The sequence below is a fragment of the Streptomyces sp. NBC_01314 genome (assembly GCF_041435215.1).
GTDB lineage: Bacteria > Actinomycetota > Actinomycetes > Streptomycetales > Streptomycetaceae > Streptomyces.
Genome location: NZ_CP108394.1, coordinates 6,835,188 through 6,892,858, shown reverse-complemented (window position 1 = coordinate 6,892,858; position 57,671 = coordinate 6,835,188). Strand labels below are relative to the sequence as shown.

Annotated in this window: 39 protein-coding genes and 3 rRNA genes (2 of these 42 cut by a window edge); 15 read left to right on the top strand and 27 right to left on the bottom strand. The window is 70.0% G+C overall.

Features of this window, described 5'->3' with window-relative positions; genetic code table 11:
• On the bottom strand, nucleotides 1-4,890 hold the 5' portion of the coding sequence (locus OG622_RS30510) for an NAD-glutamate dehydrogenase (RefSeq protein ID WP_371579823.1). Its footprint begins 84 nt before the window's first position; the window shows 4,890 of its 4,974 coding nt (coding positions 1-4,890); its start codon is at nucleotides 4,888-4,890; its stop codon lies beyond the left edge, outside the window.
• A gap of 594 nt (nucleotides 4,891-5,484) precedes the next feature.
• Between OG622_RS30510 and OG622_RS30505 the strand changes: the two genes are divergently transcribed.
• Nucleotides 5,485-6,051, top strand: a complete 567-nt coding sequence (locus OG622_RS30505) for a DJ-1/PfpI family protein (protein WP_371579822.1) — start codon at nucleotides 5,485-5,487, stop codon at nucleotides 6,049-6,051.
• Nucleotides 6,052-6,217: 166 nt separating this feature from the next.
• On the opposite strand, the gene OG622_RS30500 is transcribed toward OG622_RS30505, so the two are convergent.
• Complete coding sequence (locus tag OG622_RS30500) at nucleotides 6,218-6,886, bottom strand: HAD family hydrolase (protein WP_371579821.1); 669 nt, start codon at nucleotides 6,884-6,886, stop codon at nucleotides 6,218-6,220.
• Between the two features lie 437 nt (nucleotides 6,887-7,323).
• Entirely contained in the window at nucleotides 7,324-7,839 is a 516-nt protein-coding gene (locus OG622_RS30495) for a hypothetical protein (protein ID WP_371579820.1), read from the bottom strand.
• 374 nt (nucleotides 7,840-8,213) lie between these two features.
• Between OG622_RS30495 and OG622_RS30490 the strand changes: the two genes are divergently transcribed.
• Nucleotides 8,214-8,756 carry an Rv3235 family protein gene (locus OG622_RS30490; protein ID WP_371579819.1) on the top strand — a complete coding sequence of 181 codons (543 nt, stop codon included), beginning with the start codon at nucleotides 8,214-8,216 and terminating at the stop codon, nucleotides 8,754-8,756.
• A 253-nt stretch (nucleotides 8,757-9,009) separates the two neighbouring features.
• Here the strand turns inward: OG622_RS30490 and secA are convergent, their stop codons facing one another.
• On the bottom strand, nucleotides 9,010-11,856 hold the full coding sequence (gene secA, locus OG622_RS30485) for a preprotein translocase subunit SecA (protein WP_371579818.1): 2,847 nt from the start codon (nucleotides 11,854-11,856) through the stop codon (nucleotides 9,010-9,012).
• Between the two features lie 288 nt (nucleotides 11,857-12,144).
• Here secA and OG622_RS30480 point away from each other — a divergent pair, with 288 nt between their 5' ends.
• Complete coding sequence (locus OG622_RS30480) at nucleotides 12,145-12,714, top strand: GNAT family N-acetyltransferase (protein ID WP_371579817.1); 570 nt, start codon at nucleotides 12,145-12,147, stop codon at nucleotides 12,712-12,714.
• 256 nt (nucleotides 12,715-12,970) lie between these two features.
• Nucleotides 12,971-14,161 (top strand): winged helix-turn-helix domain-containing protein, encoded by a 1,191-nt coding sequence (locus OG622_RS30475; protein ID WP_371579816.1) that lies wholly within the window; start codon nucleotides 12,971-12,973, stop codon nucleotides 14,159-14,161.
• On the opposite strand, the gene OG622_RS30470 is transcribed toward OG622_RS30475, so the two are convergent.
• The 7 genes from OG622_RS30470 to mtnA all read right to left on the bottom strand — a co-directional run bounded on the left by OG622_RS30470 (nucleotide 14,158) and on the right by mtnA (nucleotide 23,178).
• Entirely contained in the window at nucleotides 14,158-14,907 is a 750-nt protein-coding gene (locus tag OG622_RS30470) for a response regulator (RefSeq protein ID WP_371579815.1), read from the bottom strand. The genes OG622_RS30475 and OG622_RS30470 overlap by 4 nt on opposite strands.
• 205 nt (nucleotides 14,908-15,112) lie before the next feature.
• Nucleotides 15,113-15,805, bottom strand: coding sequence for a ribosome hibernation-promoting factor, HPF/YfiA family (gene hpf, locus OG622_RS30465; protein WP_371579814.1), 693 nt, complete (start codon nucleotides 15,803-15,805; stop codon nucleotides 15,113-15,115).
• Nucleotides 15,806-16,119: 314 nt separating this feature from the next.
• Complete coding sequence (locus tag OG622_RS30460; protein ID WP_371579813.1) at nucleotides 16,120-16,911, bottom strand: ComF family protein; 792 nt, start codon at nucleotides 16,909-16,911, stop codon at nucleotides 16,120-16,122.
• A 509-nt stretch (nucleotides 16,912-17,420) separates the two neighbouring features.
• On the bottom strand, nucleotides 17,421-19,151 hold the full coding sequence (locus OG622_RS30455; protein WP_371584273.1) for an LpqB family beta-propeller domain-containing protein: 1,731 nt from the start codon (nucleotides 19,149-19,151) through the stop codon (nucleotides 17,421-17,423).
• Nucleotides 19,152-19,245: 94 nt separating this feature from the next.
• Nucleotides 19,246-21,333 (bottom strand): MtrAB system histidine kinase MtrB, encoded by a 2,088-nt coding sequence (mtrB, locus tag OG622_RS30450; RefSeq protein WP_371579812.1) that lies wholly within the window; start codon nucleotides 21,331-21,333, stop codon nucleotides 19,246-19,248.
• Nucleotide 21,334: 1 nt separating this feature from the next.
• The gene (gene mtrA, locus OG622_RS30445) at nucleotides 21,335-22,024 is read right to left on the bottom strand and encodes a two-component system response regulator MtrA (protein ID WP_189823911.1); all 690 of its coding nucleotides are present in this window, start codon (nucleotides 22,022-22,024) and stop codon (nucleotides 21,335-21,337) included.
• An 8-nt stretch (nucleotides 22,025-22,032) separates the two neighbouring features.
• Nucleotides 22,033-23,178 (bottom strand): S-methyl-5-thioribose-1-phosphate isomerase, encoded by a 1,146-nt coding sequence (gene mtnA, locus OG622_RS30440; RefSeq protein WP_371579811.1) that lies wholly within the window; start codon nucleotides 23,176-23,178, stop codon nucleotides 22,033-22,035.
• A gap of 140 nt (nucleotides 23,179-23,318) precedes the next feature.
• Between mtnA and OG622_RS30435 the strand changes: the two genes are divergently transcribed.
• Genes OG622_RS30435 through OG622_RS30415 form a run of 5 tightly spaced genes read left to right on the top strand, consistent with a single transcriptional unit; the run spans nucleotide 23,319 to nucleotide 28,896 of the window.
• On the top strand, nucleotides 23,319-24,677 hold the full coding sequence (locus OG622_RS30435) for a glycerophosphoryl diester phosphodiesterase membrane domain-containing protein (RefSeq protein ID WP_371579810.1): 1,359 nt from the start codon (nucleotides 23,319-23,321) through the stop codon (nucleotides 24,675-24,677).
• A gap of 40 nt (nucleotides 24,678-24,717) precedes the next feature.
• Complete coding sequence (locus tag OG622_RS30430) at nucleotides 24,718-25,407, top strand: DUF4129 domain-containing protein (protein ID WP_371584272.1); 690 nt, start codon at nucleotides 24,718-24,720, stop codon at nucleotides 25,405-25,407.
• Nucleotides 25,404-26,597: a DUF4350 domain-containing protein gene (locus tag OG622_RS30425; RefSeq protein ID WP_371579809.1), complete on the top strand. Its 1,194-nt coding sequence runs from the start codon at nucleotides 25,404-25,406 to the stop codon at nucleotides 26,595-26,597. The genes OG622_RS30430 and OG622_RS30425 overlap by 4 nt, the downstream gene beginning before the upstream one ends.
• Nucleotides 26,597-27,586 (top strand): AAA family ATPase, encoded by a 990-nt coding sequence (locus tag OG622_RS30420; protein WP_371579808.1) that lies wholly within the window; start codon nucleotides 26,597-26,599, stop codon nucleotides 27,584-27,586. The genes OG622_RS30425 and OG622_RS30420 overlap by 1 nt, the downstream gene beginning before the upstream one ends.
• A complete protein-coding gene (locus OG622_RS30415; protein ID WP_371579807.1) occupies nucleotides 27,586-28,896 on the top strand; it encodes a DUF58 domain-containing protein in 1,311 nt (436 codons plus the stop codon). The genes OG622_RS30420 and OG622_RS30415 overlap by 1 nt, the downstream gene beginning before the upstream one ends.
• 103 nt (nucleotides 28,897-28,999) lie before the next feature.
• Here the strand turns inward: OG622_RS30415 and rrf are convergent.
• The 4 genes from rrf to OG622_RS30395 all read right to left on the bottom strand — a co-directional run bounded on the left by rrf (nucleotide 29,000) and on the right by OG622_RS30395 (nucleotide 35,773).
• A 5S ribosomal RNA gene (rrf, locus tag OG622_RS30410) occupies nucleotides 29,000-29,116 on the bottom strand.
• A 95-nt stretch (nucleotides 29,117-29,211) separates the two neighbouring features.
• Nucleotides 29,212-32,334: ribosomal RNA gene (locus OG622_RS30405) — 23S ribosomal RNA — on the bottom strand.
• Nucleotides 32,335-32,647: 313 nt separating this feature from the next.
• Nucleotides 32,648-34,173, bottom strand: a 16S ribosomal RNA gene (locus OG622_RS30400).
• The 16S, 23S and 5S rRNA genes sit together here, the layout of an rRNA operon.
• A 592-nt stretch (nucleotides 34,174-34,765) precedes the next feature.
• Nucleotides 34,766-35,773, bottom strand: coding sequence for a stage II sporulation protein M (locus OG622_RS30395; RefSeq protein WP_371579806.1), 1,008 nt, complete (start codon nucleotides 35,771-35,773; stop codon nucleotides 34,766-34,768).
• Between the two features lie 139 nt (nucleotides 35,774-35,912).
• Between OG622_RS30395 and OG622_RS30390 the strand changes: the two genes are divergently transcribed.
• Entirely contained in the window at nucleotides 35,913-36,974 is a 1,062-nt protein-coding gene (locus OG622_RS30390; RefSeq protein WP_371579805.1) for an RDD family protein, read from the top strand.
• A 150-nt stretch (nucleotides 36,975-37,124) separates the two neighbouring features.
• Here OG622_RS30390 and OG622_RS30385 read toward each other — a convergent pair whose 3' ends face one another.
• The 8 genes from OG622_RS30385 to OG622_RS30350 all read right to left on the bottom strand — a co-directional run bounded on the left by OG622_RS30385 (nucleotide 37,125) and on the right by OG622_RS30350 (nucleotide 45,885).
• A complete protein-coding gene (locus tag OG622_RS30385) occupies nucleotides 37,125-37,739 on the bottom strand; it encodes a hypothetical protein (RefSeq protein ID WP_371579804.1) in 615 nt (204 codons plus the stop codon).
• A 150-nt stretch (nucleotides 37,740-37,889) separates the two neighbouring features.
• Nucleotides 37,890-39,347: an adenosylhomocysteinase gene (gene ahcY / locus OG622_RS30380; RefSeq protein WP_371579803.1), complete on the bottom strand. Its 1,458-nt coding sequence runs from the start codon at nucleotides 39,345-39,347 to the stop codon at nucleotides 37,890-37,892.
• 379 nt (nucleotides 39,348-39,726) lie between these two features.
• A complete protein-coding gene (locus tag OG622_RS30375; RefSeq protein WP_371579802.1) occupies nucleotides 39,727-40,704 on the bottom strand; it encodes a cation diffusion facilitator family transporter in 978 nt (325 codons plus the stop codon).
• A 186-nt stretch (nucleotides 40,705-40,890) separates the two neighbouring features.
• A complete protein-coding gene (gene manA / locus OG622_RS30370; protein WP_371579801.1) occupies nucleotides 40,891-42,042 on the bottom strand; it encodes a mannose-6-phosphate isomerase, class I in 1,152 nt (383 codons plus the stop codon).
• A 65-nt stretch (nucleotides 42,043-42,107) separates the two neighbouring features.
• Nucleotides 42,108-43,235, bottom strand: coding sequence for an SIS domain-containing protein (locus tag OG622_RS30365; RefSeq protein WP_371579800.1), 1,128 nt, complete (start codon nucleotides 43,233-43,235; stop codon nucleotides 42,108-42,110).
• 99 nt (nucleotides 43,236-43,334) lie between these two features.
• Complete coding sequence (locus OG622_RS30360) at nucleotides 43,335-43,505, bottom strand: Trm112 family protein (protein ID WP_371579799.1); 171 nt, start codon at nucleotides 43,503-43,505, stop codon at nucleotides 43,335-43,337.
• Between the two features lie 278 nt (nucleotides 43,506-43,783).
• Nucleotides 43,784-45,148, bottom strand: a complete 1,365-nt coding sequence (locus OG622_RS30355; protein WP_371579798.1) for a phosphomannomutase/phosphoglucomutase — start codon at nucleotides 45,146-45,148, stop codon at nucleotides 43,784-43,786.
• Nucleotides 45,149-45,462: 314 nt separating this feature from the next.
• On the bottom strand, nucleotides 45,463-45,885 hold the full coding sequence (locus OG622_RS30350; RefSeq protein ID WP_371579797.1) for a DUF3499 domain-containing protein: 423 nt from the start codon (nucleotides 45,883-45,885) through the stop codon (nucleotides 45,463-45,465).
• Nucleotides 45,886-46,246: 361 nt separating this feature from the next.
• On the opposite strand from OG622_RS30350, the gene OG622_RS30345 reads away from it, so the two are divergent.
• Nucleotides 46,247-46,702 carry a metallopeptidase family protein gene (locus OG622_RS30345; protein WP_371584271.1) on the top strand — a complete coding sequence of 152 codons (456 nt, stop codon included), beginning with the start codon at nucleotides 46,247-46,249 and terminating at the stop codon, nucleotides 46,700-46,702.
• A gap of 72 nt (nucleotides 46,703-46,774) precedes the next feature.
• Here OG622_RS30345 and OG622_RS30340 read toward each other — a convergent pair whose 3' ends face one another.
• The 3 genes from OG622_RS30340 to OG622_RS30330 form a co-directional block, all read right to left on the bottom strand.
• Nucleotides 46,775-48,283: a DUF5719 family protein gene (locus OG622_RS30340; protein WP_371579796.1), complete on the bottom strand. Its 1,509-nt coding sequence runs from the start codon at nucleotides 48,281-48,283 to the stop codon at nucleotides 46,775-46,777.
• Nucleotides 48,280-51,915, bottom strand: coding sequence for a glycosyltransferase (locus OG622_RS30335; RefSeq protein ID WP_371579795.1), 3,636 nt, complete (start codon nucleotides 51,913-51,915; stop codon nucleotides 48,280-48,282). Before OG622_RS30335 ends, OG622_RS30340 begins: the two co-directional genes overlap by 4 nt.
• Nucleotides 51,916-52,120: 205 nt before the next feature.
• Nucleotides 52,121-52,384 (bottom strand): WhiB family transcriptional regulator, encoded by a 264-nt coding sequence (locus tag OG622_RS30330; RefSeq protein ID WP_003975777.1) that lies wholly within the window; start codon nucleotides 52,382-52,384, stop codon nucleotides 52,121-52,123.
• Nucleotides 52,385-53,104: 720 nt separating this feature from the next.
• Here OG622_RS30330 and OG622_RS30325 point away from each other — a divergent pair.
• The 4 genes from OG622_RS30325 to OG622_RS30310 all read left to right on the top strand — a co-directional run bounded on the left by OG622_RS30325 (nucleotide 53,105) and on the right by OG622_RS30310 (nucleotide 57,264).
• The gene (locus tag OG622_RS30325; RefSeq protein ID WP_037693027.1) at nucleotides 53,105-53,602 is read left to right on the top strand and encodes a cysteine dioxygenase family protein; all 498 of its coding nucleotides are present in this window, start codon (nucleotides 53,105-53,107) and stop codon (nucleotides 53,600-53,602) included.
• Nucleotides 53,603-53,675: 73 nt separating this feature from the next.
• The gene (gene cofD / locus OG622_RS30320; protein ID WP_371579794.1) at nucleotides 53,676-54,635 is read left to right on the top strand and encodes a 2-phospho-L-lactate transferase; all 960 of its coding nucleotides are present in this window, start codon (nucleotides 53,676-53,678) and stop codon (nucleotides 54,633-54,635) included.
• An 83-nt stretch (nucleotides 54,636-54,718) separates the two neighbouring features.
• Nucleotides 54,719-56,050 carry a coenzyme F420-0:L-glutamate ligase gene (locus OG622_RS30315; RefSeq protein ID WP_371584270.1) on the top strand — a complete coding sequence of 444 codons (1,332 nt, stop codon included), beginning with the start codon at nucleotides 54,719-54,721 and terminating at the stop codon, nucleotides 56,048-56,050.
• Nucleotides 56,051-56,262: 212 nt separating this feature from the next.
• Nucleotides 56,263-57,264 carry a DNA-3-methyladenine glycosylase gene (locus tag OG622_RS30310; protein ID WP_371579793.1) on the top strand — a complete coding sequence of 334 codons (1,002 nt, stop codon included), beginning with the start codon at nucleotides 56,263-56,265 and terminating at the stop codon, nucleotides 57,262-57,264.
• 197 nt (nucleotides 57,265-57,461) lie between these two features.
• Here the strand turns inward: OG622_RS30310 and OG622_RS30305 are convergent, their stop codons facing one another.
• Nucleotides 57,462-57,671: the final stretch of a sugar phosphate nucleotidyltransferase gene (locus OG622_RS30305; RefSeq protein ID WP_371579792.1), read on the bottom strand. Its footprint extends 873 nt past the window's final position; only the last 210 of its 1,083 coding nucleotides appear in the window; the start codon falls outside the window, past its right edge — the gene reads right to left on this strand; its stop codon occupies nucleotides 57,462-57,464.

The following is a 57,671-nucleotide window of genomic DNA, read 5'->3' as shown; positions in this document are numbered from 1 at the left end:
CTCCTCCAGCGTCGTGCGCGCCCGGCCCAGCAGCGCCGCGTTCTTCTGCTCCCACACCTTGAAGCGCTGCTCGGGCGTGGAGGAGCCGTTGCCCGCGGAGAGGACCTCGGCGGTGAGCGACGCGTGGGCCGCGTACAGGTCCTCGCGGATCGCCGCGCGGGCCATGGACTGCCAGCGGTCGGCGCGCGGCAGGTCGATGATGCGGTCCATGAGCTGGGTGATGCTCAGCCGGTCGGCGAGGTCGTAGTACACCTCGGCGACCTCCATCGGCGTCCGGCCGACCCGGTCGGCGACGGCCACGATGTCGAGCGTCGGGAAGGCCGAGGAGAAGCCCGCGACCCGGGTGGCCAGCTCCTCCGGAACCCCGGCGCCCGTCAGCTCGTCGTAGATCTTCTGGTACCACTCCAGGTCCGCGCCGCGCAGCAGCTTGGGCAGCTCGCCCCAGACCAGGTGCACGCCCTCGGAGAAGAACGCGATGGTCTCGGCGAGCTGCAGCGGCTGCGGCCGGTTGTTGAGCAGCCAGCGTGTACCGCGCTCGACGAGGCGGCGGGAATGCAGCCGGATCCGGGTCTGGACGGCCGCGTCGACCGTGTTGTCCAGGCCCTCGACGCCGTCCCACACCTCGCCCGACCCGAAGATCGCGCGGGACGCGGTCTGCGCCCGGACGATCTCCTCCAGCGAGGCCCCGGTCTCCTCCCGCAGCCGGTGCAGGAAGCTCGTACCGCCCGTGTTGACCGTGTCGTTGACCAGCAGGGTCGTGATGATCTCGCGGCTCAGCGGGTGGCTGTCGATGTGCTCGGGGAACCGCTCGCCCAGCGCGGCCGGGAAGTACGCGTGCAGCAGCTTGCGCAGGTAGGCGTCGTCCGGCAGCGAGGTGTGCAGCAGTTCCTCGGCGACCGTGATCTTCGTGTAGGCGAGGAGGACGGCCGTCTCGGGGCCGGTCAGGCCCTGTCCGGTGTTGAGCCGCTCGCGGATCTGCCGGTCGCTGGGCAGGAATTCGAGCGCGCGGTCGAGGTGGCCCTCCCTGACCAGGTGGCGCATGAAGCGCTGCTGGGCGTGGAGCATGTCCGGGGACTGGGCGAGGGCGTTGGCGATCGCCGTGTTCTGCGCGTAGTTGTTGCGCAGGACCAGGTGGCCGACCTCGTCGGTCATCTCGGCGAGCAGCTTGTTGCGCTGCTTGACCGTCATGTCGCCGTCCCTGACCAGGCCGTTGAGCAGGATCTTGATGTTCACCTCGTGGTCGGAGGTGTCCACGCCCGCGCTGTTGTCGATGGCGTCGGTGTTGACCCGCCCGCCGGTCTGCGCGAACTCGATCCGCCCCAGCTGCGTCAGGCCGAGGTTGCCGCCCTCACCGACGACCTGGACCCGCAGGTCCCGCCCGTCGACCCGGATCGCGTCGTTGGCCTTGTCGCCGACATCGGCGTGCGACTCGGTCGACGCCTTCACGTACGTGCCGATGCCGCCGTTCCACAGCAGGTCGACCGGCGCCTTGAGGATCGCCTTCATGAGGTCGGCCGGGGTCATCTTGGCGATCTTTTCCTCGATGCCGAGGACGTCCCGGATGTGGCCGTTGATCGGGATCGCCTTGGCCGTACGGGGGAAGACGCCGCCGCCGGTGGAGATCAGACTGGTGTCGTAGTCGCCCCAGCTGGAGCGGGGCAGCTCGAAGACGCGACGGCGCTCGGCGTACGAGGTCGCCGCGTCCGGGCTGGGGTCGATGAAGATGTGCCGGTGGTCGAAGGCGGCGACGAGCCGGATGTGCTCACTGAGCAGCATGCCGTTGCCGAACACGTCACCGGACATGTCGCCGATGCCGACGACCGTGAAGTCCTCGGACTGCGTGTCGGTGCCCACGTCCCGGAAGTGCCGCTTGACCGACTCCCAGGCACCGCGGGCGGTGATGCCCATGCCCTTGTGGTCGTATCCGGCGCTGCCGCCGGAGGCGAAGGCGTCCCCGAGCCAGAAGTTGTAGTTCTCGGCGACCCCGTTGGCGATGTCGGAGAAGGTCGCGGTGCCCTTGTCGGCGGCGACGACGAGATACGTGTCGTCCTCGTCGTGCCGTACGACGTCCGACGGCGGTACGACCTCGCCCGCGACCATGTTGTCGGTGATGTCGAGCAGCGCGGAGATGAAGGTCTTGTAGCTCCGGATGCCCTCGGCCAGCCACGCGTCCCGGTCCACCGACGGGTCGGGCAGCTGCTTGGCGACGAAGCCGCCCTTGGCTCCGACGGGCACGATGACGGTGTTCTTGACCATCTGCGCCTTGACCAGGCCCAGGATCTCGGTCCGGAAGTCCTCCCGCCGGTCCGACCAGCGCAGCCCGCCGCGGGCGACCTTCCCGAACCGCAGGTGCACGCCCTCGACCCGCGGCGAGTACACCCAGATCTCGTACGCCGGACGCGGTGCCGGCAGGTCCGGGATGACCTGCGGGTCGAACTTCATGGAGACGTAGTCGTGCGGCTTGCCGCCGGCCGCCTCCTGGAAGAAGTTCGTGCGCAGCGTCGCCTTGATGACCGTCAGGAAGGACCGCAGGATCCGGTCCTCGTCGAGGCTCGCCACCTGGTCGAGCGCCGCGTCGACCTCTTCGAGGAGCGCGTCGACGATCTCCCGGCCCGCCCGCTGCCGGTCCGGCGACATCCGCGCCTCGAACAGCGACACGAGCAGCCGGGTGGTGTGGACGTTGTTGCGGAGGGTGTCCTCCATGTAGTCCTGGCTGAAGGTGGACCCTGCCTGCCGCAGGTACTTGGCGTACGCGCGCAGCACCATGGCCTGCCGCCAGGTGAGGCCCGCGCTCAGCACGAGCGAGTTGAACCCGTCGTTCTCGGCCTGCCCGGTCCAGGTCGCGGCGAAGGTCTCCTGCACCCGCTCCCGGGCGTCGTCCCCGGCGTAGTCCACACTGCCGGCCTGCGGCCTGGGCATGCGCAGCCCGAAGTCGTAGATCCACGCGGTCGTCCGGTCCGCGCAGCGCAGCTCGTACGGCCGTTCGTCGATGACCTCGACGCCGATGCGGTTGAGGACGGGCAGCACCGCGGAGAGGGAGACGGAGCCGCCCTTGCGGTAGATCTTGAAGCGGCGCTCGTCGGGCGCGGCGCCCACCGGCTCGTACAGGCTGAGCTCGAAGTCCTCGTCCTGCTTCAGCGCTTCGAGGCGGACGAGGTCCGCGACGGCCGAGCGGGGGTTGTGGTCGGCCTTGTACCCCTCGGGGATGGCGTTCGCGTACCGGCGCAGCAGTTCGGCGGCCCGCTCCTCGCCGACCTCGGCGTTGAGCGCCTCGGCGAACCCGTCCGACCAGGACCGGGCGGCCTCCACCAGCTTGGCCTCGAGGCGGTCCTTGTCGGCGTCGCTGAGATGCGGCAGTTCGGTGCCCGGCTGGACGCGGACCACGAAGTGCAGCCGGGAGAGGATCGACTCGGTGTTCATGGCGGTGAAGTCGACGCTGATGCCGCCCAGTTCCTCCTTCAGGATGTCGATGATCCTGAGGCGTACGCCGGTGGTGTAGCGGTCGCGCGGGAGGTAGACGAGGGCGGAGTAGTAACGCCCGTACTCGTCCTGGCGGAGGTAGAGCCGCAGCCGCCGGCGCTCCTGGAGGTAGAGCACGGAGGTGACGATGGCCCGCAGTTCGTCGGCCGGGGTCTGGAACAGTTCGTCGCGCGGGTAGGTCTCCAGGATCTGGAGCAGGTCGCGCCCGTCGTGGCTGTTGGGCGAGAACCCGGCCCCCCTCAGGACGTCGTCGACCTTGCGGCGGACGACGGGCACCCGGCGCACGGACTCGGTGTAGGCGGCCGAGGAGAACAGTCCGAGGAAGCGCCGCTCACCGACCACGTTCCCCTCGGCGTCGAACTTCTTCACGCCCACGTAGTCGAGGTAGGACGGCCGGTGGACGGTGGCCCGGCTGTTGGCCTTCGTCAGGACGAGGAGCTTGTGCTCACGGGCCTTGGCGCGGGCATCGGCCGGCAGCCGCTCGAAGGAGGAGCTGACGGGGTGGTGGTCGTGCCCGGCGTGGTGCGGGTCGGAGCGCAGGATGCCGAGGCCGGTGCCGGCGACGGCGGCGAGCGAGTCGTCCTCCCGCAGCTCGTACTCCCTGAACCCCAGGAAGGTGAAGTGGTCGTCGGCGAGCCAGCGCAGCAGCTCGCGGGCCTCCTCCACCTCCTGTTCGCGCAGGTCGTCGGCGGTGTTCTCGGCGGGCAGCCCGTCGGCGATACGGACCGCCGCGTCCCGCATCTTCTCCCAGTCCTCGACGGCCTCGCGGACGTCGGACAGGACGCGCAGCAGATCGTTGTTGATCTGCTTGAGGTCCGCCCGGTCCGTCTCGCGGTCCATCTCCACGTGGATCCAGGACTCGATGTGCGCGTCGTGCGGCAGCGTCTCACCGGCGGCCACGGCCGCGGCCGCCGCGGCGACGGCGGCCGGCTCGATGACCAGCTCGACGAGCTTGCCCGTGACGTCCCGTCGTACGACGACCTGCGGGTGGATGACGACATGGATGCCGCGCCCCTGCCGTGACAGCTCGTTGGTCACGGAGTCGACGAGGAAGGGCATGTCGTCGGTGACGACCTCGACGACGGAGTGGCTGCACGTCCAGCCGTTCTCCTCGACGGTCGGGGTGTGGACCCGCACGTTGGCCGTGCCCTGGGGGCGGTTCTCGGCCAGGCGGTAGTGGGAGTGGGCGGCTCCGAAGATGTCGACCGGGTCGCGGCCGCTCAGGTCCTCCGGGGCGGTGTGCAGGTAGTAGCGCTGGAGGAACGCGAGCACGGTGTCGTGGTCCGGGATGCCGGACGTACTCTCGCTCGTCGTCCCAGTCGGTAGATACCCCCCGACCGGGCTGTTCTCAGCTACCCGGGCGGCCCGTTCGAGCAGCTCGGCCTTGGCTTCGTCCAGCTTGGTCTGCATTGTCCTCTGGCTCCTGTCGCGCGCCGTTGCGAGACGTAGAAGGAAGTACGAACTCGTTCCCTCCGACGCGCCGCCACGACACGGGGTGTCCGGTCTGCTTCGACGCTATGCCGCAGGGTGAGATGAGCGGGGGGTAATCAGCCATTTTCGGTACCCGAACCGGATGTGACGCTGCTCTCGGCACCGTCCGACCAGTGGGTGTACCCGGCGTCCCGGGAGCCCTGGTGGCTCCCTCCCGCCCGCGAGGACCAGCGACCGCCGCCCGGCCACGGATGTCGTCCGTGGTCACCGGGCGCGGGGCGGGGACGACAGCGTCCCCGCGAGCTATCGCGCTGATCACGCCACAAGGCTATCCCTCCGGACGGGGGGCACGTCATGAGCCGTATGTGTACAAAACAGGGGGTAGAACTTTGACGTTCTGCACAGTACCCATCGCGCACTTTTGAGCTTACCTCCGCGCAACCGAGCTTATACGCGCTTTCGCCGGACCCTGAATCCGCCCACCCCCTTGGCAAACCCTCACCCCGGATGCACGTTGCCCAGGAAGCCATAGCCTGGCGAAGGAAGCCCTGCGGTACCGAGGGGAGCCCCACCATGACGCCCAAGATCCTGATCGTGACCGGCGACGCGGCGGAGTCACTGGAGGTCCTGTACCCCTACCAACGCCTCCGCGAGGAGGGGTACGACGTCCATATCGCCGCCCCCAGCCGCAAGAAGCTCCGGTTCGTCGTCCACGACTTCGAACCGGGCTACGACACCTACACCGAGAAGCCCGGCTACACCTGGCCCGCCGACCTGGCCTTCTCCGAGGTCGACCCCGGCCAGTACGTCGCCGTCGTGGTCCCCGGCGGCCGGGCCCCGGAGTACCTGCGCAACGACCCCGAGCTGCGCAAGATCCTCAAGTCCTTCTTCGACACCGACAAGCCGGTCGCCCAGATCTGCCACGGGCCGCTGCTCACCGCCGCCGTGGACGCCCTGCACGGCCGCCGCGTCACCGCGTACCCCGCCCTCGAACTCGACATGCAGGCCGCCGGTGCCACCTTCCAGGACGCCGAGACCGTCGTCGACGGCACCCTCGTCTCCGCCCGCGCCTGGCCGGACCACTCCAGCTGGATGCGCGAGTTCCTGACGGTGCTGCGGGCGAAGGCGCCGGTGACGTAAGGGGCGGGGTGAGCAGGAGGCGTGCGGGAGGCGGGGCGGGCAGGAGGCGCGGCGGGGCGGGCAGGGGTGCGTGCGTGCGGCGGGGGTGCGTGCGGGCAGGGGTCCGGGAGGACATGGGTGCGGGCAGGGAGGGTGCGGCAGGGAGGGGTGCGGAGGGTGCTGACCGCTACGCGGCCAGCCGCTCGGCCTCCGCGACGGCCTCCTCCAGGGTGTCCACGACGGGCACCCCGACCCACTCCAGGCTGGCCCTGCTGTGGGAGCCCCCGGTGTAGAGCACGGCCTGCGCTCCCACGTGCCGGGCGGCGACGGCGTCATCGGCGGCATCCCCGATCACGACGGTCCGTCTCGGCTCCACGCCCACGAGCCGGCGCAGATGCCGCACCATGTGCTCGGCCTTGCTGCCCCCGGAGGGCCCGGTCCGCCCGTCGACCCGGACGAAGTGCGGCTCGATCCCGAACTCCCGGACCAGCGGGACCAGTTCCTCATGCTCGTACATGCTGAGGATCGACTGACTGCGCCCCGCCGAGAGCCACTGCGTGAGCAGTCCCGGCACACCGTCGGTCAGCCCACAGGCGACCCGGTGCTCCGAGTAGTACCGGTGGAAGACCACGTCCATGGCCTCCCACTCCTCGTCCGTGGGCAGCCGCCCGATCAACCGCTCATAGAACTTCGGCACCGGCACGCAGTACAGCTCCCGGTACCGCTCCAGCGTGATCGCCTCGATCCCCAACTCCGCGAACGCCGCGTTCGTCGCCCCGATGATCGCCTCGTTGTCATGGAACAAGGTCCCGTTCCAGTCCCAGACGATATGTGCCCCGACTCCGTTCATCCCCATACCCAGAACGTACCGTTCCTGTGGACTGAGCGGGGGTTGGTCCGTTCAGCCGCGCGCCCCGAACGGTCCTGGGCGAGCTGGTCCCCGGCGTACTCGACCCCGGGTGGCGACACGCATCCTGTGCGTGGTCCGGGCCCGGGTCCTGTGCGTGGTCCGGGCCCGGAGGCCGCTGATGGACACAGCCCTGCGCGACCTGGCCATGTAAGTACGGCCAGAGGCGACGGGGAGGCCCTGAACCATCACACCGGTGAAACAAGGGCCCGCACACTGACGCCGTACCCAGCGTCCCGGATCGCGCAATCACGCCAACCCGAACGGCCCAGGACACCGCAAGCCCGGAAACCGACCACCACACCATCGAGCCAACTCGACCTCATACACACTCCTTGGCGAGCAGCTACCAACCCCGCCGGGGTGCGAGCAGCGCCGCGGTGCGGTCAGCCCCCCAACCCCACCAGGTTGGGAATCTCCTGCGTCGCGTACCAGAGCAACTCGTGATCGTCCGCCCCGTCCACGATGAACTGCGCGTCGTCATCCCCCTGATCCGCCGCCCCCAACGCGTCCGCGGCCTCCCCCACCTCCCCCTCGGCCTCCGCCGAGTCGACATGCACGGCCGCGGCCTTGCCCAACGACACCGGCCCGGCCACCCGTACTTCCCCGAGCGCCACCGGATCGAGCCCCCGGTCGGGATCGGCCACCGCGTCCTGGTCGGCCACGTCCACGGCCACGACGACCCGCCGCCGGGCAGCCCTCGGATCCACGGCCACCAGCCGCAGCGACGCGAGCGCCGCCCGGTTCAGCGCCGCGTACTCCAGCTCCTCGACGTCGTCGGACAGATACCACTCCCGCAGAGCCGGCGTGACGGCGTACGCGACGAACGCCCCCTCCCCCAGCTCACCCGTCTTGTACGCCTCGGCGAGCCCGGGAAGGGTCAGGGGGACGTAGACGCGCATGGCAGGCCGCTTTCGTAGTCGTGATCTCGGAGAGCCTCGGAGAGTTTCGGCGGTTCGGCCCAGCGATGCGTCTCGGTTCGCCGCAGAGGTCCCCGCGAAGCCTCCGGAGGGCCTTCAGGATACGTGCGGGCGTCCCCTTTCGAGTCCCCGCCCAACCCTCCGGACGCGTCCACCCCGGGCCCGCCGTCTCACCCGGTACACCCCCGCCCCGCCGGGCCCGAACCCCCTCACCGTCACCCTGATAGGTGAACATTCCGCGGCCCCCCGCGACCCCCCGCGCTTCCTTGCCACGGCCCCCTCCGGCCTCGTACAAGATCCCCATCACCAAGTTACCGACTGGTATCCGCGGCCTCACCGACGAACGGGGATTTCCGATGAACAAGGTCATGACCAGGACCAGGCGCGACCCCGGCACCCGCCCACCCGTCCGCCACGACACCCGCCGCCCCGGCCGCACCCCGGCCCGCACGACCCCGGGAGGGGGCCGCCCGTCCACGCCCCGGTCCACAGCACCCGCGACGCCGCCCCCGCCCCGCACGGCGCCCACGGCACCCCTCGCCGGGCCCGTCCCCCACCCCCGTCCCACCGACCGCTTCGCCGACCTCCTCCTCGCCGTGCTGAGCGGCCGGCGCCCGGTCCACAGCATGCTGCGCCACACCGCGGGGAGGGCCTACGACGAACTGGCCTGGCTGGCCGAACACGGCACCCTGCGCACTCCTCACGGCGCCCACCCCGTCGTCCGCGACATCGGCTACTACGTGGCAGGTCCGGGCGCTCTGGAGGTCTTCGCCCGCATCGGCGCCGGCGACCGCCTCCGCGCCATGGCCTTCCGCCTGGAACACGGCCCCGACCACCGCTGGCGCTGCACAGCGGTGGAACTCGGCGGCCCGAGGCTCCCCCACCCGAACGACGACTGAACGACCACCCACCCCCGAAGAACCGCCCCACCCGGCCGTACCGCGCCGACGCCCCCGAAGCACCCACCCACAGCCACGCCACCTGCCCACCCTGGCCCCCTGGCCAGCTGACCGTCTACGCCCCCGCGACGCACGAAGGGCCGGACACCCGAAGATGCCCGGCCCTTCACCGTCTCATTGCTCGTGCTTCACCGCTCGCCCGGCGAGCGACCTCGCCGAGCGCCGCCGCGGAGCGCCCTCGTCGAAGCGACCCTCACTTCTTGCGGCGGCGGCTGGTCTTCCCCTGCTGCTTGCGGCGCTCCGCGCGGGTGAGGCCGTCGGCCTCGGAGCGGACGGGCTCGTCCTCGGGCAGGTCGCCCTCGACGATGCCGCCCTCGCCGTCGACGGTCGGCGCGGAGAAGTGGAGGCGGTCACGGCGCTGCGGGGCCTCCAGGCCCTTGGCGCGGATCTCCGGCCGGGACGCACCCGCCTGGGCCGGCACCGCGTCGCTCTTGTCCAGGGACGGCTTCGAGTCCTCGACCGGGACCTCCTCGACCTGCTGCTCGACCTGGACCTCCAGGTTGAACAGGTAGCCGACGGACTCCTCCTTGATGCCCTCCATCATGGCGGTGAACATGTCGAAGCCCTCGCGCTGGTACTCGACCAGCGGGTCCTTCTGGGCCATCGCGCGCAGGCCGATGCCCTCCTGGAGGTAGTCCATCTCGTAGAGGTGCTCGCGCCACTTGCGGTCCAGCACGGAGAGGACGACCCGGCGCTCGAGCTCACGCATGATCTCGGAGCCGAGCTGTGTCTCACGCGCCTGGTACTGCTCGGTGATGTCGTCCTTGATGGACTCGGCGATGAACTCGGCGGTCAGCCCGGCCCGGTCTCCGGCGGCCTCCTCCAGCTCATCGACGGTGACCTTCACCGGGTAGAGCTGCTTGAAGGCACCCCACAGCCGGTCGAGGTCCCACTCCTCGGCGAAGCCCTCGGCGGTCTCGGCGGTGATGTACGCCTCGATGGTGTCGTCCGTGAAGTGCTGGATCTGCTCCTGCAGGTCCTCGCCCTCCAGGACGCGGCGGCGCTCGCCGTAGATGACCTCGCGCTGCCGGTTGAGGACCTCGTCGTACTTGAGGACGTTCTTCCGGGTCTCGAAGTTCTGCTGCTCGACCTGGGACTGGGCGGAGGCGATCGCACGGGTGACCATCTTGTTCTCGATCGGGACGTCGTCCGGCACGTTCGCCATGGACATCACACGCTCGACCATCTGGGCCTTGAAGAGCCTCATCAGGTCGTCGCCCAGCGACAGGTAGAAACGGGACTCGCCGGGGTCGCCCTGACGGCCGGAACGACCACGCAGCTGGTTGTCGATACGGCGGGACTCGTGCCGCTCGGTGCCGAGGACGTAGAGCCCGCCGAGCTCCTTGACCTCCTCGAACTCCGCCTTGACCGCTGCCTCGGCCTTCGTGAGGGCCTCGGGCAGGGCGTGGGCCCACTCCTCGATGTGTTCCTCGGGGTCGAGACCACGCTGACGCAGCTCCGCCTCGGCGAGGTCGTCGGGGTTGCCGCCGAGCTTGATGTCCGTACCACGGCCGGCCATGTTGGTGGCGACGGTCACGGCGCCCCTGCGGCCGGCCTGGGCGACGATCGTCGCCTCCCGGTCGTGCTGCTTGGCGTTGAGCACCTCGTGCTGGACACCGCGCTTGCTCAGCTGCTGGGACAGGTACTCGGACTTCTCGACCGACGTCGTACCGACGAGGATCGGCTGGCCCTTCTCGTGCTTCTCGACGATGTCGTCGACGACCGCCTCGAACTTCGCGACCTCGGTGCGGTAGATCAGGTCGGACTGGTCCTTGCGGACCATCGGCCGGTTCGTCGGGATCGGGACGACGCCGAGCTTGTAGATCTGGTGGAACTCGGCGGCCTCGGTCATCGCCGTACCGGTCATGCCACAGAGGCCGGGCCGTTCCTTGCCGTTGTGGTCGTGGCGCTTGTAGAGGCGGAAGAAGTTCTGCAGGGTGATCGTGGCGAGCGTCTGGTTCTCGTCCTTGATGTCCACCCCTTCCTTCGCCTCGATCGCCTGGTGCATGCCCTCGTTGTAGCGGCGGCCGGCGAGGATACGGCCGGTGTGCTCGTCGACGATCATGACTTCGCCGTCCATGACGACGTAGTCCTTGTCCTTCTTGAAGAGCTCCTTGGCCTTGATGGCGTTGTTCAGGTAGCCCACCAGAGGGGTGTTCACCGACTCGTAGAGGTTGTCGATGCCCAGCCAGTCCTCGACCTTGGCGACGCCGGACTCGTGGATGGCGACCGTGCGCTTCTTCTCGTCGACCTCGTAGTCGCCGGTCTCCTCGATGCCCTTGAGTTGATTGCCGGGCTCGCCCTTCTTCAGGCGCGTGACCAGCTTGGCGAAGTCGCCGTACCACTTGGTGGCCTGGTCGGCCGGGCCGGAGATGATCAGCGGCGTACGGGCCTCGTCGACGAGGATGGAGTCGACCTCGTCGACGATCGCGAAGTTGTGGCCGCGCTGGACGAGCTCGTCCTTGGACCACGCCATGTTGTCGCGGAGGTAGTCGAAACCGAACTCGTTGTTCGTGCCGTAGGTGATGTCGCACGCGTACTGCTCGCGGCGCTGGGCCGGCGTCATGTTGGCGAGGATGCAGCCGACTTCCAGGCCCAGGAACTTGTGGACGCGGCCCATCATCTCGGAGTCGCGCTCGGCCAGGTAGTCGTTGACCGTGATCAGGTGGACACCTTCACCGGACAGCGCGTTCAGATAAGCGGGCAGTGTGCCGACGAGGGTCTTGCCCTCACCGGTCTTCATCTCGGCGACATAGCCGAGGTGGAGCGCGGCGCCACCCATGATCTGCACGTCGTAGGGGCGCTGGCCGAGGGCGCGCTTGGCGCCCTCGCGCACGGTGGCGAACGCCTCGGGGAGCAGGTCGTCGAGGGTCTCACCGTCGGCGTACCGCTGCTTGTACTCCTCGGTGAGGGCCCGCAGCTCGGCGTCGGAGAGGTCGACGAAGTCCTCTTCGATGGAGTTGACCTGGTCCGCGATGCGGTGCAGCTTGCGCAGGATTTTGCCTTCGCCTGCACGCATGATCTTCGAGAGGACGGACACGGGGGTTTGTCTCCTTGCCGGTCGGGCCTGGGGAGGGTCGGTTCAATGACAGTTGGCAGACTTGAATCACAGTTTGAGCAACGGCCATCGTAAGCGAGGACCCCGCCGTGCCGGGAGGTCTGGCCGTGACAGCTACCAGGACAACGGGCAGGCGTTGTGGATGGTGCCGCGTTCCGCCTGCGAAATGCGTGAATTGTGACCGTCTCCTCACGCATCGCGCCGCGCGCCGTCCACAGAACGTCCTCGAATGGGATGGCGCCCTTCCGTTCCGCCGAGCAGAATCGCCCGATGGAACCCGTCACCCTGACCACCGAGCGCCTGCTGCTGCGCACCGTGGACCGGCGCGACACCGCCACGGTGTACGCGGCTGCGCAGGACCCGGACATCCAGCGCTGGACCACGATCCCCTCGCCGTACCTGCGTGAGCACGCGGAGGGTTTCGTCGAGCGGGCCGTTCCCGAAGGCTGGGCCACCGCCTCGATGTTCACCTTCGGCCTCTTCCTCCCCGCCGGGGAGCTGGCGGGGATGCTCGGCATCACCATGCGCTCCCCCGGCACCGGCGAGATCGGCTTCTGGGCCACCAAGGAGCACCGCCGCAACGGCTACATCACCGAGGCCACCCGCGCCGCCGCCCACTGGTCCTTCACCACCCTCACCCTCGACCGCCTCGAATGGCGCGCCGAAGTGGGCAACACCGCCTCCCGCACGGTCGCCGAACACACCGGCTTCACCCTCGAAGGCACCCTCAGATCCGCCCTCGACAACAACGGGGTCCGCCGCGACTGCTGGATCGCGTCCCTGCTCCCCTCGGACCTGGGCCTGCCGTCTCCGGCGCCCTATCTACCGGCACGGGGATGATTCAGCCCGTCCGGCGTCTGAGGACGAGGCCGAAGGCCGATGGGCGTCTGGGGGCGCAACCCCCAGGAGGGGGCCGACGCGAAGGGGCAGCGCCCCTGGGACGGGACGGGTAGGGGCGACGGCGGGGGCGAAAAGGCACGGCACCCCACCCGATCCGAGCACCCGCACCGGCACCGACCCCGGCGCCCGCACCCGCCCCGCCCCCAACCCCGCAGCTCACCCCCCGCTGTCAGTGCCCTCCCCTACCCTGCGGAGCATGACCTCCCTCCCGCGCCCCACCACAGAACTCACCGCAGACGAGGCCCGCCGAATCGCCCTCCGGGCGCAGGGCTTCCTCGGCGCCCCGGACCGCAGATCCGGCGTCCGCGGCGTTCTGCGACACCTGGGCGCGGTCCAACTCGACACCATCTCGGTCCTGGCCCGCTCCCACGAACTCATCCCGTACGCCCGCCTCGGCGCCGTGGGCCGCGCCACGGTCGACAGCGCCTACTGGACGGCCGCACCCGCCGGCGCGCCTTCGGCACGACCCCACGCCTTCGAGTACTGGTCCCACGCCGCCTGCATCCTCCCCATCGAGGAATGGCCCCACTTCGCCTTCCGCCGCCGCGCCTACCGGGCCCGCCCCCACTGGGGCCACCAGCTCCCGGACGGCGCCTACGACCGCGTCATCAAACAGCTCCGCACCGAGGGCCCCCTCACGGCCACGGAACTGGGCGGCGCGAAACGCACCAGCGAATGGTGGGACTGGTCCGGCGAGAAGGTCGCCGTCGAACGCGCCCTGATGTACGGCGAGGTGGTCTGCGTGGAGCGCCGCGGCTGGAAGCGGGTGTACGACCTCGCGGAGCGCGCGATCCCGGACGCTCTGCTGCACGACGAGCTGGACGACACTGAGTGCGTGCGCCGCCTGGTCCGCCAGGCCGGCGAGGCCCTCGGCGTCGGCACCCGCGCGGACATCGCCGACTACCACCGCCTCAAGGGCGAGCAGTTCGACGCGGTGGTCGCCGACGCGGGCCTGGTCCCGGTGACGGTGGAGGGCTGGGCCAAGCCTGCCTGGGCCGACCCCGCGGCGCTGGCCGCACCCCCGCGCGGCCGCCACCGCACCACGCTGCTGTCCCCGTTCGACTCCCTGATCTGGGAACGGGCCCGCACGGAACGCATCTTCGGCTTCACCCACCGCCTGGAGGCCTACGTCCCCAAGCAGAAGCGCGTCCACGGCTACTTCGCGATGCCGGTCCTGTCCGGCGGCCGACTCGTCGGCCGCGTCGACCCCGCCCGCGACGGCCGCACCCTGGTCGCCAAACAGGTCACTCTCGACGGCCCCAAGGCGATCCCGGCCGTGGCCCAGGCCCTTCTGGAGGCGGCGACCTGGGTGGACTGCACGGACGTACGCGTGGAGCGGGTGGACGCCCCGGAACTACGGGAGCCTCTGGTGCGCGCGGTGGCCTAGCGGATTTCGAGGATCTTCTCCCGCATCGCGTACACCACGGCCTCCATCCTGGAGTGCAGCTGCAGCTTCTCCAGGATGTTGCGTACGTGGTTCTTCACGGTGTTCTCGGAAATGAACAGCTCCTTGGCGATGTCCCGATTGTTCATCCCGGTCGCCACGAGCTTGAGCACTTCCAGTTCCCGGTCCGTCAGCCGCGGGGCCGGCACGAGGCGCCGCTCGTCGGTCCGCTGAATCATGGACTTGAACTCGGTGAGCAGCTTCGACGCCATCGAGGGGCTGATCTGCGATTGTCCGTCGGCGACCGCGCGAATGGCCGTGGCCACCTCGTCCGTGGAGATCTCCTTGAGGAGATAACCGGTCGCCCCCGCCTTGATCGCGTCGTAGAGGTCGGCCTCCTCGTCGCTGATCGTCAGCATGATGATCTTCGCGCTGGGGGCCACCTCCTTGATGGAGGTGCACGCCTCGATACCACCACGCTTGGGCATCCGTACGTCCATCAGCACGATGTCGGGCAGCAGATCCGCGGCCTTGTCGACCGCCTCCGCCCCGTCACCGGCCTCGCCGACGACCTGGATGTCCTCCTCGGCGGCGAGCACGATCTCCAGACCGCGGCGGAAAAGCGCGTGGTCGTCCACGACGAGGACCCGGATCGGCTCCTTGCGCGAGGAGTCCGCGGTCGAGCCCATACCGGCGGAGACTTCGTCGGCACCCTCGTCACGCATCGGTCCGAAACTGCTGCCCGCCATCGTTCCTCCCCCTGAAGGCCGTGGCCCGTGTTTCTGTGCCATCGCCAACCCAAGGCAACGACCCCCCGGTTGAGGCCGGTTCGGCCATGATTCCATGCCCGGCCCGCACTGCGCTGACAGAGCGGGCCCCAAGGGGTCGCACACCGGTGCCCCTGGGGGCGCACAGGCGCTCCAGGGGCACCGGCTCAGCTGTCACCCAGCGTGCTCAGCCGCCGAGCGCGCCACCCGCGGCGTCCGAATGCGCCTGGGCGACCATCGGGTCCGTGCTGAGGTGGATGACGCCGTAGTCGTAGGCATGCCGCCGGTAGACGACACTGGGTTCCTTGGTCTCGGAGTCGACGAAGAGGTAGAAGTCGTGCCCGACCAGCTCCATCTCGTAGAGAGCCTGGTCGAGGGTCATCGGGGAAGCGACATGGGTCTTCTCGCGGACGACGAGGGGGCCTTCGCCCTTGACCTCCAGCGAGCCGATCTTCTTGGTGGGCACGCCGTCCGGCTTCTCCTCGTCGGCGACGTATCCGTTGCCGTTGAGGGTCGCCACGCCGGGGACGTGGTCGGCGACCTCCGCGGCCGTGAGCCTGCGCGCGCCTCGGCGCGTGTAACGCTTGTCGTGCTGCTTGCGCAGCCGGGCTTCCAGCTTGTCCGCCGCCAGGTCGAGCGCCGCATACGCATCGCTTGCCGCTGCCTCGGCCCTGATCACCGGCCCCCGCGAGTGGAGCGTGATCTCCACCCGGTCACTGCGGTCGGCCTGTCGGGGGTTGGGCTCCTTGGACACCTCGACGTCGAGGCTGATCACCTTGCCGTCGAGCTTCTGGATCTTCTCCAGCTTCAGCTTCTCGGCCACGTGCTTGCGGAACCGCTCGGGCACCTCGGTCTTGCGGCCCTTGACGACGATGTCCACGCAGAACTCCGTTCCCGGATTGCTCCGCTCCACTGGCGGAGCATCTCCCTTGTGCACCAGGTTCCGGTGGCTCCCGGAACCGCGGACTCGGTGACTTCCACCTCCTCCTCCCCCGTGGACAAGATCTCCACCCACCAGCGCGGGGTGATTCGGAAAAGCCGCAGCGCAGCATTCAAATATGTGGTGAACGGCCGGGGCCATTCCCTCACATCCGAACATATCTCGCCCGGACGGATGTCGTCACCCTCTACTGGGGCGTACCTCCGTTCAGGTGAATTCGCCCGTTCGTTACCTGCAACGATGCAAGTTCTCTGTCAGTTCCGGTTTATTTGGAAAGAGTCGGGTGGCGCGGCGACCACCGCCGCGCTGATCCTGTCTCGGGCGCCGTCCACGCCCGCCATTCCCGTCACGCCTTGTGTGCGCACCTCCTCCTTCGCCTTTCGTTCCGCGGCGGAGTGCCGCGGCTCGGTCGCCCATCCGTCCCGGGCCGACCGCACCGCCCGTGCCGCCTCCGCGAGCGAGGCACCCGTCGTCATCAGGTCGTCCACGAGCACGACCGGCCCGCTGCCCAGCAGCCGGGTACCCCCGGCGGCCACCTCCAGGGCACCCGCGAGGTTGTGCAGCCGCTGCCGGGAGTCCAGCCCCGACTGATCGGCCACGGCCCGCCGCTGCCGCAGCACCCCGGCCACCCGGGCCGGCGTCCCGGTACGCCGCAGCTCCCCGGCGGCCGCGAGCGCGATCCGCCGTGCCGGGTCGTGCCCCCGCGCCCGCACCGCCCGCCGCGCGGACGGCACCGGGACCAGCAGCACCGGCCCGTCCCCACCCGCCCGTACGGCCCCTGCCAAGGCCGTGCCGAGCGGTCGGGCGAGCGCCAGCGCACCCCGTTCCTTGTGCGCGATCAGCGTGGCCCGCACCGCGTCCTCGTACGGGGCCGCCGCGTGCACCACGGGCAACCCCGACGGCTCCGGCACCGGCCGCACCCGGCACGGCGCGGTCCCGGTCAGAGCCGCGCGGCACTCCGGGCAGAGCACCGCGCGAAGCCTCCCGCAGCCTCCGCACTCGGCCGGCAGCACCAGATCCGTGAGGTCCTGCCACCACCCCCGCATGCCCACACTGTGCCAACCCATGCGAAGCCCTGCCACCCCTGTGGACAACCGTCTGTGGACAACTCACCGCAATCACAGAGAGGACGTCACCCACACGCATGACGGACGCCCGAAGATGACCGAGTGCCCTCCCAAGATGACCGACCGGCATCGTCGCTCTCGACGCCCAAGCCCTTCGTCCCGCCAAGCCCACCCGGGACCACGGCCACAAAGCCCTCAGCGCCCGATCCCCGCTCGGCGACGAGGCCTCAGGACCGTAGAACCGCAGGTCACAGGAGCGCGCCTGGCCCCGGCGGCCGTAAGCCACGGGGGAAGGCCACAGCGGCCCGCCGAAGCCGCCCCTGGGCAGCCGACGGACAGCGGCGACCCGCCTGCGGATCACCCCCGCAGAGCGCCCAGCCTCACCGGACACACCGCAGCACCAGGCCTCACTCCACCCACAGATGCACCTCAGGCACCGCAGGCACCGCACGCCCCAGAAGCACCGGACGTACCGCCCATTGCGTCCCTCACCCCGGATAGACCGGCGCCGACCCTTCCTTGACCACCGTCTGCCACTGCGCCCCCGGGGACAGCCGGACGATCCCGTCCGCCGAGTGCGCGACCAGCGGCTGGCTCTCGTCCTCGGACGCGGCGATCTCCTCCACACCGGTGAGCGCGGAGGGCCCGGAGCCCGGCGTCGGGGAGCCGTCGACCCGGACGTACCGCATCTGCTGCACTCTGCCGGGTTCGCGCCCCACGACCACGAGTTGGCTGTCACCCGCCCACGACATGGCGGTGACGTCCTCCGGGTCCGGTGTGACGGACCGCAGTTCGACGATCGAGACGGTGGTGCTCTCCGCGTCGGCGTCCCGCTCGATGCGCCCGATGTACAGCGCCCGCTTGCCCTCGCTTTCCAGGATCAGCGCCACGCGCACACCGTCGGCGGCCACCCGCACCGCCTCGATGCGCCCGTCGAGGTTGGGCGTCCTGACCTCCAGCGGCTCGCCCATGCCGTCCGCCAGAACCAGCAGCCGGGGGTTCTTCGGGTCGCGGTCGGCCACCCACAGGTCGCCCCGCCCGTCCCAACTGGGCGTCGTCAGCCGGTCCTTCGCGGTGGCACCGGCGCTGCGCAGCGCCGGGTCTGCGAGCGTGCCCCCCGCCGTCAGCGGTGCCACGTACAGATCCCTCCCGTCGGCCGACACTCCCGCCGCGCGGTCCTCGTCACGCGACACAGCGGCGGACCGCAACTGCTTCTCGCCCTCACCGAGCGCGCCGGGAACGGCCGTCGGCGTGGTCACCGGATCCCGCTCGGACAGCCGTACGAGCTTGTGGTCGCCGTCGATGAAGTACTCGTACGCCGCGCTCTTGCCGAAGCCGTGCGCGGCGCTGATGTCGGCCTCTCCCTCAAGGAGCACGCACAACTGGGCGCCGGTCGACCCCTGCAGCTCCACCTCGTCCACGCCCGTGGGCATGTAGTCCTGAAGGGTGAAGAGCAGTTGGGCGGCCATCTCCCTGCATCGGCTGTCCGAGACGCGGTCGGCCTTCTTGTTCAGCGGCACGACCAGCCTGTTCTGATCGTCGGGCGTCAGCGCCCGGGTGCCCTTCTTCAGGGCCGTACCGGAGGGGAAACTCGTCCTCGCGACCGGGTTGAGCCAGCTGGTGGGGCCCTTCAGCAGGTCCCGGACCACCTGGGTCACCGGGTCGACCTGGCTGCGTACATAGACCGGGTCGGCGACGGTCCCCGGCTCACCGGACTGCGCGGCGGAGGTGAAGTAGTACTTGTTGACGGACTTGTAGTTGCGCTCGAAGTCCGACCTGCCGAGCACCACACCCGGCGGCAGCCGGTCGATGCGCCACTGCTTGGTGTCCTTCACGCGCGTGAGGTGCACGGTCTTGCGGTATTCGCCGCTGGTGGGCCTGTACGCATGCTGCCCATCGACCCGGGCGACGTTCAGGCCGGACAGCTCGTACCGGGACTTGTCGGCGTCGGGCCGCTCCCCCGTGACCTGGGTGTAGGGGGTGGGTGCCTCGGCGAGGACCGTGGTCGACTCGCCCGGATCCCATTCCTTGGCCGCGTCGCCCGTCAGGTATTTGCGTGCGGTCTCGTATCCCAGGTCATCGCTGGTCAGGGCTTCCAGGAAGCCCTGCACGATCTCCTGCGGCTCGGCGTCGTCGGCGGGCTGCAGCGCGATGACCCGCACCTTCGATTCCTGTCTCGGGGTGGACTCGACGTCACGCATGTCACCGCTGTCCGGCATCGAGGCGCACCCCGCCAGCAGGACGGCACTGATGCCGACACCCCCGATACGCGCGGCCACCCGACCCGGACGCCTACGGTCGCCTTCCGCGCGGTCAGCGCCCACGGAATGCCTCCCCCTGCTCGTGCTGCCGCTCCGCATCGCTCTCCGCCGGCCTCTCCTCGGCCCGTCCCGCACCACCGTCGGGCCGCCGCGACGGCGAAGCCTGGGGCGGGGTCACGGACGGCGTGCCGGGCCGGGGCACCACGCGCGCGCCGTTGCCCGGCAGCGCCGTCGGGTCGGCCGTGGGAGCCTGTCCGGCTCCCGGCCTGGGCCCTATGGCCGCCCGCGCGGCCCCGTGCTCACCGGCCTGGACCGGCACCGTGGCGAGCTTGCCGCCGCCACCGAGCGGCAGACCGGCGTCATTGAGTCCACGGTTTCGCCGGGAGTCCTTCGGTTCCAGCGGTATCGGGGACCCGCGCAGCGGCTCGTCCGCCGTCCTCGGCAGGGTGAGCCGGAACTGCGAACCGCCTCCGGGCTCGCCCCACGCCTGCAGCCAGCCCCCGTGCAGCCGGGCGTCCTCCAGGGCGATGGACAACCCCAGTCCCGTACCGCCGGTGGTACGCGCGCGCGCCGGGTCCGCCCGCCAGAAACGGCTGAACACCCGCGTCGCCTCCCCCGGCTTCAGCCCCACTCCGTAGTCGCGCACCGCGACCGCGACCGCGCCGCCCGCCGCCGCGAGCTTGACCACCACGTCCCTGCCCTCGCCGTGCTCCACGGCGTTGACCACGAGGTTGCGCAGCACCCGCTCCACGCGCCGGGCGTCGGCCTCGGCCACGACGGGTTGCTGGTCCCCCGCTACCCGTATCCGCGTCCCCTTGCGCTCGGCGAGCGGCTCCGCCCCGCTGACGACCTTCCGCACGACCCCGCGCAGGTCTATCGGCTCGGCTTCCAGGGCCGCCGCGCCCGCGTCGAACCGGCTGATCTCCAGCAGGTCTGCGAGCAGCGACTCGAACCGGTCCAGCTGGTCGGCGAGCAGTTCGGCCGACCGCGCGGTCACCGGGTCGAAGTCCACGCGCGCGTCATGGATGACATCGGCCGCCATCCGTACGGTCGTCAGCGGCGTACGCAGCTCGTGCGACACGTCCGAGACGAACCGCCGCTGCATCCGCGACAGGTCCTCCAGCTGCTGGATCTTCAGCTGCAAATTCTGCGCCATCTTGTTGAAGGCCTCGCCGAGCCGCGCGATGTCGTCCTCGCCGCTGACCTTCATCCGTTCCTGCAGCCGCCCGGCGGACAGCCGCTCGGCGATCCCGGCCGCCATCCGCACGGGTGTGACGACCTGCCGCACCACGAGCCAGGCGATGGCCCCGAGCAGCACCACGACGAACAGCCCGGCCGTCGCCAGCGTCCCCTTGACCAGGCTCAGGGACTTCTCCTCCTGAGTGAGCGGGAAGAGGTAGTACAGCTGGTACGGCTTGCTGTTGGGGTCGTTGACCTGCTTGCCGATGATCAGCGCCGGCTGGGACTCCTGGCCGTTGTTGTAGTGGATCCGTGTGTAGCTCTGGACCGCGCCGGCGCCGTCGTCGACCCGCTCACGCAGCTCCACAGGCACGCTGACGTCCCATTGCACGCCCCCGGAGACACGGGGCCCGAGGCCTCCGGTGTCACCGTCCGCGGAGGCGGGACTGAGCGTCACGACGTCGAACGCGCCCTGGCCGCCGCTGGAGAGCGAACTCACCAGGTTGGTCGTCCACTCGCCGACGTTCTGCACCCGGTCGCCGTCCGGCTCCGCGTTTTCGTTCCCGGCCGCGTTCGCCTCACTGTCGGCCTTCTGCTCGGCCACCGTGAAACCGCCGGTGGCCTGGCTCTGCGAGGCCTTCACCTTGGCGTCCAGCAATCCGTTACGGACCTGCCCGATGACGACGAAACCCAGCAGCAGCACGACGCTGAGCGACATCAGCAGGGTCGTCACGACGACCCTGAGCTGGATGTTGCGCCGCCACAGCCGCATCACGGGCAGCAGCGGACGGCGCACCCAGCGCATGAACAACCTCAGAACCGGGCTGCCCTGGACTCCGCCCTGCAGCAACCCGCCCGCAAGGAGACGCCCCCAGCGGGAACCCGACGACTTCCGGCCGACAGGCCGCTCCGCGCGGGTCCCCGGCTGGCCGGGCGCCGAAGCGGCACTGTCACCGGACATGTCAGCTGGGTCCTGCCTTGTATCCGACACCACGGACGGTCACCACGATCTCCGGCCGCTCCGGGTCCTTCTCGACCTTGGAACGCAGCCGCTGCACATGAACGTTCACCAGACGGGTGTCCGCCGCGTGGCGATACCCCCAGACCTGCTCCAGCAGAACCTCCCGAGTGAACACCTGCCACGGCTTCCGCGCCAGCGCCACCAGCAGATCGAACTCCAGCGGCGTCAGCGCGATCGACTGCCCCTCACGCTTCACCGAGTGCCCGGCCACATCGATGACCAGGTCACCTATGGCGAGCTGCTCCGGCGCCGGCTCCTCCGACCTCCTCAGGCGCGCCCGGATCCGGGCCACCAGCTCCTTCGGCTTGAACGGCTTCACGATGTAGTCATCCGCGCCCGACTCCAGGCCGACCACCACATCGACGGTGTCGCTCTTCGCCGTGAGCATCACGATCGGCACCCCGGACTCCGCCCTGATCAGACGGCACACCTCGATCCCGTCCCGGCCCGGCAGCATCAGATCCAGCAGCACCAGATCCGGTTTGGCCTCACGGAACGCGGCCAGCGCCTTGTCGCCGTCGGCTACGAAAGACGGCTCAAAACCTTCACCACGCAACACAATGCCGAGCATCTCGGCCAGTGCGGTGTCGTCGTCGACGACAAGGACTCGTCCCTTCATGAATGCCATCATCCCATTAACTAAATCGTTACCTGGCGTGACCTGTCACACAGCTCGGCAAGCGCATCAGCGGTCACGGGCGACACAGCCCCTTCCTCGGTGACGATCGCCGTCACCAACTCGGGCGGCGTCACGTCGAACGCCGGGTTGTACGCCTGGGTCCCCAGGGGTGCCACCACGATCCCGCCTCCCGCCTCTGCTCCCGCCATCGGTGCCTGAGGTGCCGTGATCTCGGTCACCTCGTGCCCCGCGCGCTGTTCCACCTCGATGGACGCCCCGTCGGGGGTGTCCGGATCCACTGTCGTCACCGGCGCCACCACGATGAACGGCACGTGGTGATACCGGGCGAGCACCGCGAGCGGGTAAGTCCCCACCTTGTTCGCCACCGATCCGTCGGCGGCGATCCGGTCGGCCCCCACCAGCACCGCGTCCACCTCCCCTGCCGCGAACAGCGAACCCGCGGCATTGTCCGTGAGCAAGGTGTACGCCATTCCGCTGCGCGCCGCCTCATAAGCGGTCAGCCTGGCACCCTGCAGCAGCGGCCGCGTCTCGTCCACCCACAGCCGCCGCAGCCGGCCCGACCGGTGCGCCGCGAGCGCCACAGCGAACGCCGTGCCCTCGCCCCCCGACACCAGCGCCCCGGTGTTGCAGTGCGTGAGCACCCGGTGCCCGCCGCCCGGCAGCAGCTCGTCGAGCAGTGCCAGCCCGTGCGCGGCCATGCGGGAGCTGGCCTCGGCGTCCTCACGGTGCAGCGCCCGCGCCGCGGCGAGCGCCGCCTCGGCGGCCTGCTTCTGGTCGCCCGTCCGGCCGAGCTCGGCCCGGTGCGCGGCCCGCGCACGGCGCACACCGACCGCGAGGTTCACCGCGGTGGGCCGCGCACCCCCGAGCGCCTCGGCGGCGTCCTCCACGTCGAACCCGCGCGCGGCGGCGAGCGCGACGCCGTACGCACCGGCGATCCCCAGCAGCGGCGCCCCACGCACGGCGAGCGAACGGATCGCCTCCACCAGCGCGGGCGCGTCCGTGCACACCAGCTCGACCTCCTCGGCCGGCAGTCTCGTCTGGTCGAGGAGGACCAGGACGGGGCCTTCGGGGGGCTCGTCCCAACGGATCGCGGGTATCTCGGTCGGCCGGATGTCGTCGCCGGATCGCGCGTACTGATCAGCCATACGGTCAGTCTGCCCCGTATCCGTCGGACAATTGAAGGTGCGCAGCGCATCCGGCCCCCGGTCACTTCCCGGACACCGCGTGGCACGATGGGCGCCAACCTGCCGCCGCGACCGCGGACGGGCACCGTGAAGGAGCGACGATGAAGGACACTCCGGGCTGGGCCTCGCCCGGATCCGCCCCCTCGGGCGGCCAGGAGCCGGACCAGCAGGGCTCCACGGAGCCGGCGGACCAGAGCGGCGCCGACCAGGCACAGCCGACGGACCAGAGCGGCGCGGACCAGGCGCAGCCGCCGTCCAAGTGGTCCAAGGAGCAGCCTCCGCCCGCCCAGTGGTCCGCTCCGACCCCGCAGGCCCCCGGCCAGACCCCGCCACCGCCTCCGCCCGTCCCGGGCTGGGGCGGCCACGCAGGCCCCCCGCACCCCGGCGGCTACGGCCCCGGCCACCCCGGCTACGGCGCCCCCGGCCCCGGCACTCCCGGCTGGGGCGGCGGCTGGGGAGGACCCCCGCCCGCGGCCAAGCCCGGTGTGATCCCGCTGCGCCCGCTCGGCATCGGCGAGATCCTCGACGGCGCGGTCTCCACCATGCGCACACACTGGCGCACGGTCCTCGGCATCTCCCTGGCCGTCGCGGTCATCACCCAGATCGGGGTCATCCTGCTCCAAGGCCTCGTCCTCGATGACGCCGCGAGCTCGGACGCCCTCAACGACCCGACCGCCACCCCCAGCGAGCTGGGCCGCGCCCTGGGCGACACCCTGCTGAGCACCTCCGTCGTCATGGTGATCTCCCTGCTGGGCACCATCATCGCGACGGCCCTGCTCACGACCGTGACCAGCCGCGCCGTCCTCGGCAAGTCGGTGACCATCGCCGAGGCCTGGCGGGACGCCCGCCCGCAGCTCCTCAGGCTGGGCGGCCTGACCATCCTGCTGCTCCTGATCGCCGGCCTGATCATGACCGTGGGCGTCACGCCCGGCATCCTCCTCGCCGCCGGAGGCTCCACCGGCGGGGGCGTCCTCCTCGCCCTCCTCGGCGGACTCGGCGCCTTCGTCCTCACCGTCTGGCTGATGATCCGCTTCTCGCTCGCCTCGCCCGCCCTGATGCTGGAGAAGCAGGGCGTCGGGAAGTCGCTGAACCGCTCCGCCAAGCTGGTGCGCGGCTCGTGGTGGCGCGTCCTCGGCATCCAACTGCTCGCCGCGATCATCGCCTACATCGTCGCGTCGATCGTCGTGATCCCCTTCTCCTTCGCGGGCGCGGCCCTGGACGGGGACGGCGTCTCCGGCCTCCTCGCCACCGGCGGCACCGAACTCGGCTGGACCTACCTCCTCATCAGCGGCGTCGGCGCGGTGATCGGATCCACACTCACCTTCCCGATCAGCGCGGGCGTCACCGTGCTCCTCTACATCGACCAGCGCATCCGCCGAGAGGCCCTCGACCTCGAACTGGGCCGCGCCGCCGGTCTCCAGGGCTACGGCAACGCTCCCGGCGCGACCCCGGGGAGCTGATGGGGTGAGCCTGTCGGGGGGAGCACTGACAGCCGTACCGATGTCATGGCGCTCGGCGGACGAGCCGCCCATCACCCTCCCGCGCGACCCCGCGCGGGAGGCGGCCCGGCACGAGCTGTCCAAGGGCATGTACCACGAGAACGACCCCAGTTGGTACGAGCGCGCCATGAACGCCTTCTGGGAATGGCTCGACAAGGTGTTCGGCGCCGCCTCGGCCGCCACCCCGGGTGGCATGCTCGGCCTCGTCGTCATCGTCCTGGCCGTACTGGCCCTCCTGGGAGCGCTGTGGTGGCGTCTCGGGACCCCGCGCCGCGCTCCCACCTCGTCCACCGTGCTTTTCGACGACCGCCCTCGCAGCGCCGCCGAACACCGCGCCGCCGCCGAGGCACATGCCGCCCAGGGCCACTGGAACCAGGCACTCCAGGAACGCATGCGCGCCGTCGTCCGCTCCCTGGAGGAACGCGCCCTGCTCGACGCACGCCCCGGCCGCACCGCCGACGAGGCGGCCTCCGAAGCCGGCTCGGCGCTCCCCGCCCACGCGGACCGACTGCGCGCCGCCGCCCGGGACTTCGACGACGTCACATACGGCGGCCGATCCGCGGCCGAAGGAACGTACCTCCGGCTCGCCGCCCTCGACACCGACCTGGAACGCACCAGACCCGCACTGGCGAGCAGCGCCGCCGACACCGCGACCACGGCCCTGACCAACCGCCCGGGAGCCGCCGAATGACCACCGAGGCCACGCTCCCCTCCACCTCGGTCTCGCCCACGGCCCGCCAGGTGTGGACCCGCGCGCGCGGTGTCGTGCTCGCGGCGGTGATCCTCCTGGCGGCGGCCGCGGTGATCGCCGTGATCCGCTCCGGCGCCGAACACGGCCGCCTTGATCCGCGCTCCGCCGACACCGACGGCAGCCGCGCCGTCGCCGAACTCCTCGACGACCGGGGCGTGTCCACCCAGCTGGTCACCACCCTCGACGAGGCGAGCTCCGCGGCCGGCCCGGACACCACTCTCCTGGTCGCCGTCCCGGACCTGCTGACCGACTCCCAGCAGACTCGCCTCCGCGCGGCGACCGAGGCCTCCGCCGGCCACATGGTCCTCGTGGCCCCCGGCGCCCCCTCCGTCAGCACCCTGGCCCATGGGGTCACCGTCGACACCGCCCTCAGCCTGGATTCCACGCTCACGCCCCGCTGTGAGCTGCCCGCCGCCCGCCGCGCGGGCAGCGCCGACACCGGCGGGCTCCGCTATCACGTCATCGCCGACGCCGCCGACACCTGCTACCCCGAGAACGGCCTGCCCACCCTGGTGCGCGTCCCGGCAGCCGAGGGGGACGGCGACACCGTCGTCCTCGGCGCCCCCGACATCCTCCTCAACAGCAGCCTCGACGAGCAGGGCAACGCCTCCCTCGCCCTCCAACTCCTCGGCTCGCGCCCCCATCTGGTCTGGTACCTCCCCTCGCTCTCCGACGACTCGGCCCCCGACGCCGGCAACCGCAGCTTCCTCGACCTGCTCCCCTCGGGCTGGCTCTGGGGCACCCTGCAACTCTTCGTCGCCGGCGTACTGGCCGCCCTCTGGCGGGCACGCCGACTCGGCCCCCTGGTGCCCGAGAAACTCCCTGTCGCGATCCGCGCCTCCGAAACCGTCGAAGGCCGCGCCCGCCTCTACCGCAAGGCCGACGCCCGCGACCGCGCGGCCGCCGCTCTTCGCTCCACCACCCGCACGCGCCTCGCCCCTCTCGTCGGTGTCCCCGCCTCCCGGGCACACACGCCCGAGGTCCTGCTCCCCGCCCTGTCCGCCCACCTCCACGGCGACGGACAGCCCCGCCACGTGCTCCTCTTCGGCCCGCCGCCCAGCGACGACAGGGCCCTCATCGCCCTCACCGACCAACTCGACGCCCTCGAAAGAGAGGTACGCCGTTCATGATGGACCCGACCACTGACAACGCCGGGACCGCCGGGGACCCGGGCACCGCCCGAGCCTCCCTGGAGGCCCTGCGCGCCGAGATCGCCAAAGCCGTGGTCGGCCAGGACCCCGCCGTGACCGGCCTCGTCGTCGCCCTCCTCTGCCGCGGACACGTCCTCCTGGAAGGAGTCCCCGGGGTCGCCAAGACGTTGCTCGTCCGGGCCCTCGCATCCGCACTGGAACTGGACACCAAGCGCGTTCAGTTCACCCCGGACCTCATGCCGAGCGACGTCACCGGCTCCCTCGTCTACGACACCCGCACGGCTGAGTTCTCCTTCCAGCCCGGCCCGGTCTTCACCAACCTCCTGCTCGCCGACGAGATCAACCGCACCCCGCCGAAGACCCAGTCCTCCCTGCTGGAGGCCATGGAGGAAGGCCAGGTCACGGTCGACGGCACCCCGCGCCCGCTCCCGGACCCGTTCCTGGTCGCCGCGACCCAGAACCCGGTCGAGTACGAGGGCACCTACCCCCTCCCCGAAGCCCAACTGGACCGCTTCCTCCTCAAACTGACGGTCCCGCTCCCGTCCCGTCAGGACGAGATCAGCGTCCTCACCCGTCACGCCGAGGGCTTCAACCCGCGCGACCTGCGCGCTGCCGGCGTACGCCCCGTCGCGAACGCGGCCGACCTCGAAGCCGCCCGCGCGGCCGTGGCCAAGACGACCGTCTCTCCCGAGATCACCGCCTACGTCGTGGACATCTGCCGCGCCACCCGGGAGTCCCCGTCCCTCACCCTCGGTGTCTCCCCCCGAGGCTCCACGGCCCTCCTCGCGACCTCCCGCGCCTGGGCCTGGCTCACGGGCCGTGACTACGTCATCCCCGACGACGTCAAGGCACTCGCGCTTCCGACCCTCCGCCACCGAGTCCAGCTCCGCCCGGAGGCGGAGATGGAAGGCGTGACGGCAGACTCGGTCATCAACGCGATCCTCGCCCACGTCCCCGTCCCCCGCTGATGGCTCCCACCGGACGCGCCGCGCTCCTCGCGGCCCTCGGCAGCCTCCCCGTGGGCATCTGGGAGCCCAGCTGGACGGGCATCCTGGCCGTGAACGCCCCCTTGGCCCTGGCATGCGCCTGCGACTACGCCCTCGCCGCTCCAGTGCGCCGCCTGGGCCTCATCCGCTCCGGCGACACCTCCGCACGCCTGGGCGAGACCGCGGACGTCACCCTCACGGTCACCAATCCCACCAACCGCCCGCTGCGCGCCCACCTCCGCGACGCCTGGCCACCCAGCAGCTGGCTCCCCGGCTCCGAAGTAGCATCCTCCCGCAACCGCCTCACGATCCCCCCGGGCGAACGCCGCCGCGTCACCACCCGCCTGCGCCCCACCCGCAGAGGCGACCGTCAGGCGGACAGAGTCACGATCCGCTCATACGGCCCCCTCGGCCTGTTCACCCGCCAGGGCAGCCACAAGGTCCCGTGGACGGTACGCGTGCTCCCTCCGTTCACCAGCCGCAAGCACCTACCGTCCAAACTGGCCCGCCTGCGCGAACTCGACGGCCGCACCAGCGTCCTGACCCGAGGCGAGGGCACGGAGTTCGACAGTCTCCGCGAGTACATCCCCGGCGACGACACCCGCTCCATCGACTGGCGCGCCACGGCCCGCCACTCCTCGGTGGCGGTACGCACCTGGCGTCCCGAACGCGACCGCCACATCCTCCTCGTCCTGGACACCGGCCGGACCTCCGCAGGCCGCGTGGGCGACGCCCCCCGCCTCGATGCCTCCATGGACGCGGCGCTCCTCCTGGCCGCCCTCGCCTCGCGCGCAGGCGATCGCGTGGACCTCCTGGCCTACGACCGCCGCGTACGAGCCCTCGTGCAGGGACGCACAGCACGCGACGTCCTCCCCTCCCTGGTCAACGCCATGGCCCCGCTCGAACCCGAACTCGTCGAAACGGACGCCCGCGGCCTCACAGCCACCGCGCTCCGTACGGCCCCTCGCCGCGCCCTGATCGTCCTCCTGACGACCCTCGACGCGGCCCCCGTCGAGCAGGGCCTTCTCCCCGTCCTGTCGGGCCTCACCCAGCGCCATTCGGTCCTGGTGGCCTCGGTCGCCGACCCGCACATCGCCCGCATGGCTGACTCCCGGGGCTCCACGGACGCCGTCTACGAGGCCGCAGCAGCGGCCCAGGCCCAAGCGGACCGCCACCGCACCGCCGAGCAACTCCGCCGCCACGGCGTCACGGTCGTCGACGCGACTCCGGACAACCTGGCGCCGGCCCTCGCGGACGCCTATCTGGCACTGAAGGCGGCAGGACGACTCTGATTCTCCTCAGTTCCCCCGACTTCGGTCCTGTGGTCTTGGACAAAGGAGAACCGGGAACGCAAAAAGGCCCACACCATAAGGTGTGGGCCTTTTTGCAATATTTGTTCGGCGGCGTCCTACTCTCCCACAGGGTCCCCCCTGCAGTACCATCGGCGCTGTAAGGCTTAGCTTCCGGGTTCGGAATGTAACCGGGCGTTTCCCTCACGCTATGACCACCGAAACACTATGAAACACTCAACCGCACCATCCCCCGTGACCAAACCGGGAATGGGGTTGTTCGTGGTTTCAGAACCAACACAGTGGACGCGAGCAACTGAGGACAAGCCCTCGGCCTATTAGTACCAGTCAACTCCACCCGTTACCAGGCTTCCATATCTGGCCTATCAACCCAGTCGTCTACTGGGAGCCTTACCCCATCAAGTGGGTGGGAATACTCATCTCGAAGCAGGCTTCCCGCTTAGATGCTTTCAGCGGTTATCCCTCCCGAACGTAGCCAACCAGCCATGCCCTTGGCAGGACAACTGGCACACCAGAGGTTCGTCCGTCCCGGTCCTCTCGTACTAGGGACAGCCCTTCTCAATATTCCTGCGCGCGCAGCGGATAGGGACCGAACTGTCTCACGACGTTCTAAACCCAGCTCGCGTACCGCTTTAATGGGCGAACAGCCCAACCCTTGGGACCGACTCCAGCCCCAGGATGCGACGAGCCGACATCGAGGTGCCAAACCATCCCGTCGATATGGACTCTTGGGGAAGATCAGCCTGTTATCCCCGGGGTACCTTTTATCCGTTGAGCGACGGCGCTTCCACAAGCCACCGCCGGATCACTAGTCCCGACTTTCGTCCCTGCTCGACCCGTCGGTCTCACAGTCAAGCTCCCTTGTGCACTTACACTCAACACCTGATTGCCAACCAGGCTGAGGGAACCTTTGGGCGCCTCCGTTACTCTTTAGGAGGCAACCGCCCCAGTTAAACTACCCATCAGACACTGTCCCTGATCCGGATCACGGACCCAGGTTAGACATCCAGCACGACCAGACTGGTATTTCAACGACGACTCCACCCGAACTGGCGTCCGAGCTTCAAAGTCTCCCAGCTATCCTACACAAGCCGAACCGAACACCAATATCAAACTGTAGTAAAGGTCCCGGGGTCTTTCCGTCCTGCTGCGCGAAACGAGCATCTTTACTCGTAGTGCAATTTCACCGGGCCTATGGTTGAGACAGTCGAGAAGTCGTTACGCCATTCGTGCAGGTCGGAACTTACCCGACAAGGAATTTCGCTACCTTAGGATGGTTATAGTTACCACCGCCGTTTACTGGCGCTTAAGTTCTCAGCTTCGCCACCCCGAAGAGTGACTAACCGGTCCCCTTAACGTTCCAGCACCGGGCAGGCGTCAGTCCGTATACATCGCCTTACGGCTTCGCACGGACCTGTGTTTTTAGTAAACAGTCGCTTCTCGCTGGTCTCTGCGGCCACCCCCAGCTCACCGAGTAAATCGGATCACCAGTGATGGCCCCCCTTCTCCCGAAGTTACGGGGGCATTTTGCCGAGTTCCTTAACCATAGTTCACCCGAACGCCTCGGTATTCTCTACCTGACCACCTGAGTCGGTTTAGGGTACGGGCCGCCATGAAACTCGCTAGAGGCTTTTCTCGACAGCATAGGATCATCCACTTCACCACAATCGGCTCGGCATCAGGTCTCAGACTATTGCCAGGCGGATTTACCTACCTGACGTCCTACACCCTTACCCCGGGACAACCACCGCCCGGGATGGACTACCTTCCTGCGTCACCCCATCACTCACCTACTGCAAGTCTGGTCCGTCGGCTCCACCACTTTCCATTCCCCGAAGGGTCCGGAACGGCTTCACGGACTTAGCATCGCCTGGTTCAATGTTTGACGCTTCACAGCGGGTACCGGAATATCAACCGGTTATCCATCGACTACGCCTGTCGGCCTCGCCTTAGGTCCCGACTTACCCTGGGCAGATCAGCTTGACCCAGGAACCCTTGGTCAATCGGCGCACACGTTTCTCACGTGTGTATCGCTACTCATGCCTGCATTCTCACTCGTGAACCGTCCACAACTCGCTTCCGCGGCTGCTTCACCCGGCACACGACGCTCCCCTACCCATCCCAGCAGGCGTTGGCCCTATATGCTGAAATGACACGACTTCGGCGGTACGCTTGAGCCCCGCTACATTGTCGGCGCGGAATCACTAGACCAGTGAGCTATTACGCACTCTTTCAAGGGTGGCTGCTTCTAAGCCAACCTCCTGGTTGTCTCTGCGACTCCACATCCTTTCCCACTTAGCGTACGCTTAGGGGCCTTAGTCGATGCTCTGGGCTGTTTCCCTCTCGACCATGGAGCTTATCCCCCACAGTCTCACTGCCGCGCTCTCACTTACCGGCATTCGGAGTTTGGCTAAGGTCAGTAACCCGGTAGGGCCCATCGCCTATCCAGTGCTCTACCTCCGGCAAGAAACACACGACGCTGCACCTAAATGCATTTCGGGGAGAACCAGCTATCACGGAGTTTGATTGGCCTTTCACCCCTAACCACAGGTCATCCCCCAGGTTTTCAACCCTGGTGGGTTCGGTCCTCCACGAAGTCTTACCTCCGCTTCAACCTGCCCATGGCTAGATCACTCCGCTTCGGGTCTTGAGCGTGCTACTGAAGCGCCCTGTTCGGACTCGCTTTCGCTACGGCTACCCCACTCGGGTTAACCTCGCAACACACCGCAAACTCGCAGGCTCATTCTTCAAAAGGCACGCAGTCACGACGCACCGAGTAAACTCGATGCGCGACGCTCCCACGGCTTGTAGGCACACGGTTTCAGGTACTATTTCACTCCGCTCCCGCGGTACTTTTCACCATTCCCTCACGGTACTATCCGCTATCGGTCACCAGGGAATATTTAGGCTTAGCGGGTGGTCCCGCCAGATTCACACGGGATTTCTCGGGCCCCGTGCTACTTGGGTGTCTCTCAAACGAGCCGTTAATGTTTCAGCTACGGGGGTCTTACCCTCTACGCCGGACCTTTCGCATGTCCTTCGCCTACATCAACGGTTTCTGACTCGCCGACCAGCCGGCAGACTGATCAAGAGAGATCCCACAACCCCGTATACGCAACCCCTGCCGGGTCTCACACGCATACGGTTTGGCCTCATCCGGTTTCGCTCGCCACTACTCCCGGAATCACGGTTGTTTTCTCTTCCTGCGGGTACTGAGATGTTTCACTTCCCCGCGTTCCCTCCACTTGCCCTATGTGTTCAGGCAAGGGTGACAGCCCATGACGACTGCCGGGTTTCCCCATTCGGACACCCCCGGATCAAAGCCTGGTTGACGACTCCCCGGGGCCTATCGTGGCCTCCCACGTCCTTCATCGGTTCCTGGTGCCAAGGCATCCACCGTGCGCCCTTAAAAACTTGGCCACAGATGCTCGCGTCCACTGTGCAGTTCTCAAACAACGACCAACCACCCATCACCCCCGGTAACCACCGGAGTTCACTGGGGCCGGCACTGAAGGCAGCCATACGGCCATACCCTCAGACACCCAACAGCGTGCCCGACCGGATCCCGTCCGAAGATCATGTTTTCCACGCCCTTGCGAGCAGTACTAACAGTCTCCGACCCGGAAACCAGCCGAATAATCAACGTTCCACCCTTGAGCAACCACCGCAGAACATTCGCCTGCGTCATGGCCCTGGACCACCGGGCAAGCCCGGCAGCCTAGATGCTCCTTAGAAAGGAGGTGATCCAGCCGCACCTTCCGGTACGGCTACCTTGTTACGACTTCGTCCCAATCGCCAGTCCCACCTTCGACAGCTCCCTCCCTTACGGGTTGGGCCACCGGCTTCGGGTGTTACCGACTTTCGTGACGTGACGGGCGGTGTGTACAAGGCCCGGGAACGTATTCACCGCAGCAATGCTGATCTGCGATTACTAGCAACTCCGACTTCATGGGGTCGAGTTGCAGACCCCAATCCGAACTGAGACAGGCTTTTTGAGATTCGCTCCGCCTCACGGCTTCGCAGCTCATTGTACCTGCCATTGTAGCACGTGTGCAGCCCAAGACATAAGGGGCATGATGACTTGACGTCGTCCCCACCTTCCTCCGAGTTGACCCCGGCAGTCTCCTGTGAGTCCCCATCACCCCGAAGGGCATGCTGGCAACACAGAACAAGGGTTGCGCTCGTTGCGGGACTTAACCCAACATCTCACGACACGAGCTGACGACAGCCATGCACCACCTGTCACCCGACCACAAGGGGGGCACCATCTCTGATGCTTTCCGGGCGATGTCAAGCCTTGGTAAGGTTCTTCGCGTTGCGTCGAATTAAGCCACATGCTCCGCTGCTTGTGCGGGCCCCCGTCAATTCCTTTGAGTTTTAGCCTTGCGGCCGTACTCCCCAGGCGGGGAACTTAATGCGTTAGCTGCGGCACCGACGACGTGGAATGTCGCCAACACCTAGTTCCCACCGTTTACGGCGTGGACTACCAGGGTATCTAATCCTGTTCGCTCCCCACGCTTTCGCTCCTCAGCGTCAGTAATGGCCCAGAGATCCGCCTTCGCCACCGGTGTTCCTCCTGATATCTGCGCATTTCACCGCTACACCAGGAATTCCGATCTCCCCTACCACACTCTAGTCTGCCCGTATCGAATGCAGACCCGGGGTTAAGCCCCGGGCTTTCACATCCGACGCGACAGACCGCCTACGAGCTCTTTACGCCCAATAATTCCGGACAACGCTCGCGCCCTACGTATTACCGCGGCTGCTGGCACGTAGTTAGCCGGCGCTTCTTCTGCAGGTACCGTCACTTTCGCTTCTTCCCTGCTGAAAGAGGTTTACAACCCGAAGGCCGTCATCCCTCACGCGGCGTCGCTGCATCAGGCTTTCGCCCATTGTGCAATATTCCCCACTGCTGCCTCCCGTAGGAGTCTGGGCCGTGTCTCAGTCCCAGTGTGGCCGGTCGCCCTCTCAGGCCGGCTACCCGTCGTCGCCTTGGTGAGCCGTTACCTCACCAACAAGCTGATAGGCCGCGGGCTCATCCTTCACCGCCGGAGCTTTCCACACTCATCGGATGCCCGAGAGTGTTGTATCCGGTATTAGACCCCGTTTCCAGGGCTTGTCCCAGAGTGAAGGGCAGATTGCCCACGTGTTACTCACCCGTTCGCCACTAATCCCCACCGAAGTGGTTCATCGTTCGACTTGCATGTGTTAAGCACGCCGCCAGCGTTCGTCCTGAGCCAGGATCAAACTCTCCGTGAATGTTTACCCGTAATCGGGTCGACACCACGAGAGCGGAACAGTCAGGCGGAATAAGCCCGACCGTTCACAACGTCCTCGCTGTGTTTTACTTCAAAGGAACCTCGACCACCGGAAGATTCCGGCGGACGGGGTATCAACATATCTGGCGTTGATTTTTGGCACGCTGTTGAGTTCTCAAGGAACGGACGCTTCCTTTGTACTCACCCAAGCTACTCTCGGGCTTTCCTCCGGGCAGTTTCCCTTCGGTCTTGCGTTTCCAACCTTACCAGATCCGTTTCCCGTTCCGTTTCCGGTCGGAATTCATTTCCGGTGGCCGTTGAAGGGCCTTGCCTAATTGTTGGCCTCGCGGCTTTCTTTCGGCGAGTCCGACTTTATCAGAAGTTTTTGGCCGGACTAACCGGCCCTCGTTCTGATTCATCGGGTGGGCTTACTCGGGAAATTGCATTCACGAGAAGCCGATAGATTTTCACTGCCGCCCTGGGGTACATCCACCTCTAGGCAACTGTTCTAATCTACCTCCCCACACGCACCATGTCAACGGCTCTTGCGGGAACGAAGAGGAGACTAACAGCCCAGCGGGGGTGGACGCACATCAGGCGGCCGTAGGGACCGCGGCGCTGCGTTCATGCTCCTCGACGTCGCCCGTCTCACCGGCCCGGACAGCGCGTCCGCCCAGGACATAGACGTAGGTGAGGAAGACGAGCTCGGCGAGGACGCCGATGCTGATGCGGGCCCAGGTGGGCAGGCCGGACGGAGTGACGAAGCCTTCGATGGCGCCGGAGACGAAGAGGACCAGCGCCAGGCCTATCGCCATGCCCAGGGCGGCTCGCCCCTCCTCGGCGAGGGCCGAGCGGCGCGTGCGGGGGCCTGGGTCGATCAGGGTCCAGCCGAGGCGCAGGCCGGTGCCGGCGGCCACGAAGACGGCGGTCAGCTCCAGCAGTCCGTGCGGGAGGATCAGGCCCAGGAAGACGTCGAGGCGGCCGGCCGACGTCATCAGGCCGATGCCCACCCCCAGGTTGAGCATGTTCAGGAGCAGGATCCACAGGACCGGCAGGCCCAGGAAAATGCCCAGGACCAGGCACATCGCGGCGGCCTGGGCGTTGTTCGTCCAGACCTGGGCGGCGAAGGAGGCAGCGGGATGGCTGGAGTAGTACGTCTCGTACTGGCCGCCGGGGCGTGTCATCTCGCGCAGTGCGTCGGGGGCCGCGATGGAGGCCTGGACCTCCGGGTGGGTGCCGATCCACCATCCCAGGAGCACGGCGACGAGGGTGGAGAGCAGTGCGGTGGGGACCCACCAGTGACGGGAGCGGTAGACCGCGGCGGGGAAGCCGTGGGTCAGGAAGCGGGTGACGTCGCGCCAGGAGGCCCGTCGGTTTCCTGTCACGGCGCTGCGCGCGCGTGCCACCAGTTGGCTGAGGCGCCCGGTGAGCTGCGGGTCGGGAGCGCTCGACTGGATCAGTGAGAGGTGGGTGGCTGTTCGCTGGTAGAGGGAGACGAGTTCGTCGACCTCGGCTCCATCGAGGCGGCGCTGGCGGCGGAGCAGGGAGTCGAGGCGGTCCCACTCGGCACGATGGGCGGACACGAAGACATCGAGGTCCATCGGGTGTGCTGCTCCTCGTCCCTCTCATACTGCGTGTCGGCTTGTCGTACTGGTCGTACTGCGGCGCGATGTGACCTCAGCTTGGCAGACTGGCCACTCTCGGGGCAGGTCAGGGGATGAAAGCGGAAGGACTACGGGTGTGAGTGAGCTAGTGACGGGCGAGGCGGTGGCGCTGGAGCTGCGTCCCGCGAAGCTGCCGAGCCGGGCGCTGGCCGTGCTGCTCGACCTGATCGTGGCCGTGGTCGTGTACCTCGTTGTGGTCCTGATCCTGGTGCTGTCGACGGCCGGCCTCGACGAGGCCGCGCAGATGGCGATATCCATCGCGAGCTTCCTGCTCGTACTGGTGGGCGGGCCGATCGCGGTGGAGACCCTGAGCCATGGGCGATCGCTGGGGAAACTGGCGTGCGGGCTGCGGGTGGTGCGGGACGACGGAGGACCGATCCGGTTCCGGCACGCGCTGGTGCGCGGCGCGGTCGGGGTGGTCGAGATCGTGATGACGTTCGGGGTCGTCGCGTGCATCGCCTCGCTCGTGTCGGAGCGGGGGCGGCGGCTGGGTGACGTGTTCGCGGGGACGCTGGTCGTCCGGGAGCGGGTCCCGGCCGGGCGGACGGCGTTCGTGCCTCCGCCGCCACCCTGGCTCGTGGGGCAGTTCTCCCGGCTCGACCTGTCCGCCGTTCCTGATGGGCTGTGGCTGGCCATCCGCCAGTACCTGACGCGGATGCGGCAGCTGGACCCGCACGTCGGTGCGGCGATGGCGGAACGTCTCGCCTCGGACCTGGCGGCGAGGACGGGTGCTCCGGCGCCGTACGGGGTGCCGCCGGGCGCGTATCTGGCGGCCGTGGTGCACGAGCGGCAGGCGCGGGATGCTCGACAGGCGTTCGGGGGCGCGGCCGGCGTGGGTGGGGCGCCGTATGCGGCGGGTGTGGTCGCGGGGGGTGTGACGCCGGGCGCTTCGCCGGCCGGTGGGCCTGGGTGGGGTGGGCCGGTGGCTCAGCCTCCGGTCGCTCCGGCGTACGCGCCGCCCGGGGGGTATGTGAGCCCTGCCCCGCCTGTGGAAGCTCCCGGTTATGTACAGCCTGCGGGTGCTGATCACGGGGCTGGTGTACTCGGCGCGGCCCCTCCCGTGGCACCGGTGGCGCCCGTCTCGCCGTACGAGCCGTCTCCCGAGCGGCCGGGCACCGGGTTCGCGCCGCCGGCCTGAGGCACCACGACGACCCGGGACCCGGTCGCGGCGGGGGGCGTCGGTGACGACGGCGTGCGGGAGCAGATAGGCGCGGTTGGGGGAGACCTCCCGGCCCCGCGTGCGCCGGGCCGCTGCCGGCCCGGCTTCGGGGTCAGCCGGGTGTCGGCCTCAGTCGAACGTCGACGGCGGTGTTTCCAGGTGCTCCAGCTCGATTCCGGGTGCCGCGAGGACGACGTCGCCCGCGAGGTGAACGGTGTGCCGCTCGCCCGTGTCGAGGGCTGTGACCTGGTATTCGTCCACGGTCAGGGGGCCGTTGTCAGTGGCGTGTGTTTCTCTTTCGATCAAGGCCCAGGACTGGTCCGTGGTGCGCGGGGCGAGGACCGGGTCGGTGAAGGCGACGAGGCGTACGCGAGTGGCGGGCGCGGAAGGGGTGAGGCGCAGGAGGCGGGCGATGGCGATCAGGAACGCCGGGGAGGTGCCGGTGAAGGCGTGGGCACGGACATTGCCCTCGGTGGCCTCCGTGCCGGTGGGGTCGGTGCGGACCCAGGTGACGCCGTCGAGGGCGGCGGCGCGGACCTGCCAGCTCGCGGCGTGGAGTTCGAGGCGGATGGGGCGGCCGAGTTCGTCGAGTGCGAGGTCGACGGAGCCTGCGTGGTCGCCGGACGGGGCGGTCAGCTGGGAGACGTAGCGCCAGCCGGACGGGCCGGGCGCGCAGTGGAAGTGTTCTTCGGCGAGGAGGGTGTGGTCGTGCTGGTCATGAAGCGAATACCGGCCGCGGGGCATGAGGGTCCTGGATCTTGACGGGCCGGTCCGGCCGGCGGGCGGGGTGCGGGCCGAACGGGCAGGCCCCCGGCACGGGGGTGCGGGGGCCTGTCTGGGAGCTGCCGCCGAGACGGGTGCGTCAGTGCGCGGACGCACCCGTCGCCGGGCGGATCAGTAGCGGTAGTGGTCCGACTTGTACGGGCCCTCGACCTCCACGCCGATGTACGAGGCCTGCTCGGGGCGGAGCGTCGTGAGCTTCACACCGAGCGCGTCGAGGTGAAGGCGGGCGACCTTCTCGTCGAGGTGCTTGGGCAGCGTGTACACGCCGATGGGGTACTCGTCGGGCTTGGTGAACAGCTCGATCTGGGCCAGCGTCTGGTCCGCGAAGGAGTTGGACATCACGAACGACGGGTGGCCGGTGGCGTTGCCCAGGTTCAGCAGACGGCCCTCGGACAGGACGATGAGGACCTTGCCGTCGGCGAAGGTCCAGGTGTGGACCTGGGGCTTGACCTCGTCCTTGACGATGCCGGGCGTCTTGGCGAGGCCGGCCATGTCGATCTCGTTGTCGAAGTGGCCGATGTTCCCCACGATGGCCTGGTGCTTCATCCTGGCCATGTCGGCGGCCATGATGATGTCCTTGTTGCCGGTCGTGGTGATGAAGATGTCGGCCTTCTCGACGACCTCGTCGAGCGTGGTGACCTGGTAGCCGTCCATCGCCGCCTGCAGAGCGCAGATCGGGTCGATCTCGGTGACGATGACACGGGCGCCCTGCCCGCGCAGCGACTCCGCACAGCCCTTGCCCACATCGCCGTAGCCGAACACGACCGCGGTCTTGCCGCCGATGAGGACGTCGGTGGCGCGGTTGATGCCGTCGATCAGGGAGTGGCGGCAGCCGTACTTGTTGTCGAACTTCGACTTCGTCACGGCGTCGTTCACGTTGATCGCCGGGAAGAGGAGGTCGCCGTCGCGCTGCATCTCGTACAGGCGGTGGACGCCGGTGGTGGTCTCCTCGGTGACACCGCGGATCTCCGAGGCCAGCTGCGTCCACTTCTGGGAGCCGTCGGTGATGGTGCGGTTCAGGAGTTCGAGGACGACGCGGTGCTCGTCGGACTCGGCGGTGTCGACGGACGGCACCTTGCCGTCCTTCTCGTACTCGACGCCCTTGTGGACGAGCATGGTGGCGTCACCGCCGTCGTCGAGGATCATGTTGGGGCCGCCGGTGGGGCTGTCCGACCAGGTCAGGGCCTGCTCGGTGCACCACCAGTACTCCTCCAGGCTCTCGCCCTTCCAGGCGAAGACCGGGACGCCCTGCGGGTCGTCGGCCGTACCGGTCGGGCCGACGGCGATGGCGGCGGCGGCGTGGTCCTGGGTGGAGAAGATGTTGCAGGAGGCCCAGCGGACCCGGGCGCCCAGGGCGACCAGGGTCTCGATGAGAACGGCGGTCTGCACGGTCATGTGCAGGGAGCCGGTGACGCGGGCGCCGGCGAGAGGCTGAGCCTCGGCGTACTCCCTGCGGATCGCCATCAGGCCGGGCATCTCGTGCTCGGCGAGAGTGATCTCCTTGCGGCCGAACGCGGCCAGGGAGAGGTCGGCGACCTTGAAGTCCTGCCGGTTGTCGACAGTCGTCATGACGAACTGCTCCTCGGTGTCGGGTCGAGGGTGGGTAGGGCTGGTCTGCGCGGCGGCGGACACAGGGGTGCCCCGAAGAGGACACAGGCATGCCCGCGTGCGCGCAGCGCAGTCCGTCGGAGGCCCTCTCTCCCTCGGCCGGTCCTTGGGACCGCCCGACCGCCATCAGCAGCGACGTCTGGCTCCGTCCAAAGCTACACCGGTCGGCCCGGCCTGCCCCAGTCCGCCTGCGTACAGATCAGGCCGAAGCGAGTGCTGGGGGCGCCCGGGGCGGAGAATCGTGTGGGCGGGAGCCGTCGCGGGCCGAACACGGGGAAGGGCCCGTCGCGTCGGTCGCGACGGGCCCCGGTGCGCGGTGCCTGGTGGTGTGGCCGGTGGGTCAGTGTTCGGCGGTGGGGGCCGGGCCACCGGGGGCGGCCTCGGGATCGGCGCCCTTGGCGGCCTCCGCCTCGCTGTAGATGTCGGGTTCCAGGTAGATGACGCGGGCGATCGGGACGGCCTCGCGGATGCGGGCCTCGGCGGCGTTGATCGCGTTGGCGACCTCGGTGGCCGTTTCGTCGTGCCGGACGGCGATCTTGGCGGCGACCAACAACTCCTCGGGACCGAGGTGGAGGGTGCGCATGTGGATGATGCCGGGGACCGTGTCGCCGTCGACGATCGCGGCCTCGATCTTCCTGACGTCCTCCAGACCGGCCGCCTCGCCCAGGAGCAGCGACTTGGTCTCGGCGGCGAGGATGATCGCGATCAGGATGAGCAGGACGCCGATGCAGAGGGTGCCGATGCCGTCCCAGACGCCGTCGCCGGTGAGCAGGGCGAGGCCGACACCGCCGAGGGCGAGGACCAGGCCGACGAGGGCGCCGAGGTCCTCCAGGAGGACGACCGGCAGCTCGGGGGCCTTGGCGTGACGGACGAACTCGGTCCAGGACTTGTCGCCGCGCAGGCCGTTGGATTCCTTGATGGCGGTCCGGAAGGAGAACGATTCGGCGATGATCGCGAAGAGGAGGACGCCGACCGGCCAGTACCAGTGGTCGATCTCGTGCGGGTCCTTGATCTTCTCGTAGCCCTCGTAGATGGCGAACATGCCGCCGACGGAGAAGAGGACGATGGAGACGAGGAAGGCGTAGATGTAGCGCTCGCGGCCGTAGCCGAAGGGGTGTTCCGGGGTCGCCTCGCGCTTGGCCTTCTTGCCGCCGAGGAGGAGCAGGCCCTGGTTGCCGGAGTCGGCGAGTGAGTGCACGGACTCCGCGAGCATCGATGACGAGCCACTGAAGACGAACGCCACGAACTTCGCTACCGCGATCGCGAGGTTGGCGGCGAGTGCCGCCACGATCGCCTTGGTGCCGCCTGACGCGCTCATGTGTCCGGGGTGTCCCTTCGCCTACGCATATGTCTGTGCGTGGGCTTGGGTACCCACGCTTCCATCCGTCACCGGCCGGGCTTTGCCCGCCTTTTGCAGGGGGCATTGTTGCAGCCCGGCCCGGCGCCGGTGCGCCAGGCCGTGGATCAGTGAGGGTTCACGCCGCTTGCGGCGGGTTCACGCCCTTCAGGTGACCACGGTGGCGCGGAACAACGTGCCCGGTCCGGACACCCGGGCCTTCTCGTCCGCCCGTACGAAGACGGATTCGCCGGGGGTGAGCGTGTGTTCGCCCGCGCGGACCGAACCGGCTGTGCAGAGGAGGATCTGCGGGGTGGCGCGGGTGAGGTCGTGCGGGGCGGTGGCCTCGGGCAGGACGTAGCGGGAGAGGCGGAACTCGTCGATGGGGGTTTCGTAGACCTCTTCGCCTTCGGGGGACGCCTCGGGGCGCAGGACGCCGGGGTCGGTCGGCTCGAAGCGGACGACGCGCAGCAGTTCGGGGACGTCGACGTGCTTCGGGGTCAGGCCGCAGCGCAGGACGTTGTCGGAGTTGGCCATGATCTCGACGCCGAGGCCGTTCAGGTAGGCGTGCGGGATGCCGGCGCCGAGGAACAGGGCCTCGCCGGGCTGCAGGCGTACGTGGTTGAGCAGCATGGCGGCGATGACGCCGGGGTCGCCCGGGTAGTGGTGGGCGATGTCGGCGTACGGGGCGTGGGCGCCGCCGAGGCGGGCGCAGGCGGCCGCGGCCTCGTTGACCGTGTGGGACATGTTCTCGGGGTCGGCGCTCAGGACGGCGGTCAACACCTCGCGCAGCGCGGCCTCTTCGGGGTGGGCGTGCAGGAGGTCGACGTACGGCTTGAGGGAGTCGACGTCGAGGGCGGCGAGCAGGTCGGCGGCCTGGAGCGGGGCGCGGAAGCCGCAGAGACCCTCGAACTCCGTGAGGGCGCAGATGAGTTCCGGCTTGTGGTTGGCGTCCTTGTAGTTGCGGTGGCCCGCGTCGATCGGGATGCCGCGCCGCTCCTCGTCCTCGTAACCCTCCCTGGCCTGTTCGAGGTTGGGGTGGACCTGGAGGGAGAGGGGGGCGCCGGCGGCGAGGAGCTTCAGGAGGAACGGGAGGCGGGGGCCGAACTTTGCGACCGTTTGGAATCCCAACTCGCGTTCCGGGGCCTCGTCGATGACCTCGGTGAGGGGGCCGCGTCCGGTGCGCGAGGGTGCGCCCGGGTGGGCGCCCATCCACATCTCCGCCTGCGGCTCGCCGGTGGGGGCCACGCCGAGGAGCTGCGGGATGGCGGTGGTCGAACCCCAGGCGTAGGGGCGGACGGTGTTGGCGAGGCGGTCCATGGTGTGCGTTCTCCGTTGGTGGGGAGCCGGCCGAGGCCCCGGTCAGGGTCGGGCTCCGGTAAAGGTCAGGCTCCGGAAGCGAGCGACAGGTAAACGGCGGCGAAATCCGTGATGGCGATCATCTCCGCGAGGGTTTCCAGGTCGCTGCCTTCCTCGGGTTCCAGCTCGCTGATCGCGGTGTCGTGGCTGAGAGCCAGTTCGCGGGCGACCGGGACGGCGCTCAGACCCCCGGTCGGGCGGTCGCGGACGAGCACCACGCGCGCGTGCAGGACGGGTGCGTCCTCGACGCGGTCGCGGAAGAAGTCGTCGGGGTCGGCGTTCGCGGCGAGCGGGCCGGACAGCAGCACCGTGTGCGAGGCGAGAGCCTCCGGGAGCTGGGCGGCGAGGCCGGGGCGGCCCGCCAGTTCGGCGAGAGCGGAGGCGAAACGGCGGCCCACCGGGCCCGCCGCCCGGCCCTCGGTCCAGATCAGCGGGAGCACGTCGGCCAGCTCGGCGGCGAGCGTCTTGGCGGGGTTGCTGTAGGTGGCGATCGCCGGGCCGCAGCGCTCGGCGACGTGGTCGAGGCGGTCGGCGACCTTCTGCAGGGCGTCCGGCGACGCGTCGACCAGGCCGGTGCGGTCGAGTAGCGCGAGCATCGGGGTGAGCAGCGCCCACAGGACTCCGGGGGCGGCGGCGCCCAGGGGCACCTCCTGCTCGTACGGGGCGGTCGCCATCGGCACGAAGAGGCCGTGGGCGGCTTCCACCGCCTCGGCGACGGGGGTGTGGGCCGGGGCGACGGCGACGACCGTGCTGCCGCGGCGGTATGCCTGTTCGACGAGGATCGACAGGCCGGGTTCACTGCCGTCCGCGGTGGCGACCAGGAGAAGGTCGACCGGGCCCGCCCAGCCGGGGAGCTCCCAGCGGAGGGCGCCCGCTGCGGGGGCCACGCCGGTGGGGTGGAGACGGATGATGGGACAGCTGGACCCGGCGAGGGCGCCGAGCAGGTCGGCGACGCCCGCGGACGCCATGCCGGGGCCCGCGAACAGCAGGGAGCGGGGGCGGCCGTCCGGTTTCAGCGCCGGGATGCCGGCCTCGATGCCGAGACGGATGGCCGTACGGACCCTGGCGCCCGCCTCGGCGGCGCCGCGAAGCAGGTCGCGACGGTCCGCCTCCGACAGGGCTTCGGGGGTGTCTAGCAGCGATTCGTCGAGCATGGGCGGCAGCCTCCGATCGCCGGGTGCCCTTTTCGCCTGTACGCCGGGGTTCCCGGCTCGTGCGGGGTTACGCCTTGCCTGAGAGCTTGATCGCGTGGGTCACGCGGGGCGGCGGGCCTCGTCGACGAGGAGTACGGGGATGCCGTCCCGGATCGGGTAGGCGAGGCCGCATTCCTGGTTCGTGCAGGCCAGCTCGGTGTCCTCCTCCGTGAGGGGGGCGTGGCACGCCGGGCAGGCGAGGATCTCCAGGAGGCCGGCTTCGAGCGCCATGTCGGGTCCCTTCGGGGGCGGGTTCGTGCGGTGCGGCCTGGTCAGAGTACCGCCGTGGAGAGGTTGCCGCCGGGGTTGGGGCGGGCGTTCGGTGGGCGGGCACCCGGCGGTCGGGGCCGGGCGGGGGTGGGCGGGGGTGGGTTTTCGCTCACCGGCGCTTGGCGCGGCCCGCCGCGCGCCCCTCTGCCCCGCTGTACCCCCGTACGGACCCTGGCGGCACGACAGGCCCCTCAGCTGGGGGCGGACGGCGAGGAGCAGCCGCAGCGGCCCCTCGGGCCTCAGGCCCTGATGATCCTCAGAACCTCGTCGCGGATCTTCGCCATCGTCGTGTCGTCCCTCGCCTCCGCGTTCAGCCTCAGCAGCGGTTCCGTGTTGGAGGGGCGGACGTTGAACCACCAGTCCGCCGAGGAGACGGTGAGGCCGTCGAGGTCGTCCAGGGTGACGTCCTCCCGGTTCTCGTACGCGGAGCGGACCGCGGCCAGGCGGTCCGTCTGGTCGGCGACCGTGGAGTTGATCTCGCCGGAGCCCGTGTAGCGGTCGTACTGGGCGACGAGGCCGGAGAGGGGGCCGTCCTGGCCGCCGAGGGCGGCGAGGACGTGCAGGGCGGCCAGCATGCCCGTGTCGGCGTTCCAGAAGTCGGCGAAGTAGTAGTGGGCGGAGTGCTCGCCGCCGAAGATCGCGCCGGTTCTGGCCATCTCGGCCTTGATGAAGGAGTGGCCGACGCGGGTGCGCACCGGCGTGCCGCCGTTCTCCTTCACCACCTCCGGGACGGACCAGGAGGTGATCAGGTTGTGGATGATCGTGCCCTTGCCGCCGTGCTTGGCGAGTTCGCGGCAGGCGACCAGGGCCGTGATCGCGGAGGGCGGGACGGGGTTGCCCTGCTCGTCGACGACGAAGCAACGGTCGGCGTCGCCGTCGAAGGCGATGCCGAGATCGGCGCCCTCCTCGCGGACCCGCTTCTGGAGGTCGACGAGGTTCGCCGGGTCGAGAGGGTTGGCCTCGTGGTTCGGGAACGTGCCGTCCAGTTCGAAGTACATGGGGACCAGGTCCAGCGGCAGGCCGGCGAAGACCGTCGGGACGGTGTGGCCACCCATGCCGTTGCCCGCGTCGACGACGACCTTCAGGGGGCGGGTGGAGGTCAGGTCGACGAGGCCGAGGAGGTGCGCCGCGTAGTCCTCCAACGTGTCCCGGGAGGTGATCGTGCCAGGCGTCGCGGCCGGCGCCGGGGCGCCCGACTCGGTCCAGCCCTCGACCAGTTCGCGGATCTCGGTGAGGCCGGTGTCCTGGCCGACGGGGGCGGCGCCCGCGCGGCACAGCTTGATGCCGTTGTACCGGGCGGGGTTGTGGGAGGCCGTGAACATCGCGCCGGGCAGGTTCAGCGTGCCCGACGCGTAGTACAGCTGGTCCGTCGAACAGAGGCCGATCTCGGTCACGTTCACCCCGAGCGCTGCCGCCCCGCGCGCGAAGGCACGCGACAGGCCGGGCGAGGAGGGCCGCATGTCGTGGCCGGTCACGATGGCGTCCGCGCCGGTCACCCGCACGAATGCCGCCCCGAAGAGCTCGGCCAGGGTCTCGTCCCACTGGTCCGGGACCACCCCGCGTACGTCGTACGCCTTCACGATCGTCGACAGATCAGCAGCCACGGACACATCCTCCTGAAGTCCTCACCGGTCACCCAAACTACCCGCCCGAGCCGACAGTCGACCGTGTGACCTCCGCGAACGCCTCCGACCCCACGGGAGTCGCTTCCCCCTACGGGGTTGCCGTCCTCGTTCGCGATGTGCGGGGAGGGCCGGTCGAATGCCTGTGTCGCACCGGCCGGCCAGGCGTCGAGGCCCGCCGCGCGCGCCGCCCGTCGACGAGCAGGACCAGGACCAGGGGCACCACGAAAGCGGACAGCGGCGTCCGGTGGTTGACCACGGACGCGACGGTGTTCAGGGGCGGTTCGGCGCGGGGCTCAGTTGTCGGGTGAGCGGAGCACCCGGAGGTGGCCGCGGCGAGCGACCTCCATCGGGTCCGCCGTACGCGCGCCGCCACCGGCCTCCGCGGCGCGCTGCCGCGGACGGGCCGCCTCACGCACGGCGTTGGCGAGCGCTTCCAGGTCGTCACCACTGGGGCGCGCGGGGGCCGAGGCGTCCAACAGCCGTACGACCTCCCAGCCGCGCGGCGCGGTGAGGCGCTCGGAGTGCTCGGCGCACAGGTCGTAACAGTGGGGTTCGGCGTAGGTGGCGAGGGGGCCGAGGACCGCGGTCGAGTCGGCGTAGACGTACGTCAGCGTCGCGACGGCGGGGCGGCCGCAAGCGGTGCGCGAACAGCGACGTACAGGGCTCACGATGTTGGACGGTACCGCACTCTTGAGCGGGCCGCGACGACTCTCCACCAGGTCACTCCACCGTGTCGTGGTGTGAAACGCCCCACACGCCCCTCCGAACCCGCCGTGTCGACCTGCGAGTAGCCCCGCGTCCGGGATGCCGAGCGGACTCGAATTCGGTCAATTATCGGTATAAACCATGCTAATTAATGTGAGTTCACTGGTCTCAACGAGGTACAGAATCGAGCCCAACCTTGGCTGGAACGGTCATCCTGGGGCAGGGCGTACGGCTCGCCGGGCACCGCCGCCCGGCGAGCCGGGCGGCGGTGCAGGGTCGACCGTGCCAGGTCAGCGGCGGCGGGTCGGTGCGTGCCGCCGGGGGGTGTGGAGCCGGGCGGGCGGGTCCCGTGGGGACTACGCTTCACAGGTGATGGACAACCTCGTACCGCCCCGCGCCGCATCCGCACCCGGGCCCCGCCGCCGAGACCGGCACGGCAGGGGAATGCGCGGGCCCATCGCGCCGCCTCAGGTGCCGCTCGCGGCAAGCCGTGCGGAGGTGTTCGCGGATCTTGTGCAGGACTCCGTGGAGCGGCTGGAGCGGCGGTTGCCGCAGCTGGCGGACATCGACTTCCTCGTGCTGGAGGTGCCTCGGCTCGACGGGCCCGTCGACGGGGCCTGGAACGACGAGGCTGTGCCGCTCGGCGGGACCGTCGCGGCGCGGGAGGGGCTGCCGGCTCGGGTCGTGGTCTATCGGCGGCCGGTGGAGATTCGTACCAAGGGGCGCGATGAGCGGGCCGCGCTGGTGCATGAGGTCGTGGTGGAGCAGGTGGCCGAGTTGCTGGGGCTCAACCCGGAGACTGTGGATCCCCGGTACGGGGAGGAGTGACACCGGGGGGTGCGCCCGGGGAGGGTGAGGGTATCGCCCCCGCCGACGCATCCCGAACCCTCCCGCAAGGACCTACTTCTGCAGGATCGAGAGGTCCTGTTCCGCCTCCGGAACGGCCACCGTGCCGCGGTCGTCCGGGAGGGTTTGGATCGTGAAGGCGGGGACGGTGTCGAGCTTGGATTCCAGGATGCGGGAGGCGTAGACGGGGCCCCCGGAAATGGGTTCCACGGTGAGGGCGTAGGTGCCCTTGAGGCCGTTGGGGGCGGGCATGTCGATGTTCCGGGTGGTGCCGGCCTTGATCGTGAAGGTCTTCGTCGTGGCCTCGCCGGTGCTACTGCCGGCGGACGCGGTGACCTTCACTTTGGCCGCGCCGGTGGGGGCGGTGAGCGCGAGGGTCGTGCCCTTGGCGCGGTTGTCGGCGACCGTGGCGCGTGCGCCGACCGGACGGGTCGCCGGGATGAAGGCCGTCTCCTGGTTGTCGCCCTTGCCGCGGACGACACGGAGGGCGGCCACCACCGGGACCGACCGATCGGTGGGGGTCAGGAACAGGGAGCCCTCTTCGCCGCGGGTGATGTCGCCCAGGTCGGCGGAGGCGGTCATGCCTGCCTTGACGTGCAGCGTCTCGTTGCCGGCCGGGGTGATCGGGCCGTTGGGTGAGGCGAGGCGGAGCTTCAGGTCGGCGTCGGTCTCGCCGGGGGTGAAGGCGACGAGGGTCACGGAGGTGGCGTCCTTGGGGATGCCGGGGAGGACCAGGCTGCCGGCCGGGTCGGCCGCGGCGGCGAGCCAGTCGCCGCCCAGCTTGTCGTCGAGGGCCTGGACCGAGGCGGCGACCCGGCCGCTGCGGACGCTGACGTGGACCGTGAGGTCGGCCTCCTTCGCCGTGGCGAGCGTCGACAGCAGGACCGGCTCGGCGGCGCGGGGCTTGACCGTGATGCCGTCGCCCACCGTCGACTTCAGGGCGCCGTCCTTGCCGTAGAGCTCGATGTCGACGACGGCCGCCGAGTCGTCCGGGTTGACGAGGTGGACGTAGTCGGTGCGGCCCGCGGCCGTACTGGCGCCCGGGAACCAGAACTCCGTGTCCGGGGCGCCGCAGTTGACGCCGAGCAGGCCGCGGCCGGTGCCGGCGGCGACCTCGGTGGTCTCCTGGACCGTCCAGCCGGGCGCGAACTTCCCCTCGGCCGTGCCGATCAGGGCGGGCGCATCACCGCCGTCCGTGCTGCCGGTGACGGGCTTGCCGGGCTCCTTGACCTCGACGACCGGCTTGACGGCCTTGGCCTTGTCACCCTTTGTGCCCTTGTCACCCTGGTCGGAGTCCGTGGACTCCCCGCCCGCCGCGACGAGTTCGGCGCTGCCCTTGCCGCCGGTGGCCTCGGTGACGGGGGTGAAGGAGGTGTACGCGGTCTCCGCGAGGTCCGAGGTGCTCGGCTGGGGGCAGAGCAGACTCGTGCGCTGCACGGGCAGCTGCGCGGGCGCCTTCGCGGTGGTGCCGCCGGAGGCGTCGGGGGCGCTGAGCACGGCGAAGCCGGTGACGGCGGCGAGAGCGGTCGTGCCGGCGATCAAGGACAGGGTCGTGCGGTTCACTGCTGGCTCCCGTCGGGGCGCTCATTGTCGGCGCCGGTGCCGTGCGACGGGTCGTACGTCGCGTCGTAGCCCTGGTTGTACGTCTGGTCGTAGGGGGCCGTGTTGCCCCCGTAGGAGGCGTACGGGTCGTACTGGCCGCCCTGGTGGGGGTCGGCCTGGTACTGCTGCTGGTCGTACGTGCCCGCCGGGTACTGCTGGGCGCCCTGGTACTGCTGGTCGTACTGGCCGTATTCGGCGCCCGCGCCCACGTGGTTCGCGGTCTCCCACTCTCCGTACGCCTGCTGCTGCGGGACGGCGGTGGGGAACGGGGTCTCCTCCGGAGGAGAAGGCAGGTCGGGGTCGCCGGGCTGTTCGGCCTCGGCCTCCGCCTGGGCGCGCAGCCGGCGGGCGCGGCGGCCGTCGCCGGTGACGTCCTGGGCGGGTACGGCGACGGGCTCCTCGGGGAGGTCGTCGTCGACGTCCCGGCGGCGGCCGGGCAGGGCGAGGACCACGAGGACGACGGCGAGTGAGCCCTGGGCCCACAGCCAGCCGGTGTGGCTGACGGGGGCGTCGAAGGTGACGTCCAGCCTGCCGCCGTCCACGGGCAGCTGGAAGCCCTGGGCCCAGCCGTCGACCGTGGTCGGGGTGAGCGGCTTGCCGTCGAGGGTGGCGGTCCAGGACTCGTCGGCGGAGTCGGCCAGGCGCAGGACGCGGCCCGAGCCGCCGGCCGGGATGGTGGTGTGCACGTCGACGGGGCCCGCGGCGACGGCCTTCGGGTCGCCTGAGGCGGCCTCGACGGTGACGCGGGCGACCTGGCGGTCCACCCGCCACAGGGCGCTGCCGTCCTGCTGGCTGAGGCGGCTCAGGCCGGGCGTGGCGTCCAGGACGCGGCTGACCTCGCGGGGCGCGCCAGGTCGGACGAGGACGTAGCGCACGGCGAAGCCGCCGAGTTCGTCGGTCTGGTCGGCGCCGGAGCCCGCGACAAGGTTGGCGACGACTCTGTCGAGCTGCTCGTTCTTTCCGGCGGCGGCGGTGAGTTCGGCGTCGCCGAGGCGGACGCCGGAGCCCCGGACCAGGGTGTAGCCGACCCTGGCGGTGGAGTCGCTGTCGAGGACCAGGGTGCGTGCCTGGTCCCGGGTGCCGCTCTCCTCGGCGACGAACGGGGGCACTTGCACGGGGTCGCGGCGCTCCAGGGGGCCGTCGGCGCCGCCGAGCACCCATCCGGCGGCGGCCAGCAGCGGGCCGACGGCGGTGGCGAGCGCGATGAGCACGGCCACCGGCTGCCGCCAGCCGAAACTCTGCTCTGCCACGCGGAAGCGTGCCCCGTCGGCGCCCAGGGTGGCGGCGGCGAGGAGGGCGATGCCGTAGACGAGGGTCGCGGGCCCGGCCCAGGTGGAGCCGTTGGAGAGGACCGCGAAGACAAGCGCCAGCAGGGCGGCCGTCCAGGCGGTCCGGATCGCCAACTGCCGTTCCGCGCGGAGCAGGGCGGCCAGCGCGGCGAGGACGACGCCGATGAGGGTCAGCCCGCCGACCGTGCCGGGCCCGCCGGGGCTGATGCCGAGCAGATCGGTCGCCGTGGCCGTGCTGCCGCCGTACTCCAGACCGGCCTCCTCGAAGAAGCCGAACGGCAGCAGCGTCAGTGACCAGGGGGCCAGGATCAGCAGCGGGGTGGCCAGCTGGGCGAGGAAGCGCGGGCCGTAGGCGGTGATCTCACGGCGGCGCACGGCGAGGAGGCCGAGGCCGAGGAGCAGTGCGATGGGCCACACGATGGGGGTGAACGCGGTGGTGATCGTCAGCAGCAGCGCGTACGCCCAGGTGGCACGCCAACTGCCGCGCGCCCCCGTGCTGGTGGTGAGACCGCCGGCGGCGGCGCCCGCGCGTGCGATGAGGGGCAGCAGGATCGCGAGGACCGCGGTGCCGATGCGGCCGGTCGCGAGCGCGCCGGTGACGGCGGGCAGGAAGGCGTACACGACGGCCGCCCAGGCGCGCAGCAGTCGGGACTGGACCAGGGAGCGCGAGGCGAAGTACGCGGTGAAGCCGGCCAGGGGCACGGACGCCACGAGGAGCACGGTGACCGCGAGTCCGGCGGAGCCGAACAGCAGGGAGGCGAGCATGGCCACGATCGCCAGGTACGGCGGTGCGGCCTCGGCGCCGCCCGCGCCGACCGGGTGCCAGCCGTCCAGGTAGCGCGACCACAGCTCGGCGGAATCGGCGGGGGCGGGCAGCAGGGTGCCGCCCGCGAGCGCGCCGCCGCCGAGCAGCTCACGGCAGGCGACGAGCGAGGCGAGCAGCAGGAGCGCGAAGAGCACGGGCCCGGGCGCACGCGCGATGCGCTTGAGCCGGGCGAACTGCTCGACCTGCAGGAAGTCGGCGTCGTCGTCGCCGGGCCCCGACTCGATTGCGCCGCCGTGCCGTCCGGCCTGGGGGACCTCGGCGTCGGAGGTGCCGAACAGATCGCCCGCGACCTGTTCGACGGTGGCCCGGACGGTCGCGCCGGGCGGCGGGAACAGCGGGCGCAGCTCGCCCTTGTCCAGCTGCGAACGGCCTCGCCTGCGCCGCCCGGCGATGATCCGCTCGGGCCGCAGCAGCACGCTCAGCAGGCCGCGGATCTCGTCGACGGCCTGTCCGGGGACCTTGCCGACGAGGTACGCGACGGTCCTGACCAGGGTGCCCAGGACGATGCGCAGCAGCACCCAGGGCAGCTGTGCCGTACGGGAGTTGACGAGGAGGGTGTAGATCGCGCCCGCCTTGTCGACCATGTGCGGGGAGGCGGAGCCGCGGCCCGCGCAGTCGACGGTGCGGCGCTCTCGCGAGGACGCCTCGGCGTGCCGTACGACGGCTTCAGGGGCGACGAGGACGCGGTGCCCGGCGGTGGTGGCGCGCCAGCACAGGTCGACGTCGTCACGCATGAGGGGCAGGCGACGGTCGAAGCCGCCCAGTGCCTCGAAGACGTCGCGGCGGATGAGCATGCCGGCGGTGGACACGGCGAGGCTGGGCTTGACGTGGTCGTGCTGGCCCTGGTCCTGCTCGCGGCGGTCCAGGCCGGTCCAGCGGCGGCCGGAGTTGGCGATGGTGACGCCGACCTCCAGGAGCTGACGGCGGTCGTACCAGCCGCGCAGCTTGGGGCCGACTACGGCGACGTCGTCCCGGCCCAGCTCGCGTTCGTTCTCCACGACCCGCAGCATCTGGGCGAGGGCGTCGGGCTCGGGGGCGCAGTCGTCGTGCAGCAGCCACAGCCACTGGACCGGTTCCCCGTGGGGGAGCTCCGGCATGTCGTACGCGTCGTCGCGCCAGCTGCGGGTGACCGGGTCCCAGCCGCTGGGGCGCCTCAGGTACGCCAGGTCGTCCTGGGTGAGGACGCCCGCGCTGCGGTTGGCCTCCTCGACGGCCTGGCCGAAACCGGTCCGTCGGGCGAGGTGCAGGACGCGGTCCGCGCCGAGGGCGCCGGAAAGGAGCTGGGCGGAGTCGTCCGCGCTGCCGGTGTCGGCCGCCATGGCACTCTGCACGGGGCGCTCCTGGCCGAGCAGCCCGGCGAGCGCGTCGGGCAGCCAGCGGGCGCCGTCGTGCGCGACGAGGACCGCGGTCACCACATGACGTGGGAACTCGGGAGTGGCAGCGTCTTGGTGAGCTGAGGTGTGGCTGTGCACGGACATCGAGGTACGGGCCCCGGTTCGATGGACTGCGGTGGACGTCTGTCGTGTCCGGCGGGGACAGCGGGACGTCTCGGACGAGGGCCCACACTAACGGCTGAGCAGCACAGCGGCCCGCCGCCTGTGGACAACCCACGTGCGACGGGCCGTACGTGTTCGGTTATTCCTGTTCGACTGTTCCGGGGCGGGTCGGATGTTCCGGCTCGGGTCAGACCGCTGCCTTCTTGAGGCGGCGGCGTTCGCGCTCCGACAGGCCGCCCCAGATACCGAACCGCTCGTCGTTGGCGAGGGCGTACTCAAGGCATTCGGAGCGGACCTCGCAGGCGAGACAGACCTTCTTGGCCTCGCGGGTCGAGCCGCCCTTCTCGGGGAAGAAGGACTCGGGATCGGTCTGGGCGCACAGCGCGCGCTCCTGCCAGCCGAGTTCTTCGTCCGCGTCGTCGACCAGCAGTTGCTGCACGAGCTCGGTCATGTGCGCCCCTCGTCCGTCTTTCGCGTCCCCGTCGTGCGGCCGTTACCGATTTCGGCTGAACGACACGAGTGAAATTACAAGTGTGCTGCTACGGGCGAGTCAAGCCGAGATCTGCTATTGAGCCCCTTATTCACTCTGCGGAACCAAGGCTATGCGGAAAGTGTTCAAATCGGCATAAACCCTGACAGCAGCCTGACGGCAGGCGGGAGTTCCGGAGGGGGTTCTCCTTCCCTTACGGGAGAGGACGCCCAGGAGTTCGATCTCGTTCCGACTCGTTCGAGTCGACTCGCTCCGGACGCACCCTCGACGCTCCACGCGCGCGTGCCGACGGCTTGCCCGGTTGGACGCCATGTCTCCCCGACACCCCACGCACAAACCTTTCGCCGCGCGGATGCACCGAAAGAGGTGAACCGGCATCCACATACCGGACGTGAAGTTGACAGCGAAGGTATGAACCGCTGTGCTTGTGGGCATGCTCGCGAACTTGGCACTCACCTCGACCCGCTCCGCCGGGTCCCTCGGTGCTGCTCACTGTCGCTGTAGCTGTCGCTGTTCCAGCTGTTGAGCCTCACGCGCTCCGGCTGCCACTGAGCCCCTCCCGGCTCGGCCGCCGTTCCCCTTGGCCCGGAACCGGGCATCCGCCCCGCCCGCGACCCGGGCGGACGGCACGTGACACCCCGCCCTCCCCCACGCACTCTCCGTCGAGGACCTCCCCACTTCATGAACAGCGACAGCGACCTCCAGATCGCCGGCGACCTTCTCGAAGTACCGCACCTCCTCCAGGCGCCGCGCCAACACCCGGTCACCGTGGCCGAGTTCGCCGGACTGGCCCGTTCCCTCGCCGACGACCGCTCCCGGTGGGAGCACCTCGTCGAGTACGACGCGACCACGCGCTGGTACCACCGGCTGCTGACCGGTCCCGGGTACGAGGTGTGGCTGCTGTCGTGGGTGCCGGGTCAGGGCACCGGGCTGCACGACCACGGGGGCTCCTCCGGCGTACTGACGGTGCTCGACGGCACGCTGACCGAGCGCACCGACCGGGGCACGCGCGTGCTCGGCGCGGGCGCGCAGCGCGTCTTCGCGCCGGGTTACGCCCACGAGGTCGTCAACGACACGCTGGAACCGGCCATCAGTCTGCACGTCTACTACCCGGGTCTGACGGACATGCCGATGCACGCGAAGGCCTGCGCGGCGGGGGCGGCGACCGTCACGGCCTGACCGGGACCGTGGGAAACCGGCCGTGGTCGCGGGTGGGCGACCCGTTGTCGTACCCGCCTGCGAGACTGCTTCCATGCGCATTGTGGTTCTGGCAGGCGGCATCGGTGGTGCCCGGTTCCTGCGCGGTCTGAAGCTGGCCGTGCCGGACGCGGACATCACGGTCGTCGGCAACACCGGGGACGACATCCACCTCTTCGGGCTGAAGGTCTGCCCGGACCTCGACACGGTGATGTACACGCTTGGCGACGGCATCAACGAGGAGCAGGGCTGGGGCCGGGCCGACGAGACCTTCCACCTCAAGGAGGAACTCGCCGCGTACGGCGTCGGGCCCGAGTGGTTCGGCCTCGGCGACCGGGACTTCGCCACGCACATCGTGCGGACGCAGATGATCAGTGCCGGGTTTCCGCTGAGCGCGGTCACGGAGGCGCTGTGCGACCGGTGGAAGCCGGGCGTGCGGCTCATCCCGATGACCGACGACCGCGTCGAGACCCATGTCGCCGTCGAGCAGGACGGTGAGCGCAGAGCGATCCACTTCCAGGAGTACTGGGTGCGGCTGCGGGCCTCCGTGCCGGCCGAGGCGATCGTGCCGGTCGGCGCCGAGCAGTCGAAGCCGGCGCCCGGGGTCCTGGAGGCCATCGCCGAGGCGGACGTGATTCTCTTCCCGCCGTCCAACCCCGTCGTCTCCGTCGGCACCATCCTCGCCGTGCCCGGAATCCGGGAGGCGATCGCCGAGGCCGGGGTGCCGGTCGTGGGCCTCTCCCCCATCGTCGGCGACGCGCCCGTGCGCGGTATGGCGGACAAGGTCCTCGCCGCCGTCGGCGTCGAGTCCACCGCCGCGGCCGTCGCCGAGCACTACGGCTCGGGGCTGCTCGACGGCTGGCTCGTCGACACCGTCGACGCGGGCGTCGTCGAGCGTGTCGAGACCGCCGGGATCCGGTGCCGGGCCGTGCCGCTGATGATGACCGACCTGGACGCGACGGCGACGATGGCCCGCGAGGCGCTGGCACTGGCGGAGGAGGTACGGGGAGCGTGAGCGGGGAGTTCGGAGACTTCAGGGATACGACGGCTACCGGCGAGGGGGTGACGGCGGGCGAGGAGTCGGCTCCCGCCGGGTCCCTGACCGCCGCAGGCCCCGCTTCGGGCGGCGGGCCCGGCCCCGGGTACCGGGTCTGGGCCCTGACCGGCATCCCCGAGGTGCGGGAGGGGGACGACCTCGCCAAGCTGATCTCCGCGGCCGGGCCGGGGCTGGTCGACGGGGACGTGTTGCTCGTCACCTCGAAGATCGTGTCCAAGGCGGAGGGGCGAATCGTCGAGGCGGTCGACCGGGAGGCCGCGATCGACGCCGAGACCGTACGGGTGGTGGCCCGGCGCGGGGCGTTGCGGATCGTGGAGAACCGGCAGGGGCTCGTCATGGCCGCCGCCGGGGTCGACGCCTCCAACACACCCTCCGGGACCGTGCTGTTGCTGCCCGAGGACCCCGACGCCTCCGCGCGGGCGATCCGAAACGGCATCAGGGACACGCTCGGCGTCGAGGTCGGGGTCGTCGTCACCGACACGTTCGGGCGACCCTGGCGCAGCGGGCTGACGGACGTCGCCATCGGAGCGGCCGGCGTGCGCGTCCTCGACGACCTGCGGGGCGGCACCGACGCGCACGGCAATCCGCTCAGCGCGACGGTCGTCGCCACCGCCGACGAGCTGGCCGGCGCCGGCGACCTGGTGAAGGGCAAGGCCGCCGGGCTGCCCGTCGCCGTCGTACGCGGGCTGGGGCATGTCGTGGCCGCGGACGACGGCGAGGGGACCGAGGCCCTGGTCCGGGGGGCGCGGGACGACATGTTCCGGCTCGGCACCTCCGAGGCCGTACGGCTGGCGGTGACCCAGCGGCGTACGGTCCGGGCGTTCACGGACGAGCCGGTCGACCCCGGGGCGGTGCGGCGGGCCGTGGCCGCCGCCGTGACCGCGCCGGCGCCTCATCACACGACGCCGTGGCGGTTCGTGCTGCTGGAGTCGGAGGAGTCGCGGGTGCGGCTGCTCGACGCCATGAGGGACGCGTGGATCGCGGACCTGCGGCGGGACGGCAAGAGCGAGGAGTCCATCGCGAAGCGGGTGCGGCGCGGGGACGTGCTGCGTGCCGCGCCGTATCTGGTGGTGCCGTGTCTGGTGATGGACGGGGCGCACTCCTACGGGGACGCGCGGCGGGACGCGGCCGAGCGGGAGATGTTCGTGGTCGCGGCCGGGGCCGGCGTGCAGAACTTCCTCGTCGCGCTGGCCGGGGAGCGGCTGGGGTCGGCGTGGGTGTCCTCGACGATGTTCTGCCGGGATGTCGTGCGGGGGGTGCTGGGGCTGCCGGAGGGGTGGGATCCGATGGGGGCGGTCGCTGTGGGGCACGCCTCGGGTGCGCCTCCGGCGCGGGGTGAGCGGGATGCGGGGGCGTTCATCGAGGTGCGGTGACGTGGGGTGGGGGGTGGCGCGCCCAGTTCGGGGGTGTCGCCGTTCGTTGTGCGCGGGCGGATTCGTCGTGGTTGCCCGCGCGGTTCCCCGCGAAGTTCCCTGCGCCCCCGAGAAGCGTTGCGGCAGCCTAGGCTCATAGCACCGCTCGCTCGAAGCACCGCTCGGCACGGCACCTCTCGTGCAAGGCGCCGCATCACTACCAGGACCTCATCGTGGCCGGACGTTTCCCTCAGCGACCCACTCGTACGACTGTGCGGGGTGGGGATGTCGTCGTGCCCGGTGGGGTGCCTCGGCAGGCCGCGGCGGCGGGGAAGCGGCGGAGTTGGGTGCCGGAGGGTGCGCTCGATCTGGGGTTGGTGCTGGGGCCGCTTCGGCGGGGGCCTTGGGATCCGACCTTCCGGGCGATGACGGACGGGTCCGTGTGGCGGGCCAGTCGTACGCCGGTGGGGGCCGGGACTCTGCGGATCGCGATGCGGGGTGGGGCCGTCGAGGCGGAGGCGTGGGGGCCCGGGGGTGAGTGGCTGCTCGACGGGGTGCCTTCGCTGCTCGGGGCTGCGGACGAGCCGGATGTCTTCGTACCTCGGCACCGGGTCGTGGCGATGGCCTGGCGGCGGCGGCCGGGGTTGCGGCTGACCCGGACCGGGCTGGTGCTGGAGTCGTTGATCCCGTCGGTGCTGGAGCAGAAGGTCACGACGGACGAGGCGTACCGGGCGTGGCGGTTGCTCGTACGGAAGTTCGGGGAGGCGGCGCCGGGGCCCGTTCCGCCGGGGATGTTCGTGATGCCCACGGCTCGGGAGTGGGCGTTGATCCCCTCCTGGGAGTGGCATCGGGCCGGGGTCGACGACAAGCGGGCGTCGACGATTCTGCGGGCGGTTCGGGTGGCGGGGCGGCTGGAGGAGGCCGTGCGGATGCCGCCGGTGGATGCGCGGGCGCGGTTGGAGCTGGTGGCGGGGATCGGGCCGTGGACGTCGGCGGAGACCGTGCAGCGGAGTCATGGGGCGCCGGATGCGGTGACCGTGGGGGATCTGCATCTGCCGGGGATCGTGGGGTTCGCGTTGGCGGGGGATCGGGATGCGGACGACTCGGTGATGTTGGCGTTGTTGGAGCCGTATGCGGGGCAGCGGCATCGGGCGGCTCGGTTGATCCTGTTGTCGGGGAGGGTGCCGGCTCGGCGGGCGCCGCGGATGCCTCGCGGGGATATCGGGCGGTTGTAGGTCGCCCCTCCGCCCCTACCCGTCCCTCCCCCAGGCGCGGGTTCGGTGGGGGCTGGTCGCGCGGTTCCCCGCGCCCCTAAGGGCCTACGGCCCTTGCGGGCCGAAAAAGCACGGGGCGCAGCCCCTGCTTTTTCAGGGGCGCGGGGAACCGCGCGGCCAACCCCCACTCAGCCGCGGACGACGAACGCACCCAGCGGTTACTGGTCCGACGAGAAGCGGAGCGCCCCCGTGGGGATTTGGGCGTCGCACCAGACTCGGACGCCGGTGCGGAGTTCGTTGTCGGCGCCGATGATCGCGCCGTCGCCGACGACGGCGCCGGTGAGGATGGAGCGTTCGCCTATGCGGGCGCGGGCTCCGATGAGGGAGTCGGTGATCACCGCGCCGGGTTCGACGACCGCGCCGGCCAG

Excerpts from the sequence above, each read along its gene's own strand:
- OG622_RS30330 (WP_003975777.1), bottom strand. The coding sequence starts at position 52,384 with ATGACCGAGCTCGTGCAGCAACTGCTGGTCGACGACGCGGACGAAGAA.
- OG622_RS30325 (WP_037693027.1), top strand. The coding sequence starts at position 53,105 with ATGAACAGCGACAGCGACCTCCAGATCGCCGGCGACCTTCTCGAAGTA.
- OG622_RS30365 (WP_371579800.1), bottom strand. The coding sequence starts at position 43,235 with ATGCTCGACGAATCGCTGCTAGACACCCCCGAAGCCCTGTCGGAGGCG.
- OG622_RS30375 (WP_371579802.1), bottom strand. The coding sequence starts at position 40,704 with ATGAGCGCGTCAGGCGGCACCAAGGCGATCGTGGCGGCACTCGCCGCC.
- OG622_RS30480 (WP_371579817.1), top strand. The coding sequence starts at position 12,145 with ATGGAACCCGTCACCCTGACCACCGAGCGCCTGCTGCTGCGCACCGTG.
- OG622_RS30395 (WP_371579806.1), bottom strand. The coding sequence starts at position 35,773 with ATGGACCTCGATGTCTTCGTGTCCGCCCATCGTGCCGAGTGGGACCGC.
- OG622_RS30430 (WP_371584272.1), top strand. The coding sequence starts at position 24,718 with ATGTCATGGCGCTCGGCGGACGAGCCGCCCATCACCCTCCCGCGCGAC.
- OG622_RS30500 (WP_371579821.1), bottom strand. The coding sequence starts at position 6,886 with ATGGGGATGAACGGAGTCGGGGCACATATCGTCTGGGACTGGAACGGG.
- OG622_RS30475 (WP_371579816.1), top strand. The coding sequence starts at position 12,971 with ATGACCTCCCTCCCGCGCCCCACCACAGAACTCACCGCAGACGAGGCC.
- OG622_RS30420 (WP_371579808.1), top strand. The coding sequence starts at position 26,597 with ATGGACCCGACCACTGACAACGCCGGGACCGCCGGGGACCCGGGCACC.
- manA (WP_371579801.1), bottom strand. The coding sequence starts at position 42,042 with ATGGACCGCCTCGCCAACACCGTCCGCCCCTACGCCTGGGGTTCGACC.
- OG622_RS30505 (WP_371579822.1), top strand. The coding sequence starts at position 5,485 with ATGACGCCCAAGATCCTGATCGTGACCGGCGACGCGGCGGAGTCACTG.
- OG622_RS30470 (WP_371579815.1), bottom strand. The coding sequence starts at position 14,907 with ATGGCGGGCAGCAGTTTCGGACCGATGCGTGACGAGGGTGCCGACGAA.
- cofD (WP_371579794.1), top strand. The coding sequence starts at position 53,676 with ATGCGCATTGTGGTTCTGGCAGGCGGCATCGGTGGTGCCCGGTTCCTG.
- OG622_RS30425 (WP_371579809.1), top strand. The coding sequence starts at position 25,404 with ATGACCACCGAGGCCACGCTCCCCTCCACCTCGGTCTCGCCCACGGCC.
- mtrB (WP_371579812.1), bottom strand. The coding sequence starts at position 21,333 with ATGTCCGGTGACAGTGCCGCTTCGGCGCCCGGCCAGCCGGGGACCCGC.
- OG622_RS30460 (WP_371579813.1), bottom strand. The coding sequence starts at position 16,911 with ATGCGGGGGTGGTGGCAGGACCTCACGGATCTGGTGCTGCCGGCCGAG.
- OG622_RS30345 (WP_371584271.1), top strand. The coding sequence starts at position 46,247 with ATGGACAACCTCGTACCGCCCCGCGCCGCATCCGCACCCGGGCCCCGC.
- OG622_RS30435 (WP_371579810.1), top strand. The coding sequence starts at position 23,319 with ATGAAGGACACTCCGGGCTGGGCCTCGCCCGGATCCGCCCCCTCGGGC.
- OG622_RS30415 (WP_371579807.1), top strand. The coding sequence starts at position 27,586 with ATGGCTCCCACCGGACGCGCCGCGCTCCTCGCGGCCCTCGGCAGCCTC.
- OG622_RS30360 (WP_371579799.1), bottom strand. The coding sequence starts at position 43,505 with ATGGCGCTCGAAGCCGGCCTCCTGGAGATCCTCGCCTGCCCGGCGTGC.
- mtrA (WP_189823911.1), bottom strand. The coding sequence starts at position 22,024 with ATGATGGCATTCATGAAGGGACGAGTCCTTGTCGTCGACGACGACACC.
- OG622_RS30455 (WP_371584273.1), bottom strand. The coding sequence starts at position 19,151 with ATGCCGGACAGCGGTGACATGCGTGACGTCGAGTCCACCCCGAGACAG.
- mtnA (WP_371579811.1), bottom strand. The coding sequence starts at position 23,178 with ATGGCTGATCAGTACGCGCGATCCGGCGACGACATCCGGCCGACCGAG.
- OG622_RS30490 (WP_371579819.1), top strand. The coding sequence starts at position 8,214 with ATGAACAAGGTCATGACCAGGACCAGGCGCGACCCCGGCACCCGCCCA.
- ahcY (WP_371579803.1), bottom strand. The coding sequence starts at position 39,347 with ATGACGACTGTCGACAACCGGCAGGACTTCAAGGTCGCCGACCTCTCC.
- OG622_RS30335 (WP_371579795.1), bottom strand. The coding sequence starts at position 51,915 with ATGTCCGTGCACAGCCACACCTCAGCTCACCAAGACGCTGCCACTCCC.
- OG622_RS30495 (WP_371579820.1), bottom strand. The coding sequence starts at position 7,839 with ATGCGCGTCTACGTCCCCCTGACCCTTCCCGGGCTCGCCGAGGCGTAC.
- OG622_RS30385 (WP_371579804.1), bottom strand. The coding sequence starts at position 37,739 with ATGCCCCGCGGCCGGTATTCGCTTCATGACCAGCACGACCACACCCTC.